A 57,671-nucleotide genomic window follows, 5' to 3' on the forward strand; every position below is an offset into this window, starting at 1 on the left:
TGTTGAAGCTGATATCGCCGCCATCATGCTCGGCACCGCGGTGCACGCCAAAATGCTTGAAATAGGCAGCCCAGTCGAACCAGTGCGCCTGTGACGTGTTTTCGAGGTGGATGAGTTTATGGCGTGAAAAATCAGCGACACCCGCCGGTGCCGGCGTTTCCGCCAGGAGCGCCGGCGAGCAGACCGGCGTGACCTTTTCCGAAAGCAGCAATACCGCTCCTTCGCCCGCCTCCTGCCGCGTGCCGAAAATCACCATCACGTCGCTGTCGTGTTTGCCCTGGCCAAGTGGGTCCTGCGTGGCGACGATCTGGATGTTGATGTCGGGGTTGAGCGCGCGAAATCCGTGCATGCGCGGGATGAGCCACAGGGACGAAAAGGCATAGTCCGTGTGCAGACGGATGGTCTGCCGTTCCTCCGTCCGGCGAAGCTGCTGCGCCAGAAGGTCGATGGCGTCGACATTGCGCGAGACGATCTCGAACAGCCTCTGGCCCTCCGTCGTCAATTCGATACCGCGATGTCTGCGCTGCACGAGCGCCACGCCCAGTTCCTCCTCCAGCCGGCGGATCTGATAACTGACGGCCGGCTGGGTCAGCCGCAGGGATGCAGCCGCCGCCGTCAGGCTGCCGCGGCGGGCAACCTCGGTGAAAATGCGCATCCATCCGAGATCGAGAGGCCGGTCTGACATTAAAATTCCTTATATCAGTCATCGAAAAATACCTGCTTCACAGGCAAAAACAATGTGGTGTTCAATAAACTGGACTAATAAAAGGGGAGCCACAATGAAAACCATTTCTCATCTGCACCGCATCGCCGCCGGTCTCATTCTGTCCGTGGCCGCCTTCTCCACCCCGCTTCAGGCGGCCGATGACGCGGCCTGCAAGACCATCCGCCTTAGCGATCCCGGCTGGACCGACATCACCGCCACCAATGGCGTTGCTTCCGTCCTGCTCGATGCGCTGGGTTATGAGGCTGACGTCAAGACACTGTCGGTGCCGATCGGCTATCAGGCGATGAAGAACGGCGAGATCGACGTTTTCCTCGGCAACTGGATGCCGGCGCAGAAATCCTTCGTGGATGATCTGAATGCCGCCAAGGCGGCCGAGGTGATGACGAAGAACCTCGAGGGCGCCAAATTCACATTGGCAGTGCCGGCCTATATGGCGGAAAAGGGCGTCAAGGATTTTGCCGATCTAGCCAAACATGCCGACGAATTCGAAAGCAAGATTTACGGCATCGAGCCCGGCGCACCGGCCAACCAGAATATCCAGAAGATCATCGACGCCAATGATTTCGGCCTCAAGGGCTGGCAGCTCGTCGAATCCGGCGAACAGGCCATGCTGGCGCAGGTGGAACGGGCGGGCAGGGACAAGAAGGCGGTGGTCTTTCTCGCCTGGGCACCGCATCCGATGAATGAGAAGATCGATATCGCCTATCTCTCCGGTGGCGACGCCTATTTCGGCCCGAATTTCGGTGGTGCTGAGGTCTATACGCTCGTGCGCACCGGCTGGCCGCAGCAATGCCCGAATGCGGCGACGCTGTTCAAGAACCTGAAGTTCGATATCGGCATGGAAAACACGCTGATGGGCTCTATTCTTGGCGGCGAGGATTCCAAAGCGGCGGCATCTGCCTGGCTGAAAGCCAATCCAAAAGTGCTGGATGGCTGGCTGCAGGGCGTTACCACGCTGGAGGGCAAGCCGGGTGCGGACGCCGTCAAAGGCAAGCTTGGTCTTTAAGCCGGAAAATCGACATGCCGCGTCCCAATATCCTGATCCTGATGGCCGACCAGTTCAACGGGACGTTTTTTCCCGATGGCCCGGCCGATTTTCTCCACGCACCCCATCTGAAAACATTGGCGAAGCGGTCTGTCCGCTTCGCCAACACCTATACGGCAAGCCCGCTCTGCGCACCGGCCCGGGCGTCCTTCATGTCTGGGCAATTGCCCAGCCGGACGCGGGTTTATGACAATGCCTCCGAATTCGCGTCCGACATACCGACCTATGCACATCACCTGCGGGCGGCTGGTTATTACACCGGCCTTTCGGGAAAGATGCATTTCGTCGGGCCGGATCAGCTGCATGGCTTCGAAGAGCGCCTGACGACGGATATCTATCCCGCTGATTTCGGCTGGACACCTGATTATACCAAGCCGGGTGAGCGGATCGACTGGTGGTATCACAATCTCGGCTCGGTGACTGGCGCAGGCGTTGCCGAAATCACCAACCAGATGGAGTATGATGACGAGGTGGCCTATAACGCCACCCGCAAGCTTTACGACCTGTCGCGTCGTCTCGATGACCGGCCGTGGTGTCTGACGGTCAGCTTCACCCATCCGCACGACCCCTATGTGGCGCGGCGCAAATTCTGGGATCTCTACGAGGATTGCCCGGCGCTGGACCCCGAGACGGAAGCGCTTTCCTTCGATGAACACGACCCGCATTCGAAACGGCTGCTGGAAGCCTGCGACCATCGTGCTTTCGATATTTCGCCCGAAGAGATACGCCGGGCACGGCGCGGTTATTTCGCCAATATCTCCTATATCGATGAAAAGATCGGCGAAATCCTCGATGTTCTGAAGGCGACGCGGATGGAAGAGGACACGATCATTCTCTTCCTCTCTGACCATGGTGATATGCTGGGTGAGCGCGGCCTGTGGTTCAAGATGTGTTTCTTCGAAGGTTCTGCTCGCGTGCCGCTGATGATCGCCGCACCTGATTGGCAACCGGCTTTGATCGATGCCCCCGTCTCGACACTCGATGTCACGCCGACGCTGTGTGGGTTGGCCGGGCTGGATATCACCTCGCTTAAACGCTGGACGGATGGCGAGGATCTGGCTGCGCTAGCCAAGGGAACCGGCGGGCGTGGTCCGGTGCCAATGGAATATGCCGCCGAAGGCTCAATCGCACCGCTCGTTGCCCTTCGCGACGGCCGCTACAAGCTGTCGGTCTGCGAGGCCGATCCGCCGCTGCTTTATGATCTCGAGGCCGATCCGGAGGAACGCACCAATCTTGCCCAAGACCCCGCTTTCAGCGATGTGCTCTCATCGCTTTCGGCAGAGATTGGTCGGCGTTGGCAGTTGCCGGTGTTCGACGCCGCCGTTCGCGAAAGTCAGGCGCGGCGGTGGGTGGTCTACAAGGCGCTGCGTAATGGCGCCTATTATCCGTGGGATTACCAGCCCTTGCAAAAGGCCTCGGAACGCTACATGCGCAACCATATGGACCTCAACGTGCTGGAGGAAAACCAGCGTTTTCCGCGCGGAGAGTGAAACAGGCAGGATGCCTCAAGCGGCGGTCACCCTTGGTGCACCGCCAGCCGCCTGCACGGCAAGGCTGCCAGCGGCGACGCCGGCTTTGAGGCATTGCTGCTCATCCTGCCCCTGAAGCCATGCATCAAGAAAACCGGCATTAAAGGCATCGCCTGCGCCAGTTGTGTCGATGACCGGCACTTTCTGGGTTGCCATATGCTGCAGCCCCATCTGAGAGGAAACCCACGCACCCTGCGCGCCGCCCTTCAATGCCACGACGGGAAACGTCTCTGATAGGGCGCGGATCGCTGTTTCCGGGTCAGAATGACCGGTGATCGCTTCGGCCTCTTCGAGATTGGGCAAGAACACGTTGACGCCGGCACAGGCCCTGAGCAGGCCTTTGTCGTAGATCAGCGCTGCATCCCAGCTCGGGTCGAGAGAGACTGACAATCCGCTCGCCCTGGCGCGCGAGACGAGATCGGGAACCTCGTGCAGGGTAGCGAATTCGGCAATGTGCAGATGCCGTGCCTTGTCCCACGCAAAGGCGGCATCCAGTGTTGACGGACGGGCCGCACCGGCGCGGCGCGTCAAAAATGCCCGGTCCTGACCAACCACTGTCGCTACCGTGACTTGCGGTCCGGCATCTGTTGCATGTTCCAGAAACTGCAGGTCCACGCCGCTTTGCGCCATTTTCCCGCCGATATCGCGCGAAAACGTATCGGTGCCGAGCCTCGCCAGCAGCGCAACCGGACGGCCTATATGGGCAAAATGTGCGGCGGCAATGAAGGCTCCGCCGCCGGCGGCAATTTCCATGTCGCGGGCAAACAGTTCCCTGCCGAGCACGGGCAATTCATCGAGCCCGGTGAAAATGAGGTCGCAATAGATCCGGCCGACGCTGATGACGGCTGCTTTTTCTGTTGTCATCATGCGCGGCCCAGAAGCTTTTCCGTTTTGGCATCGAAAAGATAAAGCGAACCTGCTTCCGCCCGGCATTGCAACCGGCTGCCGACAACGGGGATGGATTTGCCTCTGGCGGTGGCAATCACCGAGGTGGTGTCGGTGTCCAGATGAACAAGCGTCTCCGGCCCGAGCGGCTCGACAGCCGTTACCGTTCCCTCAAGCGTAAACGTTCCCTGTGCAGCACCATTCTCGCCGACCAGCAGATCATGCGGCCGGACGCCGATCAGAAGTTCGCCCGTGGCGGAGAGTGCAACGCTGCTGGTTGTTTTGGTCCCTCGCAACAGGTTCATCGAGGGGCTGCCGATGAAGCGGGCGGTAAATACATCGACAGGCGTTTCGTAAAGTTCCGTCGGCGTGCCGACCTGCAGTATATGGCCGTCCTTCATCACCACGATACGATCCGCCATGGTCATGGCTTCTACCTGATCATGGGTGACGTAGACGGTTGTCGTCTTAAGACGTTGATGCAAGCGTTTGATTTCAATGCGCATCTGCGAACGCAACTGGGCGTCGAGATTGGACAGCGGCTCGTCGAACAGAAAGGCGGCGGGATCACGCACCATGGCACGACCGATGGCGACGCGCTGCCGCTGGCCGCCCGACAGGGCCGCGGGACGACGGTCGAGCAGGGCCTCCAGCCCCAGTACCCGGCCGGCCTCTTCAATGCGTCGGTTCTTTTCCGTCTTGTCGAGTTTTGCAGTGTAAAGTCCGAAACCGATATTCTGGCGAACCGTCATATGCGGGTAGATCGCATAGTTCTGGAAGACCATGGCGATGTTGCGCTGTTTCGGTTCTTTCTCGTTGACGACGTTTCCGGCGATCTTCAGCGTGCCGTCGGAAATCTCCTCCAGCCCGGCGATCATGCGCAGCGTGGTGGATTTTCCGCAGCCGGAGGGGCCGACGAAAACGACGAATTCGCCGTCTTCAATGGCCAGATCTATGCCTTTGACCGCCTCGACCTTGCCGTAGCGCTTCACGAGTTGATTGAGTTCGATTGTCGCCATTATCGCGCTCCCGTCAGGGCGGTGAATTTCTCTGCCAGTTCGGCGGCCTTCGCCGCTTCATGGTTGGTGGATTGTTGTGCCTCAGCCTCAAATGCACCAAGCTTGCCGCGATAGGCTGCAAACGCCTCCCGCATCGGTTCAGGCGCCGGGCCGCCGAAACGGCTGCGCACCGCGACGAAGTGCTCCGGCGAGACGATCTCCCTGAACTTTTCTTCGTTGATCCCCGTCTCGCGTCCTGTCAGTTCACTGAAAGCCCTAAGAAACGGCTGGTAACCGTCATTGGGCAGATCGCCCTTCAGCGCGACGACGGTTTTGGCGACGGTTGCGGCAATTTCGTGAGCCTGCCGGAATGACAGGTCTTCGATGCGGACAAGCGAATCCGCCAGTTCCGTGATGGTGATGCAGGAACGGCGAATGTTCTGGTCGACCCTTTCAGGATCGATGCTGATCTGGCCGACGAGGCTGGAGAGGAGATCGAGCACCCGGCCGGCGGAGGCGAAGGCTTCATAACCCATGCCCTGCGTTTCGCCTTCGCTGTCATTCATGTCGGTGAAGGGCGTGTTGTGCATCACGTCAAGCATGGTCCGCGCCCGACCGAATGTCTGGCTGGCGAGGTGGCGCAAATGCTCGATCGGCACCGGGTTGCGCTTCTGCGGCATGATCGAGGAAATCTGCACCAGCGAATTTGGCACATAGATTTGGCCGACCTCAAAACTCGTCCAGAACTGGAAATCCTGAATAAGCCTACCGAGATGCAGGAACATCAGTTCAATCGCGCCATAGGTCGCCGTCGTATAATCCACGGCGGCGATGCAGGAATAGGAATTGCGCAGCGGCGCGGAAAAGCCCAGCAATTCAGCGACGCGTGCACGGTCGATGGGGAAGCCCGAGGTGGTGATAGCGGCAGCGCCCATCGGCGAGAGATCGACGATGCGGCGGGCCTCGGCGAAGCGATCGATATCCCGGATCAGTACCTCGATGGCGGCGGAGAGATAGTGGCCGAAGGTGGTGGGCTGGGCCGGCTGCCCATGCGTATAAGCTACAATCAGGGTTGATTGATTGCGTTCGGCGGCATCGATCAGCGCTTTCAGCAGAACACGCGCCTTGGCAGTGAGCGTGTCGATCTTGTCCTTGAGGCCGATCTTGAACAGCGTGTGGTCGATATCGTTGCGCGAACGCGCCGTGTGAAGGCGGCCGGCGACATCGACACCGATGCGGGCTTTCAGCTCCTTCTCGATCAGGAAGAAGAAATCCTCGACATCGCCGGTATAGACGAGCTCAGATGGTTCGATGGTCCTGTCGATGTCTTCAAGCGCGCCGGCGATTTTGGCCGCCGTTTCGGCATCGAGAATGCCGGTTTCGCGCAACATGACCAGATGGGCGCGGTCTATGCGGCGGAAACCGTCGACATGGTGGTTCTTGGCGCCGTCGAACAGCGGACGCAGCACCGTTTCCTTGTAGACAGGATCGGGAAACTTGCTGGTATCCGACAGGCGCGGGTTGATATCGGCCATGATATTATCCTTTCAGACCCGCCAGCATCACACCGCGCACGATGTAGCGTTGCAGGACGATGAAGACGATGAGGGTGGGGATGGTCGCAATGGCTGCGCCCGTCATGATCATTTCCCACTGGATTTGCTGTTCCACGGCGAAGCTCGATAACCCGACTGGCAGGGTGTAAAGTTCCTTGCTTGTCGTGACGATCAGCGGCCAGAAAAATGCCGTCCAGTTGCCGAGGAAGGTGAAGATCGCGAGTGCGGAAAGCGCCGGTGTCACCAGTGGCAGGGCGACTTTCCACCAGATCTGGAACTCGTTCAGCCCATCGACACGCGCTGCCTCGAGAAAGTCGTTCGGAACCGTTTCGAAAAACTGCTTCATCAGGAAGGTGCCGAAAGCCGTCATCATGCCGGGGAACATGATGCCCCAGTAGCTGTCGAGCCAGCCCAGCTGGCTGGACATCAGATACCACGGGATGACCAGCATTTCTGTCGGTATCATCAACGTCGAGAGGATGGCGAGGAAGATGAAGTAGCGTCCGCGAAACTCGAATTTCGCCAGGGTATAACCGACCAGACTGTCGAAAAAGCAGTTGGAGACGGTGACGAGGACCGCAACCAGCGTCGAGTTGAAGAACCAGCGCAGGAAACGGCCATCGGCCATCACGGTCATGTAGTTCGCAATTGTCGGTGCTGCGGGAATGAGCCTGAGATCATAGACCTGATCCGCCGTCTTGAACGAGGTCGCGAACATGAACAGCAGCGGCGAAACCATGATCAGGCCGCCGATGAACAGCAGCGTCCAGGCGATGATGCGGCCGGGGCGGATGCGGGCGTGGGAGAGTGGCAAGGCTTCGCTCATTTCTTTTCCCTCAGCACCCAGAGCTGGACCAGCGACACGACAAGAAGAATGGTGAAAAGAACGACCGTCTGCGCAGCGGCATAACCCATCGCATAGGAATTGAATGCGGTCTGGTAGATCATCAGCACGAGCGGTTTGGTGGAGCCGAGCGGCCCGCCCGGATCGTTGGTTGTCATGTTATAGACCTGGTCAAAAATACGGAGGAAACCGATCGAGGAAAACACGACAAGGAAAACGGTGGTGGGTTTCAGAAGCGGAAGCGTGATCTTGCGAAGGATCGCCCATTCACCCAGACCGTCGATGCGGGCGGCTTCGTAGAAAGTCGTTGGAATGGCGCGCAGGCCGGCCATGAAGATGATGATCTGGAACCCGAGCCCCGCCCAGATGGCCGTTACCATGACGGAATAAAGCGCCTGATCGGTGGAGCGGATAAATGGCTGCTGGGGAATGCCGATCATGCCGAGCACGTCGTTGATGATGCCGATGGGCGGCGGCTGATAAAACCAGCGCCAGACCCAGGCCATCGCCGCTGCGGTGGTCAGGTAGGGCAGAAAATAAAGCGCGCGGATGAAACCGTGCAGAATGCGCACCCGGTCGAGATAAAAGGCAATGACGAAAGCCAGCACGAGGCTGATCGGCGTGCCGACGATAAGATAGGTGAAGGTATTCTTGAACACCCTCCAGAATTGCGGGTCCTTGAACAGCTTGACGTAGTTGGCAATGCCGATGAACTTTGCCGGCCGCAGCAGGTCCCAGTTGGTGAAGGACAGGTAGAAGGCCTGCAGCGTCGGGTAAAAACGGATGACGCTGTAAAACAGGATCGGGATTGCCAAAAAGCTCCAGATCCACAAAAGCCGTTTGGTACGCATGGAAAGGCGATCTCCGAAGGAGCCGCCGGGGCGGCCGGATGCCGCCCCCTGTTGATCTATCGCTGTCATGTCTGAACCTGCGGTTTTCAGGGTTTCGCCGCGTCGATGATTTCCTGCTCGGCCTCGGCGGCCTGCTTGATGGAATCTTCGACCGACTGACCTTCGAGCAGGACCCGGTTGGTCATGTCGATGGCGTTCTGCCGCTGGGCGGCTTCATCCATGAACAGCGTTGTATGGGCATATTCCAGACCCTTCAGGAACGGTGCGTAGATCGGGTCCTTCAGGTTTTCTTCGGTCAGCGCCGCTGAGCGCCGCGCCGGCAATTCGCCCACCGTCTTCAGCCAGATCGCCATGGCCTCAGGCGAGGAGATATAGGCGAGGAACTTCTTGGAGGCCTCAAACTCTTCACCTGTTGTCTTGGCGCTGATGCCGTTGGCGAAGTAGCTGGCATAGTTGGAGCGGATATTCTTGTCATTGGTGGGAAGTTCGGTCACGCCCCACTCAAAATCCTTGATGGTGCGGAACGAGCCCAACCGGAAGGTGCCGTCGATGGTCATGCCGGCTTTGCCAGCGCGGAACGCGGCCTGGCCTTCATCCATGAAGCCGACCTGACCGATTTTCTTTTCAAGCTGCAGGCTGGTGTAGAATTTCAGCGCCTGCACGCCGGCCTCGCTGTTATAGGTAACCTTCTGGTCGTTGTCGGTGTAGGGTTCGCCACCATATTGGCGAATGAGGATCTCACGCCACCACTGGTGATCCTGGCCGCCCATGTCGAGCGTGGAGCCGGCGACCGTCAGGTTTCCGGCGGCGTCGTGCTTGGCGATCTTTTCCGCCGCGGCAACAAATTCGTCGAGCGTCTTTGGCGGATTGGCAGCGTCCAGACCGGCCTCGGTGAAGAGCTTCTTGTTGTAGAAGAGCGCCAGCGAGCGAACCGCCGTCGGCAGGCCGTAATAGTCATCGCCGCGCTTCATGGCGCTGACGATCGGGAAGAATTCACTCTCGATCTTGTCATGCGGGAAAGCATCTTTAGGCAGCGGTTGCAGGATGCCGCCGGCCGCGAACTTGTCCAGCCAGCCATAGAACAGCTGCATCACGTCAGGGCCTTTGCCGGAAAGATTGGCGGCGATGACGCGCGTCTGGTAATCGGCGTAAGGAAAGGTCACCTGCTTGACGGTGATGTCAGGATTGGCCTTCTGGAATTCCGCGATCAGCTCATCCATGGCCTTTACGCGTGTGTCGAAGACATATTGCCAATATTCGATTTCAACCGCCTGCGCGGCGTTGAATGCAAATGTGCTGAAACCGGCGACCAAGCCGGCGAACAGAGTTGCCCTGCGCATGTAACCCTCCATTTCCTCCGTCCGGTCTTCCGGATGCGGAGTGATCGTTCCCTTTATCCGCACTTTCGCGCGCACTCATTGACTCGGCCGGCAACGGGAATTTTCCTGTCCCGTCCCCCATGTGAGCCTGACCCCCGGTCGTCCTCTACGGTTCTCCGAACACGGGCATTTGTCAATAAGATAATTTACTTGAATTATTATATTGCGCTTATCGTCATTTGGACGTTATGAATTTTCTATGGGACGGGGAAATTGAAGAGATGACGGTGCACACGGTGGATGCCTATCCCGTAGCAATCGGAAAAAATCCTGAGCGGAGCCGCGAGCATAACAGGCGAGTCGTCCTCGACCTCGTCAGGCGGCACGGATCGCTCGGCCGCGCCCAGATCGCCAAGATCACCCATCTGACAGCCCAGGCGGTTGCCAATATCGTCGATGAGCTGGTGGGTGAGGAGTTGCTGAAGGAACTCGGCCGCCGCCGCACCGGCAGGGGCCAGCCGCCGATCCAGTTCGCCGTCAATCCGGATGGCGGCGCGACGATCGGTGTGGAAATCGCCGCCGACCATATGGTCACCGTCGGCCTTGATCTTGCCGGAGCGCTGCGCACCCATCGCGTCACGCCGCTTAAGGACACCACACCGGAGGCCATATTCAAGGCCTTTGCCGCCGAGCATGCGGCTGTTGCGAAAAATCTCGGATGCAGACTGCTCGGCACCGGCGTCGTCATGCCGGGGCCTTTTGAGATCGATGGCATGACATCGGTGGGGCCAACGACCCTTTCCGGCTGGGGCGGCATCGATGCCCGCCAGATGCTGAGTGATGCCTGCGGCCAGCCGGTGGTGGTGGAAAATGACGCGACAGCTGCTGCTGTCGGCGAGCGACTGTTCGGCGCGGGGCTGGCGATCCCCAATTTCTGCATGATCTATTTCGGCGTCGGTATCGGTCTTGGCATCATTCAGGACGGCTCGCCCTATCGCGGCGCATTCGGAAACGCCGGCGAAATCGGCCACGTCACCGTATCGCCGAAAGGAAGGCCTTGCCCTTCCTGTGGGCAAAGAGGGTGTCTGGAGGCCTATGCGTCCGTCTACGTGCTGAAGGAGAAACTCGTGAGCGCCGGTGTCGTGGATACGGAGCTTGACGATCTTGACGCCCTGTTCAAGGCGGGCAATCCCGTGGTGATGGAGTGGATCGACGAGGCCGCCGCCCATCTCGCGCCGATGATTGCCATGCTGGAGAACATTCTCGATCCGCAAACAGTCATCCTCGGCGGTGCGCTGCCGGAGGTCATCATCAGCGAAATCATTCAGCGCATGGGGGATTTGCCGACCTCGGTCGCAAGCCGGCGGCAGCGGGAACTGCCGCGTGTCATGCACGGCAAATCCGGGCAGTTGACCGCCGCCCTTGGCGCTGCGGCACTGCCGCTGTTCGACATCGTTACACCAAAACTGGAGACATCCCCGGGAGCCGCAGCACAGGCGCCGGGCTGAATATTGGAGGAGACCGCCCATGCTTACCCCTCGGGAGCGCATCGAACGGCAGATGGCCGATCCATGGCTCATTCGCCTGCACCGCAAGCTGAGCGCGCTGAAATCCACCGCCACCGTCATGCATACCGGCGCACATCCGGATGATGAGCAGAACGGCCTTCTAGCCTATTTCCGCATGGAACTGGGCATGCGGATCATCATCGCCTGTTCGACACGCGGCGAGGGCGGGCAGAACGCGCTGGGGCCGGAAAGACTGGGCGCGCTTGGCGTCATTCGCTCGCGGGAACTCGAAGAGGCCGCCCGTGTCATCGATGCCGACATAAGCTGGCTCGGCCACGGACCGGCGGATATGATCCACGATTTCGGCTTCTCCAAGGATGGCGACCAGACCTTCGGCCGCTGGGGGCAGCAGCGCATCGTTGAGCGGCTGGTGCGGGCCTATCGCAAGGAACGGCCCGATATCGTCATCCCGACATTTCTCGATGTGCCGGGGCAGCACGGGCATCACCGCGCCATGACGCGGGCTGCAAGAAGCGCGATTGCGCTGGCGGCCGATCCTTCCGCTTACCCTGAGCATTTTTCCGAGGGGCTGAAGCCCTGGAAGGTGGCGAAGTTCTACCTTCCGGCATGGTCGGGCGGTGGCGATACCTATGATGACGAAGTGCCGCCGCCGGAAACGACACTGACGATCAATGCGGCCGGCAAGGAGCAGGCGACCGGTGCGGAATATGACCGGATCGGCGAATGGTCACGTTATTACCATGCCTCGCAGGGAATGGGGCATTGGCCGAAGCGGGCGCAGGAACTCTGGCCGCTTCATCTTGAACTCTCTGACGCCGCCAATCGAGAAGAAGGATCGATCCTCGATAACCTGCCATCGACGCTCGCCGCCCTTGCCAGCATTGCGGAGCTGGATGCCGAATCCAAAAATGCATTGGTCGAGGCTGAACAGGCCATCAACCGGGCGATTGCGGCCTTTCCCCACACGCGGGAAATCACCAGATCACTGCTTGATGCGGCAGCCCTTCTGCAAAAGGTGGATGAAGCCGCGGCAAGTGAATTCACGGACTTGCACGGCCACAGGATCGCGCGCAAGCAGGCCGAAGTCGATGCTGCCATTCTGACCGCGCTTAATCTTTTCGAGCGAGCCTATGCCGAGCCGGCTGAGATCGTTCCGGGTGGTGAAACATCGCTTTATGTTGAGCTTTCCGACCGGGCGGCCGATTTCGATGTCAAGGTGACGCCGGTCCTTCCGAGTGGTGTGTCTTCATCCGTCAAGTCACTTGGCAGAACGATTGTTTTTTCCCTTGTGGCCGATCAAACCGCGGCTGTCTCAGGTCTCTATCAGCCGGACTGGAAAGCCGCTGGCGGCAACGGCCATGGTTTCGTGCGTGTGGCTGCAAGACTGGAAGGCAGGGAGGTGTCCGCCTTTTTCGATCTGGAAGAACCGTTTTTCGTTACGCCGGCGCAGTCGCTCACACTTTCGCCGGATGCATTTCTCGTTCCGCTGGGACAAGGCCGGGATACACATGTGTTTCAGGCCCTTGTGAAAGGCGCGGATACACCGCTGTCATTCAGGAGCGCCGGCGGCTGGAATGCGCAAAAATCGGGAGACGACTGGATTGCCGAACGTGCAGGCGAGGGCGCGGCGGGGCTTTCACAGCTTGAGGCGTTTTCCGGGTCGCAGCCGGCTTTCCAGATCACCCCTATCGCCTATCCGCATATTGGCCGGGCGCGGTTTCTGGCCCCGTCCGTTCTAAAAATCCTGTCGCTGGACCTCAAGCTGCCCAAGGGCGCGCGGATCGGTTATGTCGGCGGCGGTGCGGACCGGGTCGGTTCATGGCTGTCGCGCATGGGCCTCGATGTTACCGAACTCGACGCGCAGGCGCTCGGCGGCGATCTCTCGTCATTCACGACAATTGTCGTCGGCATATTCGCCTTCGGCATCCGTAGGGATCTCACTGCTGCGACGGAGAAGCTTCACCGTTTTGTCGAAAACGGCGGCCATCTGGTCACGCTTTATCATCGGCCGACCGATGGATGGAACCCGGAGACAACGCCGGTCCGGCGTCTTGAAATCGGCAAGCCGTCCCTGCGCTGGCGGGTAACGGACCCGAAGGCGGAGGTGACGGTGCTGTTGCCCGATCATCCGCTGCTTGTCGGCCCCAACATCATCGACGCTGCCGACTGGGCAGGCTGGGACAAGGAGCGCGGGCTCTATTTCGCCTCGCGCTGGGATGATGTCTATGAGCCATTGCTTGCCATGCATGATGTCGATGAGCAGCCGCTAAAAGGCGCGCTGGTCTCGGGCGTCATCGGCAAGGGCCGGCACACCCATACCAGCCTCGTGCTGCACCACCAGATGGACAAGCTGGTGCCGGGGGCGTTCCGCCTCATGGCAAACCTTGTGCAACCGGCGTGAATGGCCACGGCCAAAGCGAAAAACGAGAAGACCCGCGCGAAACCGATACGCGCGCGGGTATCGGCTGGCTGTTGCTGGACATGACGCTTGTTGCGGGTGGAATGACGGCGCTCGTCAAGGCGCAGGGCGTTACCTATCCCGCCTTCCAGCTTGTCTTTATCCGGGCAATGATCGGCCTGATCTTCATTCTGCCGCTCATCTGGCGGCATCGGATGGAGATGCTGCGTGTCAAATATCCCTGGCGCAACCTCTTCCGCATCTGCTGCAACGCCATCGCGCTCACCAGCAATTTCATCGCCATCACCTTGCTGCCGCTTGCCACCGTCAACGCCATCGGCTTCTCCCGACCGCTGGTGACGATGGCGATGGCCGTTGCCTTTCTCGGCGAAAGGGTGAGTCGATATCGCTGGGCCGGAGCCTGTCTCGCATTTGCCGGCGTGCTCGTCGTCATCGGGCCGGGTGGGGCGGAGTTTAACGCCGGCGTGCTCGTCGTCCTCGTTTCGGTGGTGTTCGGCGCATTTGCAGTCATCCAGACCCGGGCGCTGCGGCAGGAAAACACCACGGTCATGATGGTGTTTTATACCGTCGGCCTTGCCGTCATCACTGCCGCTCCGGCGATCTGGACGTGGAAGCCGGTTGCGCCGCTCGACTGGGGTCCGTTGCTGGCCATCGGGCTTCTGGCGCAGATGGGGCAATATTGCTTCCTGCGGGCCTATCGTATCGCCGATGCCAGCGTCCTTGCACCCGTCAGCTATCTCTCGATCCTGTTCGTCACGGCTGTCGGTTATTTCCTGTTCGACGAGGTGCCGGAAACCCGCGTCGTGCTCGGCATCGCCATCATCCTCGTTTCGTTGCAGTCCACCGCAATTGTGGAATATGTTTCGAAGACGCTGCGCCGCCGGAAATAACGGCTACGCCCTTACCTCTGGAATTCCATGACCCTCAGCCGGATCCAGTTCAAGGTCGCGAGTTTGGCGCGATCGTAAAAGGAACGGGCGAAGCGCACATAGCGCATGATCCAGGCGAGCCAGGCATAGGTGAGGAGCTTTTCCCTGCCCGCGTGATAGATGCGTTCGACGATCAGGAAGGTTGCCAGATGGGCAAGGATCGTCAGACCGATCCCGGTCTTGATTGCACCGTGGGCAATCAGGAGAAGGCCGATGATCTTCATGGGTTCGGCAATGGCGAAGGGCACGGCGAGACAGAGAAGAATGGCGAGCCGCGGCAATCCGGCAATCCGGTTTTCCAGTCGCCTGATGAATGTCAGGCCGGATATGGTCCTGATGACAGGTCGATAAAGCGGCCGGAAAATGCCGTCGAGGATCAGGGCAAATACGATGATTGCCCTGATGGGAAAGACGAGGATCGTGCGGATTTTGCTGTTCACCTCAGCCGGTCTCCAAAGAGGTTGTTCCGTCCATTCTTAATCGCCTGAAACGTGGCAAAAGGAAGTTGTTTCTTCAGGTTCCGTCCTGCCGAACGCTTGCGTACATACCGGTGGTGCGAAATTCGCTGGGGTTGGTGCCATAGAGCCTGCGGAAGACCTTGGAAAAATAGTTCGGGTCCTCGAAACCGCACAGCACGGACACTTCCTTGACGGGAATATTTCCGGCTGTCGTCAGCAGTTTTGCCGCCCTCCGCAATCGCCGCTGCAGCACGAATTCAGCCGGCGGCAGGCCTTCGCTCGCCGTGAAGATGCGGGAAAAATGCGCGCGGCTGAGGCCGGCCACCGCCGCAAGGTCGCTGACCGAAAGCCGCTCGCCCAGATGGCTGTCTATATAACTCAACACCTGCTGCAGGGTGCGATATTCGCCGCCGAAAGAAGGGTGCGAGCCGAAGACATCGTCATAAAGCGTCATCGCCGCCTCATAGGCAACGGCGGACGCGGCGCCCGGCGTCTCCGCGCCATTGACGAGGCGCGAGCAGCATTCGGCAAGGTGATCGACGGTTTCGGACTGGAGCTTGAGGATCGGGCCAGTGACGGCGAGGATGTTGCGGTGAATGCGCAGGGCTTCCTCGCCATTCATGGAAATCCAGAAGAACTCCCATTCCTTGCCGTCTTCCAGCCAGTAGCGGTGATTGTGCGGGATCAGCAGCAGCAGGGTTTCACCCGGCTTCACCACATAATGGCGGTTCTCGTAACGCAGATTGCCCTGTCCGCCGATGCAATATTGCAGGACGGTGAAGGGCGTCTGGCCGCGTTTGCGCCCGTCCCAGTCATAATTCCCGCCTCGGCGGATTTCATAACCGCTGCTGGTCGGCATGGTGTGCAGCGTCTGGCGGCCGCGCGGCAGCGAGACGGTGCGCATGCCGGGCCCCTGATCGATCAAATCGCGCAGCACAAAATTACCCATGAAAGCATAATCCTTCTCTGGTCCTCTCCGTCTTTATACGCATAATCCCGATCCGAGGAGACAGCCAGCGGGATATTGCTGCTGAAAAATTGGGAGGAAGGCCGGTTTTCCGGGATTCTTACGGGTATTTTTCTGCAGCGTCATTTTATGATCCTTCGGCCCGTTTCACCCGTTCGATTTGCAACAGAGGTGGCGTTATGAGTTTCAAAATCGCTATTATTGGCGCAGGCAGCGTCGGTTTCACTAAAAAACTGTTCGCCGATCTCCTGTGTGTGCCGGAGTTTCGCGACATTGAAGTCGCGCTGACGGATATCAGCCAGCACAATCTCGATATGATCAAGGCGATCCTTGAAAAGATCGTCGAGGCCAATGGTTTCCCGGTGAAGGTGACAGCCGATACCAATCGCCGCCGTGCGCTCGAGGGCGCGAAATACATCATCAGCTGCGTGCGGGTCGGCGGTCTGGAAGCCTATGCCGATGATATCCGTATTCCGCTGAAATATGGCATCGATCAATGCGTGGGCGATACGATCTGCGCCGGCGGCATTCTTTATGGCCAGCGCAACATTCCGGTCATTCTGGATTTCTGTAAGGATATCCGCGAAGTCGCCGCACCGGGCGCAAAATTCCTGAACTACGCCAACCCCATGGCGATGAATACCTGGGCGGCCATTGAATATGGCAAGGTCGATACGGTCGGTCTCTGCCATGGCGTGCAGCACGGGGCGGAACAGATCGCTGAAATTCTGGGCGCGAAAAGCGTGTCCGAGCTGGATTACATCTGCTCCGGCATCAACCACCAGACATGGTTCATCGATCTGAGGCTCAACGGCCGCAAGATCGGCAAGGAAGAGCTGGTCGCCGCCTTCGAGGCGCATCCGGTCTTCTCGCAGCAGGAGAAGCTGCGCATCGACGTGCTGAAGCGTTTCGGCGTCTATTCGACCGAGAGCAACGGCCACCTCTCCGAATATCTGCCTTGGTATCGCAAGCGGCCGGAGGAAATTGCCCGCTGGATCGACATGTCCGACTGGATTCACGGTGAAACCGGCGGGTATCTGCGCCACTCCACCGAAACGCGCAACTGGTTCGAAACCGAGTTTCCGCAGTTCCTCGCCTCGGCCGCCAAGCCGATTGATCCGGCAAAGCGCTCGAACGAACATGCAAGCCATATTCTCGAGGCGCTGGAGACGGGGCGCGTCTATCGCGGCCATTTCAACGTCAAGAACAATGGCGTCATCAGCAACCTGCCGGCCGACGCCATCATTGAATCGCCCGGCTTCGTCGACCGTTTCGGCATCAACATGGTGTCGGGCATCGCGCTGCCGGAAGCCTGTGCGGCCACCTGCATGGCCTCCATAAACGTGCAGCGCATGTCAGTCCATGCGGCGGTGAGCGGCGATATCGATCTCCTGAAACTTGCGGTGCTGCATGACCCGCTGGTGGGCGCCGTCGCCACGCCGGAAGAGGTCTGGCAGATGGTGGATGAGATGGTCGTCGCGCAGGCGCGCTGGCTGCCGCAATATGCCGATGCCGTGCCGGCGGCGACGGAACGGCTTGCCAAATCCAGCGTCAAGACCCGCGATTGGGCGGGGGCCGCGCGCCGCAACGTGCGTTCCATAGAGGAGTTGCGGGCCGAGAAATCGGCGCTGAAAAAGGCCGTTTGAGGAAAAGCATGGAAGCAGGCCGGCGGCGAAAGGGAGTTCGCCGTCCGGTCAGAATGATCACAGAGGGTGGGCGGTCGAAGAGCTGCCATTTGGGAGGAATGACGATGTTACTTCAACGCAGGATCGGTATCATCTCGGCACTGGGTCTCGGTGTTTCGATGATCGCACTTAATGCGAATGCCTTCGAGACCACCACGCCGCCGGAGCCGCCGCAGTTTCCGGCGGAAGGCAAGATCAACTACGTGGCGCGCGACTCCATCCTCGAATTCAAGGCGCTGACGAGCTACAGCGAACCCGACTGGGTGAGCGAGAAATTCGAAAAGACCGGCAAGCTGCCGCCGCTGAAAGAGCGTCTGCCGGAAGAGCCGCTGGTCTACAAGACGGGCAATATGGCGGATGGCACCGGCGTTTATGGTGACACCATGCGCCATGTGGTCGGCGGCAGGCCGGAGGGCTGGAACTACATTGCAGGCCAGAGCCAGGGTTGGGGCGGCATCGATATTGCGCTTTCCGAATGCCTCACACGCACCGCGCCGCTTTTCCAGGTGGATGCCAAGGACACGGAACCGCTGCCCAATCTGGCGAAAAGCTGGGAATGGTCCGAAGATGGCCACAAGCTGACGATGCATCTGGTCAAGGGCGCCAAGTGGTCGGACGGCGAAGCCTTCAACGCCGATGACGTGATGTTCTATTGGGAAGATGCCGTCGTTGATCCCAACGTCTCGCCCCTCGGCGGCGGTGCGTCGCCCGAGGCTTTCGGTGAGGGAACGACGCTCACGAAGATCGACGACTATACGGTGGAGTGGACCTTCAAGGCCGCTTTCCCCAAACAATATCTCTACACCATGGCCTATCCGAGCTTCTGCCCCGGGCCGTCGCACATTCTTAAACCCCAGCATCCGAAATATTCCAAGAACACCTATAACCAGTTCAAGAACGCCTTTCCGCCGGAATATATGAACATGCCGGTCATGGGCGCATGGGTTCCGGTCACCTATCGTCCTGACGATCTCATCGTGCTGCGGCGCAATCCCTATTACTGGAAGGTTGATGAAAAGGGCCAGCAGCTGCCCTACCTCAACGAGGTGCACTACAAGCTTTCCACCTGGGCCGACCGTGACGTGCAGGCCGTGGCGGGATCGGGCGATTTCTCCAATCTCGAACAGCCGGAGAATTTCGTCGCATCGCTGAAACGCGCCGCCGATCCCAATGCACCGGCCCGCCTTGCCTTTGGGCCACGGCTCATCGGTTATAATCTGCAGATGAATTTTTCCGCCAATGGCTGGGGCAATCCGGATGAGCGCGGGCAGGCGATCCGTGAGCTGAACCGCAACGAGGTGTTCCGTCAGGCCGTGACATCGGCCCTCGACCGTAAGGCGATCGGCGACTCGCTGGTGAAAGGGCCTTTCACGGCGATCTATCCGGGCGGCATTTCGTCGGGCACCAGCTTTTATGATCGCGCCTCCACGGTCTATTACCCCTTCAACCTTGAGGCCGCCAAGGCATCGCTCGCCTCAATCGGCCTCAAGGATACCGATGGCGATGGCGTCCTGAATTTCCCCAAGGAAACACTTGGCGGCCGCAATGTAGAGATTACCCTTCTCGTCAATAATGGCTACGCGACGGACAAGAGCCTTGCGGAAGGTCTCGTTGGCCAGATGGCGAAACTCGGCCTGCGCGTCATCATCCACAGCCTCGATTCCAACCAGCGTGACGCCGCCCATTATGGCGGGCAGTTCGACTGGCTGGTGCGGCGCAATTCCACCGAGCTGTCATCCGTGGTGCAGAATACCGAGCAGCTTGCCCCTGTCGGCCCGCGTACCAGCTGGAACCACCGCGCTCCTGAGGGTAAGGAGCTGGACCTGATGCCGTTCGAAAAGGACATGGCAGAGATCGTCCGCAAGTTCATTTCCTCGCAGGATAATGCCGAACGTGCGGAGCTGATGAAGCAGTATCAGAAGGTCTACACGCAGAACCTCTACACCGTAGGCCTGACCGAATACCCCGGCGCGCTCATCGTCAACAAGCGGTTCTCGAATGTGCCGCAGGGCACGCCGATCTTCATGTTCAACTGGGCTGAAGACGCCATCATCCGCGAACGACTTTGGGTCGCGGCCGACAAGCAGGGCAAATACGAACTCTTCCCCGAGCAGCTTCCCGGCAAGCCGGGTGAGGGCGGGCCGATCAACTAACTCCTCCCGGAGAATACCCGGTACCGGTCGCGCGTGAAGCGCGGCCGGAGGCACCCGACGGACCGTTGTCCATCACGGCCCGCCCAAACGGAGGAAGACCGTTCGATGCTGAGATTTTTGACGATACGCGTGGCATCCGCCATTCCGGTGCTGCTGATCCTGAGCGTGGTGACCTTCGCCATCATTCAGGCCCCGCCCGGCGATTATGCCGACTACATCCGTTCGCAGCTGATGAACCAGGGCGGCGCGTCCTTCGAGCAGGCGGAAGCGCAGGCGCAGGCCTACCGTATCGAACACGGTCTCGATCAGCCGCTCGTCGTGCAATATTTCAACTGGATCGGCGGCATCGTGACGCGCGGCGATTTCGGTTACAGCTTTTATTACAACAAGCCGGTCGCCGATGTGGTTGGCGAACGCCTGCCGCGCACCATTGCGCTGGCGCTGGTCTGCCACATCCTTGCGTCCATTCTCGGCATCGGTTTCGGCATCTGGGCGGCCACACGGCAATATTCCTGGGTCGACAACCTGCTCTCAACCATCGCCTTTCTCGGCATGACGATCCCACGCTTCCTGATGGCGCTGATCCTCGTCTATCTCATGGTGTTTCATTTCGACGTGTCTGAGATCGGCAGCTTCTTCTCGCCGCAATATGGCGGTGCGCCGTGGTCGTGGGGCAAGTTCGTCGATCTGGTCAGCCATGTCTGGCCGGTGGTCGCCATCGCCGTCTTCGGCGGGCTGGCCTATAATATGCGGGTGATGCGCGGCAATCTGCTCGATACGCTGAACGCACAATATGTCGAGACGGCGCGCGCCAAGGGTCTTTCGGAAGGTGCGGTCATCATGCGCCATGCCGTGCCGAATGCCGTCCACCCGCTGGTCATGTATCAGGGCGTCGTGCTGCCCTACATGCTGAGTGGCGAAATCGAGACCGCCATCATCTTCGCACTGCCGACCGTTGGCCCGGCCATTGTGGGCTCCATGGCTGTCGGCGATGTCTATGTCACCGCGACCTTCATGATGGTGCTGGCCGCGACGCTGATCGTCGGCAACATCATCGCCGACATGCTGCTCGCCATGCTCGACCCACGCGTTCGCGAATTCGGGAGGGCCTGAAATGATGGCGTTTGACGAAGTGAAAAACGAAACAACAGTCACCCCCAAGCCTGAACGAGGCACGCAGGGTAATGAGTCCTATCTCGCACTGGTATGGCGGCGTCTGAGACGCTCCTTCACGGGCATAGTCGGGCTGGTGCTGGTTGTGCTGCTGATCCTGATCGCCGTCTTCGCGGATTTCTTCGCGCCGATGAACCCGCTTGAAACCAATGCCAGCTTCTCGCCGCCGCAGGTGGTGCGTTTTTCTGACAAGGACGGCAATGTCAGTCCTTTCCCCCGCGTGTATGCAACGGCGGAAACCGCAGAACTCGATCCGATCACCTTCCAGCCCATCGTTGGCCCGGATTACGACAACCCCGTCTATCTCGGCTTCTTCGTCAAAGGCGCGGACTACAAGCTTCTGGGTCTCATTCCGATGAGCCGGCATTTCTTCGGCTCGACGGATGGCCAGCCGGTGCATTTTCTCGGAACCGATAAATTCGGACGCGATGTGCTGTCGCGCGCCATCTACGGTTCGCGCATCTCGCTCGCCATCGCGCTCAGCGTCGTCGCCATTGTCACCGTCATCGGCACCAGCGTTGGGCTGATTTCGGGGTATTTCGGCGGACCGCTTGATGCCTGGGTGCAGCGTTTCGTGGAAGTGGTTCTGGCTTTCCCGCAATTGCCGCTCTATCTCGCACTGACATCGCTCATCCCGGTCACCGCGCCGACTACCGTGTTTCTCGTCTTCGTTGTCGGCGTCATGTCGGCGCTGGGCTGGGCGCAGATGTCACGGGAGGTGCGCGGCAAGACGTTGGCGCTGGCGCGTATCGATTATGTGCGGGCGGCCATTGCCGTCGGCGCCACCGATCGGCGCATCATCTTCCAGCATATTCTGCCGAATGTGATGAGCCATGTGATCGTCGCCGTCACCCTGCATATTCCGAGCGTCGTGCTGCTGGAATCCTTTCTCGGTTTCCTCGGCTTTGCTGTGAAGCCGCCGCTGATCTCCTGGGGGCTGATGCTGCAGGATACCGCGACCTATTCCGTCATCGGTTCCTATCCCTGGATTCTCGCACCGGTCGGTTTCGTGCTGGTCACTGTCTTTGCCTTCAACGCGCTGGGCGACGGCCTGCGTGATGCTGTCGATCCCTATTGAGAGGAGCGTGCCATGGTTGCTAGCCAAAACAACGCCTACGCCCCCGTCATCCGCCTCGACGCCGATGACCGTCAGGACGACGCCATTATCGATGCCCGCAACATTGCCGTGACCTTCAAGGTGGAGCACGGCACGGTGGAGGCGGTGAAGGACATTTCCTTCCAGCTCTACCGGGGCGAAACGATTGCCATCGTCGGCGAATCCGGTTCGGGAAAATCCGTCACGGCCCGCACCGTGATGGGGCTTTTGACGAAGCGGGCTTCGGTCTCGAAAACGGCGACCGTGCGTTTCAACGGCGACGATATTCTGAAGTTCTCGAGCCGCCAGCGGCGGGCGTTGCGTGGCAACCGCATCTCGATGATCTTTCAGGAGCCGATGAGTTCGCTGAACCCGATCTATACGATCGGCAGCCAGATCGTCGAAGCGATCCGCGTTCATTCGAAACTGAACCGGAAACAAGCCGAGGCGAGGGCGCTCGACCTGCTGCGGCAGGTGCAGATCCCGGAGCCGGAAGCGCGACTGAAGCAATATCCGCATCAGTTGTCCGGCGGCCAGCGGCAGCGTGTGATGATCGCCATGGCGCTCTCCAACGATCCGGATGTGCTGATTGCTGACGAGCCCACCACCGCGCTTGATGTGACGGTGCAGGCGCAAATCCTCAACCTCATTCGTGACCTGCAGAAGAAGCGCGGCATGGCCGTAGTGCTCATCACCCATGACCTGACGATCGTGAAGCAGTTTTCCGATTACGTCTATGTCATGCAGCATGGCGAGATGCGCGAGCACAACACCACGGAAAAGCTCTTCGAAGCGCCGCAGCATCCCTATACGAAGAAGCTGCTCAGCTCCGAACCACATGGCACGGCGAAACCGCTGCCTGAGAATTCAGGCGTGCTGCTGACGGCGAGCGGTGTGCGCGTTTCCTTCATGATGCGCTACGGCGGGTTGTTCAAACCGGAACTCAAGGAACTGATCGCTGTCGATAGTCTCGGCCTTACCCTCAAGCGGCACGAGACGCTTGGGCTCGTCGGCGAATCCGGTTCGGGCAAGACAACCTTCGGCCAATCGCTGCTGCGGCTGAACGAGCCGGTGGGCGGTGACATCGTTTTTGATGGCGAGAGGGTCGATGGCCGCTCCCGCGCCGAAATGCGGCCCTTGCGGTCGCGTATGCAGATCGTTTTTCAGGATCCCTTCGCCTCGCTCAATCCCCGCATGACCATCGGCCAGATCATCGAGGAAGGGCTGATCATCAACGGTCTTGGCAAAACCAAGGCCGAAAGACTGGACCGGGTGCGCGATGCGCTGGAGGCGGCGGGCATGCCCGGCAACATCCTCTCACGGTTCCCGCACGAATTTTCCGGCGGCCAGCGCCAGCGTATCGCCATTGCCCGTGCAGTGGCGCTGGAGCCCGAATTCATCCTGCTCGACGAGCCGACCTCGGCGCTAGATCTTTCCGTGCAGGCGCAGATCATCGACCTCCTGCGCAAGCTGCAGGACGAGCGGGGCCTGAGTTATCTGTTCATCTCGCATGACCTGAAGGTGGTGCGCGCGCTCTGCCACCGCGTCATCGTCATGCAAAGCGGGCGCATCGTTGAGGAAGGCCCTGTCGAGGACGTTCTCACCCACCCAAAAACCGAATATACTCAGCGGCTTGTACGAGCCGCCTTCGAAATCGCTTGAATTCCAAATGCCGGAGGTAGACATGGCAAGAAATCCCAAGATCACATTTATCGGCGCAGGTTCCACGGTGTTCATGAAGAACATCATCGGTGACGTGCTGCAGCGTCCCGCCCTTTCGGGCGCCACCATCGCGCTGATGGATATCAATCGCGAGAGGCTGGAAGAAAGCGCCATCGTCGTCAACAAGCTGATTTCGACATTGGGCGCAAAGGCGAAGGCAGAGACCTATACCGACCAGAAAAAGGCGCTTGCCGGTGCCGATTTCGTCGTCGTCGCTTTCCAGATCGGCGGCTACGAGCCCTGCACGGTGACCGATTTCGAGGTGCCGCGCAAATATGGCCTGCGCCAGACCATTGCGGATACGCTGGGTGTCGGCGGCATCATGCGCGGGCTTCGCACTGTGCCGCATCTGTGGAAGATTTGCGAGGACATGCTCGCCGTCTGCCCCAACGCCATCATGCTGCAATATGTGAACCCGATGGCGATCAACACCTGGGCGATTGCGGAAAAATACCCGACGATCCGCCAGGTCGGCCTTTGCCATTCCGTGCAGGGCACAGCCATGGAGCTCGCCCATGATCTCGATATCCCTTACGAGGAAATTCGCTATCGTTCGGCCGGCATCAATCACATGGCGTTTTTCCTGGAATTCGAGCATCGCCAGCCCGACGGCAGCTACAGGAACCTTTATCCCGATCTCGTGCGCGGCTACCGCGAAGGCCGTGCGCCAAAACCCGGCTGGAACCCGCGCTGCCCCAACAAGGTGCGTTACGAGATGCTGACGAGGCTCGGTTATTTCGTCACCGAAAGCTCGGAACACTTCGCCGAATACACGCCCTATTTCATCAAGGAAGGGCGCGAGGACCTGATCGAGAAATTCGGCATTCCGCTCGATGAATATCCCAAGCGCTGCATCGAGCAGATCGAGCGCTGGAAGGGCCAGGCGGCCGCCTATCGTTCGGCTGACAAGATCGAGGTCAAGCCATCCAAGGAATATGCTTCCTCCATCATCAATTCCGTCTGGACCGGCGAACCCTCCGTCATCTACGGCAACCAGCGCAACAATGGCTGCATCACTTCGCTGCCGGCCAATTGCGCGGCGGAAGTGCCGTGCCTCGTCGACCATAACGGCGTGCAGCCGACCTTCATCGGCGAATTACCGCCGCAGCTCACCGCGCTGATGCGCACCAACATCAATGTACAGGAACTGACTGTGCGGGCGCTGATGACCGAAAACCGCGAGCACATCTTCCACGCGGCGATGATGGACCCGCATACGGCGGCGGAACTGGATCTCGACCAGATATGGTCGCTGGTCGACGATCTTCTCGTGGCGCATCGCGACTGGCTGCCGGAATGGACCCAGGTGGAAGTGAAGCGGGCGCGGGCGGTATAAGAACGCTACGGCTGCGTTTAGGCAGGCTGGCGCACTGCACCTCGGGTGGCGTTTGCCAGTTGGCCGTCCGCTACAGATTTAAACGTCATCCTCGGGCTCGTCCCGAGGATCCAAACACGTTGAAAAAACTGTTGGCTAGCAGATGCTCGGGACAGGCCCGAGCATGACGAAGTGGGCTTTTGCCCTTCATTCGATTGACATGTGTCAAAGTCTCTCCGCGATTCCTCACCTAAACAGGCTCCAGAACCGGACTTTCTCCCGTTGAATATGGGAAATATCAGGTTCGAATTATGAACGCGATGGTGGCTGGCTTCTTCGGTTTTTACGTATTACGGTTGAAACCTGATGGGTTCATGGGGAAGACGGATGTCTAAAAAAGGCTTGCTCATTGGTCTGGTGGTTCTGGTTATTGCCGGTGTCGCCTATTTCTCCTGGTCAAAGCTGAAGGGGGAGGGACTTCCCGCCGGCTTTGTGGCCAGTAACGGCCGGATCGAGGCTGTTGAAATCGACATCTCCACCAAAACCGCGGGCCGCCTTCAGGATATCATGGTGCGCGAAGGCGATTTCGTGAAGGCCGGGCAAGTGCTTGCGCAGATGGACACGGCCCAGCTGGAAGCCAGGAAACGTCAGGCGGAAGCGCAGCTTCGCCGCGCGAAAATTGCGATCGATACCGCCAACAGCCTTGTTGCCCAGCGGGAAGCGGAAAAAACCTCCGCCCAGGCGGTGGTGGAACAGCGCAAGGCGCAACTCGATTCCGCCTCCAAGACCAATACACGCTCGAAACAACTGCTGACCGGCAACGCCGTGTCGCAGCAGATCGTCGACGACAGTGAAGCCGCCGAGCAATCCGCCCGCGCCACACTTGCCTCGGCGCAGGCCTCTCTCGCTGCTTCCGATGCTGCAATCAACGCCGCCAAGGCGCAGATCGTTGATGCCGAGGCGGCTGTGGATGCGGCGCAGGCCGATATCGAAAGCATTGAGACGGACATTGCCGATGCGACGCTGAAATCGCCCCGCGACGGTCGCGTGCAATATCGTATCGCCCAGCCGGGAGAAGTGCTCTCCGCCGGTGGGCGGGTTCTCAACCTCGTTGATCTCGGCGATGTCTATATGACGTTTTTCCTGCCCACAGCCGAAGCCGGCCGCACTTCCATGGGCTCCGATGTCCGCCTGATCCTCGACGCCGCGCCGCAATACACCATTCCGGCCAAGGTGTCCTTCGTCGCCGATGTCGCGCAATTCACGCCCAAAACGGTTGAGACCGAAGAAGAGCGCCAGAAGCTGACGTTCCGGGTGCGGGCGCAAATTCCGCAGGAGCTGCTGCAGAAATATATTCAATATGTCAAAACCGGCCTGCCCGGCATGGCCTATGTCCGGCTTGATCCGCAGGCCGCCTGGCCGGAAAACCTCGAACGCAATCTCGTCAAGTGATGGTGGCCGCCATGGTCGCGCCCTCCACGAGTACGATAAACAATCCGAATGCGCCCGTCGCGCGGCTGGCGGATGTGCGGCTGACCTTTGGCAGCACCGCAGCGCTGGCTGATATATCGGTGGAGATTCCCGCCGGCCGGATGATCGGGCTGATCGGGCCGGATGGTGTCGGCAAATCCAGTCTGCTGTCGCTCATCTCCGGCGCACGTGCCATACAAAAGGGAAAAGTGGAGGTTCTGGGCGGCGATATGTCCGATCCGCGGCACCGCGAGGATACTTGCCCGCGCATTGCCTATATGCCGCAGGGCCTCGGCAAGAACCTCTATCCGACCCTGTCCGTCTTCGAGAATATTGATTTCTTCGGCAGGCTGTTCGGGCAGGGCAGCAAGGAGCGGCAGGCGCGTATTGCCGAATTGCTCAAGAGTACCGGTCTGGAGCCTTTCGCTGACCGCCCGGCCATGAAGCTTTCCGGCGGCATGAAGCAGAAACTTGGTCTCTGCTGCGCGCTGATCCATGATCCGGACCTGCTCATTCTGGATGAGCCGACAACGGGTGTCGATCCCCTGTCGCGCCGGCAATTCTGGGAATTGATCGATACGATCCGTGCCGGGCGTCCGGGTATGAGTGTGATCGTCGCGACGGCTTATATGGAAGAGGCAGCCGGTTTCGACTGGCTGGTCGCCATGGATGGCGGTAAAATCCTCGCTACCGGCTCCCCCGGCGAACTTCTCGAACGCACCTCGACCGCCAATCTCGATGCCGCGTTCATTGCGCTTCTTCCGGAAGAAAAGCGCAAGGATTATCACGAGGTGCATATTGCGCCACGCAAGGTGGCGGATGATGGTGACTATGCCATTGAGGCGTCGCATCTCAGCATGCGCTTCGGCGATTTCACCGCCGTCGACAATGTCAGTTTCAAAATTCCGCGCGGCGAGATTTTCGGCTTCCTCGGCTCGAATGGCTGCGGAAAATCCACCACCATGAAGATGCTGACCGGGCTTTTGGCCGCCAGCGAAGGCGAAGCGAAGCTGTTTGGGCACAAGGTGGATGCCAGCGACATGGCGATCCGCCACCGCGTCGGTTACATGAGCCAGGCGTTCTCGCTTTATTCCGAGCTGACGGTGCGCCAGAACCTCGATCTGCACGCACGGCTGTTCAAGCTGCCGGAAGAAACCATTCAACCGCGTATTGCCGAGATGGCCGAGCGTTTCGATCTGGGTGCGGTCATGGAAACCATGCCGGACGACCTGCCGCTTGGCATCCGCCAAAGGCTGTCGCTGGCCGTGGCGATGATCCATTCACCTGACATTCTCATCCTCGATGAGCCGACTTCGGGTGTCGACCCGGTGGCGCGGGACGGCTTCTGGCAAATCCTCGCCGATCTGTCGCGTAACGACAATGTCACCATCTTCATCTCCACCCATTTCATGAATGAAGCGGAGCGCTGCGACCGTATTTCGCTGATGCATGCCGGCAAGGTGCTGATCAGCGATACGCCTGACGCGATTACCAAAAGCCGCAATGCCGCGACGCTGGAAGAGGCTTTTGTCGCCTATCTCGAGGATGCCTCCGGTGTCAAAAAGGCGGAGCCCGCGACAGCGCCTGCCGCGGCAGCAGACGTGCCTGTGACGCAACACGCCACACCTGCCCGCAAACGTTTTTTCGATGTCCGGCGCATGTTCAGCTATACCCGCCGAGAGGCGCTGGAACTGCAGCGAGATCCCATTCGCGGCACCTTGGCGGTGCTCGGCAGCGTCATCCTGATGTTCGTGATCGGATACGGTATCAATCTCGATGTCGAGGATCTGTCCTTTGCGGTGCTGGACCGTGACGATTCCACCATCAGCCGCGATTACGTGCTCGACATTGCCGGCTCGCGTTATTTCATCGAGAAAGAACCGATCCGCGATTATGCCGATATGGACAGGCGGATGCGCGACGGCGAACTCAGCCTTGCCATTGAAATCCCACCGGGTTTCGGCCGCGATATCTTACGCGGCAAGACGGTGGAGGTTGGCGCATGGATCGATGGCGCCATGCCGCAGCGGGCGGAGACCGTGCGCGGTTACGTGCAGGGCATGCATCAGACATGGCTGGCGCGCAAGGCGAGCGAAATCTACGGCAGCGCGGCGACGCAAAGCAGTTTCAGCATCGAAACGCGCTATCGTTACAATCCCGATGTCAAAAGCCTCGTCGCCATGGTGCCGGCGGTCATTCCGCTGCTGCTGATGCTCATACCGGCCATGCTCTCGGCACTCAGCGTCGTCCGGGAAAAGGAGCTCGGCTCCATCGTCAATCTTTACGTGACGCCGACCACGCGGCTGGAATTCCTGATCGGCAAGCAGCTTCCATACGTTGCGCTTGGCATGCTCAACTTCCTGCTTTTGACGGCATTTGCGATCTTCATCTTCCAGGTGCCGTTTACCGGCAGTTATCTTGCTTACGCAACGGGTGCTTTGCTGTTTGTCATCATCGCCACGTCCATCGGTCTCGTCATGTCTTCCTTCATGAAGAGCCAGATCGCGGCGATCTTCGGCACGGCCTTGCTGACGCTTATTCCAGCCACGCAATATTCGGGCATGATCGATCCGGTTTCGTCGCTGCAGGGGGCGGGCGCCTTTATCGGCAACATCTATCCCGCCACCTATTTCATGACCATTTCGCGCGGCACTTTCTCAAAGGGGCTGGATTTCGCCGGGCTTTCCGGCTCGTTCCTGCCGCTCATCATCGCCATCCCGCTGCTTCTCATCGCCGGTGCCGCGCTTTTGAGGAAACAGGCGTCATGAGGTTGTTTTCGTCCAACATCTTCCAGCTCGGCATCAAGGAACTGCGCGGTCTGGCGCGTGACGGCATGCTGTTGCTGCTCATCGCCTATGCCTTCACGCTGCAGATATACACCGGCTCCAGCGCATTGCCGGAAACGCTCAACAATGCCGCCATCGCCATTGTCGATGAGGATCAGTCGCCGCTTTCCGGCCGCATCAGCACGGCGTTTTATCCGCCCTATTTCGCACCGCCGAAGCAGATTTCGATTGCGGAAATGGACAAGCGCATGGACGCCGGGCTCGATACCTTCGCCCTCAATATCCCACCGGATTTCCAGCGCCGGCTGATGGCCGGGCAGCAACCCGCGATCCAGCTCAATATCGACGCCACCCGCATGAGCCAGGCTTTCAGCGGCGGCGGTTATGTGCAGACCATCGTGACGAGCGAAGTTCAGGAATATATGAACCGCTATCGCGGTGTGACTTCGGTGCCGGTGGATCTGACACTGCGCTCTCGCTTCAACCCGGAACTGGACAAATCCTGGTTCGGTTCGATCAACAACATCATTACCGCCATCACCATGCTGTCGATCGTGCTGACGGGGGCGGCGCTCATTCGCGAGCGTGAGCATGGCACGGTCGAGCATCTGCTGGTCATGCCGGTCACGCCGCTGGAAATCATGCTCAGCAAGGTCTGGTCCATGGGCCTTGTGGTGCTGGTGGCCTCGGCATTTTCCCTCTTTGTGGTTGTCAGGGGTCTGCTTGCCATTCCCATCGAAGGCTCGCTCTTGCTCTTTCTGCTTGGAACCGCCCTGCAGCTCTTCGCCATGACGTCGATGGGCATATTTCTTGCAACGGTTGCCGGGTCCATGCCGCAATTCGGCATGTTGCTGATCCTGTTCCTGCTGCCGTTGCAGGTGCTTTCCGGCGCCATGACGCCGCGCGAAAGCATGCCAGATATCATCCAGTATCTCATGCTTCTCGCACCCAACACCCATTTCGTCATCCTGGCGCAATCGGTGCTTTTCAGGGGCGCGGGGCTGGATGTGGTGTGGCCGCAATTGCTGGCGTTGCTCGCCATCGGCTGCGCGCTCTTCGTCTTTGCGCTTCGCCGCTTCCGGCGTTTTCTGCGCTGAGGTGAGGAAACCCGCCGTTTTTCGACCGTTTCCGGACAAGTTGAATTAATTGTGTTCGGTAACGGTATGTTCGCCTTGCGGGAATATGCCTATGAGGACGGCTGGGTAAAAGCGGGCTTTGTTCAGGAGTAGCATAATGAATATTGCAGCACGTCTGTCTTTGACGGCCATGATCGCACTGGCCGCGACATCATCTTTCGCGTCTGAAGATATGACTTCGGAGACGAGCGAGGCGATATTCGGTTTCGCTGGCGCCATGACGAAAGAAGACATGCTGAAGAGTGCGGCGCTCATTCCCGTGGAATATGAAAGAAACGCCACTATCGGCGGCGGCTACCAGTTTTATCCCTACCGCATCGGCAATGTAAAACTGGGCGGCGAGATCGGCATTGCCGCCAGATTTGGCAAAGGCTTCACCGGTGAGGTCTGGGCAGGGCCGGTCGCGCGTTATGAGCAGATCAAGCTGGGAGAACGGCTGTTTATTACGCCAAGCTTCACGGCGGGCTTGAGCCTCGTCAACGATGCGCAACGGGGTCGCGAGCGGGAACAGGAAATCAAGGACGATGGTAATGCCAATGTCCTGTTTTATCTGGGGCCGGAAATCAACGTCTCCTTCAGCGAGGATTCCTCGACGGAATTCTTCTGGCGTCTTCACCACCGTTCCGGCGGTGGCAAAACTTTGGGCAATATGAAAGGTGCCACAAACGCCAATGTATTCGGTGTTCGCTACAAGTTTTGAGACGACAGCGAAGGCGCACGCCTCCCCGAACCGGCTGAATTTCAGTCACGTTTCCATTTTCCTGCAAACCGTCAACGGGAACCCTTGCGCCCAGCGCATGGGTGGATTGCCTTATTCTGCCTGTTCATTGGGCACGAGAAAGCGCATATAGAGGGCATCAAACGACGCCGGAACGAAAACGTTGCTGACGTCACCTAAACCTCAAGAAAGGGTCATGTCATGAACGTAGCACGCAGCTTTAACAATTGGCGCAAATATCGTCAGACCATCAACGAACTGGGCCGCATGAGCACCCGTGAACTGCACGATCTCGGTCTCGACCGCAGCCAGATCACCAGCGTTGCCCGTGCCGCCATCGGCAAATAATCAAGACGATATTGTCGTGTCTTAATGCCCAAACGCCCGCTTCGCGGGCGTTTTTGTTTTGGCGGCTCATTCAATTTCGTCGCCGCCTTTTGGCGCCTGCAACGAGGTTTTTCCCGACTGCGTGAAATACTCAGTCTGCGGTTCCTTTTGTGCAGATGATGCGGCAAGACGTGAAGCTGTGGCATCGATATCCCACGGCGTGAAATTCGCCATGCATCAAACGCATATCTGTACTGCAAGCTTATGCCTGTGAAATGCGCAGAAAAATGCTATCTTCAAATCATCGAAACGGATGTACCTCCTCCCACATCCTTTTGGTAATGCGGGCGATCCACTCCTCCTCCCAAGGATTGCCCCGGGACAGCGGTTTCCTCCTCCCATATCGCTGTTCATCTTTTCAGAAGCCTGCCGCACCTCCTCCCGCGGCAGGCTTTTCTGTTTTCAGCTTTTTTTCCAGAAATTGCCTCAGTCGAAAGCCATCATGCCGATGGGCGTGACCGCGTGCGTGCCGGCCCGTTTGGCAAGCGCGTAGGAGAGGCACTGTTCCACCGCGTCCTGTGGCACGGGTTTGGCAATCACGCCGGCGCCGATGCCGAGATTAACGACCACTTCCGGGTTCGCCGTCATGAAGATCACCACCACGCCATGATCCTGCGAGAGCCTCCTGCCGATCTCGGGGCCGGTCTGGCCATCGGCAAGGTTGACGTCGACGAAGGCGATATCTGCGCGGCTGCCGAGCGCCACGGCCTCATCCAGCCGGTTGGCGATGCCGATGACACTGGCTTCTTCTTCCGCCTGCAGAATGGAATCCTCGATATCCATGGCGATGAGGAATTCGTCTTCCACGATCAGCACGCGCGGCTGTTCCAATTGGAAACCCGTTTCGCTTTGCAAGACGTCTGCCATCATATCTCTGCCTCCATTCTGTGCGCTTAAGCGCTGTCGGCAAGCAAACACCTGTCGGGGCAACTCGTTCCAAAGTGAGATAAAGATGGTGAATGGAGTGTAAACGGCATGGCTTTTCGGCTATCACCGGTGAAGAGCGAAGCAGTTGATTCGGTTCGGTTTTCATCCGGGGACAGGGTGGGGGAACGTCGCCGGCGCGCATCTTTCGCCCCTGGAGTAAGGGTCCTTTTGCCGCAATCGGCCGAAGGCCTATATGCAAATTCAAAGCGTTACAGCTTCCTTCGCACGCCAGAAGAGAAGGCTGGAACCTTGCCGATCATTCGCGTGCCGCGGTCAAAATGGCGCTCGACCCTATGAGTTCAGAAAGAGAATAAGACGATGACCCAGTCTCCGCGCGCTCCCATCGCCCGCAATACCCCCAATATCGCTGTCGTCGGCGTTGGCGGCGGTGGCGGAAATGCGATCAACAACATGATTGCCGAGGGCATTAGCGGGGTCGATTTCATCGCAGCCAATACGGACGCGCAGGCGCTGAAGAAAACCAATGCGCCGCGGATGGTGCAGCTCAGTTCCGAACTGACCGGCGGACTTGGTGCAGGGGCAGATCCGGAAGTCGGCCGGCAGGCGGCGATCGATTCACTCGATGAGATCATGGATCACCTGAGCGGTTACGACATGTGTTTCATCACCGCCGGCATGGGCGGCGGTACCGGCACCGGTGCTGCCCCGGTGATTGCGGAAGCCTGCCGGGCAAAGAACATCCTCACGGTGGGCGTCGTTACCCTGCCGTTCAGCTTCGAGGGCGCGCGCCGCATGCGGGCTGCCGAATACGGTTTTGCCAATCTGCTCAACACGGCCGATACCGTCATCGTCATTCCCAACCAGAACCTGTTGCGCATCGCTGATGCCGGCACCACCTTCGAGAATGCGCTGAAGACGGCCGACAAGGTCCTGTCGCTCGGCGTGCGCTGCATCACCGATCTCATTCTGCGCGAGGGTCTGGTCAATCTCGATTTCGCCGATGTGCGCTACGTCATGAAAAATGGCGGCCGGGCGCTGATGGGCACGGCACAGGCGAAGGGCGAAAAACGCGCCTCGGAAGCGGCGGCCGCCGCCATCGCCAACCCGCTGCTCGGCGAGCCTTCGCTGAAAGAAGCGCGCGGAGCGCTGGTGGCCATCTCCGGCGGCAATGATCTGACACTTTATGAGATCGATGAGGCGATGACGCTGGTGCGTGAGGCGGTCAGTGAGGAGACCGATGTGGTGATGGGCGCTTCCTTCGATCCCACACTGGACGGTGCTTTCAAGATCTCCGTCGTGGCCACCGGCCTGCGCAACTGAGGTTTCGCTTGAGGCGCGGCGCCGCCGCGTATTTCTTCTCCCCGTCCGGGGAGAAGGTGGCCCGAAGGGTCGGATGAGGGGGCAACGTTGCCTTATCTCATCACCCTTGCCTCCTCGTCCCGCTGCCGCGACCTTCTCCCCGGCGGGGAGAAGAAACAAGCGGCGTGCTCCTCGCTTCCCAGATAAATCGCCCGTCTTTAGCGGCGACACCTTATAAACAGCGTCACGCCACAAATTGAACGATCAAAGCCGTCGCGGGTAATTTTCGTGACGGCTTTTTGTTGTTTTTGAACAATTATTCCGCCATTCGAGGAGGCGGGGTTGCAACGCGTCGTTGATAACCAAAAAAGATAATAGTACTCTTTATGTCGACAAGAAGGATTTGGCTATGACGGATATAATTGCTTCTGCCGAGCGCAAGCGCGGTTCCGGCGTAAAGATGGTCTATGATCTGCTGCGCGACGAGATTCTCGATCTGGTCCTGCCGCCGGGAAGCCCCATCGATGAGGTGCAACTTGCCGAACGATTCAAGATGTCGCGAACACCCATTCGTGAGGCGCTGGTGCGACTTTCGGGCGAGGGGCTGATCGATACGTTGCCGAACCGCTCGACCATGGTGTCGAATATCGATTTTCTCAACATGCACACCTACTTCGATGCGCTGGTGCTGATGTACCGGGTCACCACCCAGCTTGCGGCGCAATATCATCGCCCGGAGGATCTGGCAGGAATCCGCGCCCACAATGCGGAATTCGCCATCGCGGTGGAAGAGCAGAATGCGCTGGCGATGATTTCTACCAATGCAGCCCTTCACCTCTCCATCGCCGAGGCAGGCAGAAACCCCTATTTCACCAGTCTGTTCAAGCGCCTGCTGGATGAAGGGCGGCGCATTCTGCGGCTTTACTACCAGTCCTATGAGGACCGTCTGCCGAAGCGTTTCGTCCATGACCATGACGCAATGATTGCTGCCATCGCCGCGCGGGATATCGCCCTTTCGGAAAAACTGGCGCGTGAACATGCCGAACAGATCGTGCAGCAGGTGCAGAAATTGCTGGTGCGCAATGAGCGGCTGGAAATAAATCTGTAGCTTGTCGATTTCTTGTCGACAAATAAAATACAAGATAGTAATGTCCCTGTTGAAAGGGTGGCGCATAGCTGCGTCCATTCCTGAGAACCATGTGCCTTAGGAGCTAATAATGACGGCCAGCATTTTTTCCGGCGTGATTCCCGCCTTGATGACCCCCTGCAAGGAAGATCGCACCCCCGATTTTGATGCGCTTGTGCGCAAGGGCAAGGAACTGATCGCCGATGGCATGTCGGCCGTCGTCTATTGCGGTTCCATGGGCGACTGGCCGCTCCTCACCGATGAGCAGCGCATGGAAGGCGTTGAGCGTCTGGTCAAGGCCGGCATTCCTGTTATCGTCGGCACCGGTGCGGTCAACACGGCGTCCGCCGTGGCGCATGCCGCCCACGCCCAGAAAGTTGGCGCCAAGGGCCTGATGGTCATCCCTCGCGTCCTGTCTCGCGGTTCGGTCATCGCGGCCCAGAAGGCGCACTTCAAGGCCATTCTCTCGGCCGCTCCTGAAATTCCGGCTGTCATCTACAACAGCCCCTATTACGGTTTCGCCACCCGCGCCGATCTCTTCTTCGCGCTGCGTGCCGAGCACAAGAATCTCGTCGGTTTCAAGGAATTCGGCGGTCCGGCTGATATGCGTTATGCGGCTGAAAACATCACCAGCCGTGATGACGACGTGACCCTGATGATCGGCGTCGATACCGCTGTTTTCCACGGCTTCGTCAACTGCGGCGCAACCGGTGCCATCACCGGCATCGGCAATGTTTTGCCGAAGGAAGTCATTCACATGTGCAAGCTGTCGCAGGCCGCCGCCAAGGGCGATGCGGATGCCCGCGTCCGCGCGCTGGAACTGGAGCAGGCGCTTGCCGTGCTGTCCTCCTTCGACGAAGGCCCGGATCTGGTTCTCTATTTCAAGCACATGATGGTGCTGAAGGGCGACAAGGAATACACGCTGCACTTCAACGAGACCGATGCCCTGACGGACAGCCAGCGCGGTTATGTCGAGGCTCAGTTCAAGCTGTTCAACAGCTGGTATGCCGACTGGAGCAAGCTTCCGGGCGCGGTGCAGACCTGCAAGGCTGCGTGATTAACTGCAGTGAGAAAAAAAGGCCCGCATTTGCGGGCCTTTTTTATTTCCATATCCAAACGCGGTCAGGAGACCGCGTCCAGCCCTTGTTCCAGCAGCCGGTCGAGCCCGGCCATTTCAGCGGCGGAAAGTGCAATGCCTTCGCTCTCGGATTTGGCACGCGCCGCAAAGCGGCGGCCGGAGGGCAGGCGGGCGCCCTGGCCGACGATGGCGTCAAACAGGATTTCGGCCCGTTGGAAAGGATCGCCGGGGCGGCCCTTGGCGAAGGCTTCCGGAGAAAACGCGACGATCAATTCACCATGGGTCGGCGCAAGTGTTGTCGTGCCGAGAAATTCCAGCGCTTCGGGGCTGGTCAGGTCGCCGATCATGATGCCGGCGAGCAGTTCGATCATGGTGCCGATCGCTGACCCCTTGTGGCCGCCGAAAGGCAGCATGGAACCGGCAAGGGCGGCTTCCGGGTCAGTCGTCGGCTTGCCTTCGGCGTCCAGCGCCCATCCTTCGGGCAGGGATTTGCCTGCGCGCCGGTGCAGTTCGATTTCGCCGCGCGCCGCAACCGACGTGGCGAAATCGAAGACATAAGGCGAAGTATCCTTGCGCGGCCAGCCGAAAGCGAAAGGATTGGTGCCAAGCAGCGGCTTGCTGCCGCCCGTGGGGGCAACGGTGGAATAGCTAGGGCACATCACCAGTCCAGCGAGACCATTCGATGTCAGCCCCTCGACCTCCGGCCAGAGCGCCGAGAAATGCGTGCAGTCATTGATGACGAGCGCGGCGATGCCCGAACGTTTCGCCCGCTCCACCAGAACCGGCAGGCCCAGTTCGAAGGCGGGATTGGCAAAGCCGCCATTGGCGTTGACTTTGACGATCGCCGTGCCGTCGTCCTCAGCCACATCAGGGATCGCGTCCGGCTTCACCTTGCCGGCCTTGACGGTGCGCAGCGCGCCTTCGATGCGGTAGATGCCGTGGGATTTGCAAGCGTCGCGTTCACCGGCGGTAATGACGCGGGCAAGTGCTCCCGACTGCACCTCATTCAGCCCCGCCTTGCGGAAAATTTCTTCAACCCGCTTTGAAAGTGCATCAATGGTCAGGGTGGTGGCGTCGCTCATCATGATCCTCCGATATCGGCTCGCACATCTTGAATACATAAAGTATACAAAGGCGGTTCTATTGCAACTCGTCTTTTCGGTGAAGCGCGAGAAAGCGTAAATCCGCTTTCAAGATACATAGTTTTCCCTTTTCGTGACGGTTTCCTCTTCCTCCACATTCCCGAGTGGGCTGAAGCCGCTGCGCCGGCTCAAGTCCTTGGGCTGAAAAGAGTCTTTCCGCCGTAACCCGGCACCGCCGCCGTGCGGCAAATCCCGATTGTTCGCAACTGCAAAATTCTTTTTGTATACTAGTTGTATTTTTATGTTGATTTATCGGCCCCATAGGGAAATAGTGACCGCGCCTTCAACGGGCAGACCAATTGTGGGAGCAAATCAACAATGAAAAAATCGGTCATCATCGCCGGCCTCCTGGCCGCCACTTCCGTTATTACGCCGGCCAAGGCCGACAAGCTTGACGACATCATTTCCTCCGGCACGCTGCGCTGCGCTGTTGTGCTCGATTTCCCGCCGATGGGTGCGCGTGACGACGCAAACAACCCTGTTGGTTTCGACGTCGATTATTGCAACGATCTCGCCAAGGCGCTCGGCGTCACGGCTGAAATCGTTGAGACGCCGTTCCCCGAGCGTATTCCGGCACTGATGTCGGGCCGCGTCGATGTCGGCGTTGCTTCTACTTCCGACACGCTTGAGCGCGCCAAGACGGTCGGCATGACCGTGCCTTACTTCGCTTTCGAAATGGCTGTTACCGCCAACGACAAGTCGGGCATCAAGTCCTTCGAGGACATGAAGGGCAAGACGGTCGGTGCAACGGCCGGTACGTTCGAAGCCATCGCGCTTGAAAAGTCGGTCAAGGAGTGGGGAACCGGCGAGTTCCGTCCTTACCAGACGCAGGCCGATGTTTTCCTCGCGCTCAGCCAGGGCCAGATTGACGCCACGGTTTCCACCTCGACGGTTGCACAGTCCAACGTCAAGGGCGGTAAGTTCAAAGGCATTTCGGTCGTCGGCAAGGCTCCCTATGACATCGATTACGTCGCGCTCTTCACCAACCGCGATGAATATGGTCTCATCAACTACCTGAACCTCTTCATCAACCAGCAGGTTCGCACCGGCCGTTACGCCGAACTCTATGAAAAATGGGTTGGCGGCGAAGTTCCCTCGCTCACCGTCAACGGCGTTTATCGCTGATCAGGACTTTTCGTAAACGGCGCGGTCAAAATGATCGCGCCGTTGACCGTTTCTGAAAAGGCGGGACGCTTAATGTTCAACTATACATTCCAATGGAATCAGGCGCTGAAGGCTTTGCCGCAGCTTCTGGACGGCGCGGTGGTGACGCTGCAGATCGCCCTTCTGTCGATGGCGATTGGCCTAGCCTTCGCCATTCTGCTGACGCTGTTCCGGCTCTCCGGCAATAGAATTCTGGGCGCCATCGCCTCTGTCTGGGTGGAAATCGCCCGCAACACGCCGGCGCTGTTCCAGATTTACATGGCCCATTTCGGTCTCGGCAATTTCGGCATTCATCTCAGCCCCTTCACAGCACTTCTGGCCGGCATCGCCTTCAATAATGCCGGTTATCTGGCGGAAAATTTCCGCGGTGCGCTGAAGGCGATTCCCGATACGCAGACGCGCTCCGGCCGTTCGCTCGGCATGACCTCGATGCAGACCTTCCGTCTCATCATCATGCCGCAGATGCTGCGCGTCGCCTTTCTGCCGGCCACCAACCAGATGGTCTGGGCGATCCTCATGACCTCGCTTGGTGTTACGGTCGGCATGAATACGGATCTCGCCGGTGTCACGCAGGCGCTCAATGCGCGCTCGTTCCGCACCTTCGAATTCTTCGCGCTCGCCGCGGTCATCTATTACGTGATCGCCAAGATCGTCACGCTCGCCGCCAGAATGCTGGCCTGGCGTCTGTTCCGTTACTGAGAGAGGTGCGCCATGTTTGAAACCGCTCTCACCTGGAGTGATCTCGCCTTCCTTGCCAAGGGTGCGGGGATGACGCTTGCCGTCACCGCCGTCGCCGTCACGGCAGGCACCATCATGGGGATCATCTTCGGTGTCATCCGCTTCCAGCTCGGGGCCTACTGGTCCCTGCCGCTGACCTTCGTGCTGGATATTTTCCGCTCCGTGCCGCTTTTGATCCAGCTGGTGCTCGGCAACGCCTTCCAGTCGATCGCCAAGCTCGGCTGGCCGCCCTTCACCACCTCCTGCGTGGTGCTGTCGCTTTATACGGCAGCCTATTGCACCGAGATCGTGCGCGGCGGCATCGATGCCGTGCCGTCCAACACGCGCCGCGCCTGCCGGTCGCTCGGCATGACGTGGTCGCAGGACATGCGCTACATCGTGCTGCCGCTCGCCACCCGCGTGTCGCTGCCGTCCTGGATCGGCCTGACGCTCGGCGTCATGAAGGATTCCGCACTGGTGCTGTGGCTCGGCCTCATTGAGCTTCTGCGCGCCTCGCAAATCCTCGTCACCCGTCTTCAGGAACCGCTGACCATCCTGATGATCTGCGGCGCCATCTACTTCCTTATCAGCTTCCCCATCGCCCGCCTTGGCGGGTATCTCGAAAGACGGTGGTCCCCCAATGATTGAGATCGAAAACGTCCGCAAATCCTTCGGCCCGCTGGAGGTTCTGAAAGGGATCAACCTCACCGTCAACAATGGCGAGGTCGTCACCATCATCGGTGGTTCCGGTTCCGGCAAATCGACGTTGCTGACCTGCATCAACGGCCTCGAGCCGATCGACAGCGGCAAGATCACCATTGACGGCACGGAAGTGCATGCCAAATCGACCGACCTCAACAAGCTGCGCCGCAAGGTCGGCATCGTCTTCCAGCAATGGAACGCCTTTCCGCATCTGACGGTGCTGGAAAACGTCATGCTGGCGCCGCGCAAGGTGCTTGGCATTTCCAAGGAGCAGGCCGAGGAAATCGCGGTCAAGCAATTGACCCATGTGGGCCTTGCCGAAAAGCTGAAGGTCTATCCGAACCGCATGTCGGGCGGCCAGCAACAGCGCATGGCGATTGCGCGTGCGCTTGCCATGTCGCCGGAATATATGCTGTTCGACGAAGTCACCTCAGCGCTTGATCCGATGCTGGTGGGTGAAGTGCTCGACACGCTGAAGATGCTGGCGGATGAGGGCATGACGATGATCTGCGTCACGCATGAAATGGCCTTTGCCCGGGATGTCTCCAATCGCGTCGCCTTCTTCCATCAGGGCGTGATGGCGGAAATCGGCACGCCCGACCAGTTGTTCGGCGCGCCGCAGCATGCCGAAACCCAGAAGTTCCTGGCGAGCGTGCGATAATGCCTGCGAATGATGTCATCGTCATAGGGGCCGGCGTCGTCGGCCTCTCGGCGGCAATCGCCGCGCAGGGCCGTGGCCTCTCGGTCACGGTCATCGACCGCGAGGGACCGGCGGCGGGTGCTTCGGCCGGCAATGCCGGCGCTTTCGCCTTCACCGATATCCTGCCGCTCGCGTCGCCGGGCATTCTCTGGAAAGCGCCAAAATGGCTGCTCGATCCGCTCGGGCCGCTCAGCGTGCCGCCGGCCTATGCGCTGAAGATTGCGCCATGGATGTTCCGCTTCTGGCGGGCCTGCGCCGCCTCGAAGGTGGAGCACTCCACCGCCGCCCAGACGGCGCTGATGGATCTTTCCAGAGCCGAGCTGGAGCCGTTCCTCAAAAAGACCGATACGATGACCATGCTGCGCAAGGAGGGCAACCTCCAGGTCTATGAAAGCGAAGCGGAATTCGAAGCTTCGCTGGCCGGCTGGAAAGCGCGCGAGCGCCACGGCATCGAGTTCCGGCATCTCAATGCCGATCAGATGGCCGAGATACAGCCCGGCATCGCGCCGCGTTTTACCTGCGGCACGTTTACGCCGGGGTGGTATTCCATCGCCGATCCCAAGCTTTATACGCTGGCGCTGGCGGACCGTTTCCGCGCCATTGGCGGGCGTATCGAGCGTCTCGATATCGCGTCGCTCCGGCCGCTGGAAGACGGCGTCGAAGTGGTGAGTAACGATGGCCGCACGCGCAAGGCAAGCAAGGTGGTGCTGGCGGCGGGGGCTTTCTCGCACCGCATCGCCCGTTCGCTCGGGGAAAAAATTCCGCTGGAAACGGAACGGGGGTATAATACCACCCTGCCACCAGGCGCTTTCGATCTACGCACGCAGGTGACGTTTGGCGGCCATGGTTTCGTCGTCACCCGGCTTTGCAGCGGCATCCGTGTCGGCGGCGCGGTGGAACTTGGCGGGCTGGAGCTTCCGGCCAACTTCGCCCGTTCCGAGGCGCTTTTGGCCAAGGCGAAGAGTTTCCTGCCGGGCCTGAAAACCGAAGGTGGCAAGCAGTGGATGGGTTTCCGCCCGTCGCTGCCGGATAGCCTGCCGGCCATTGGCGAAGCGCGGCACACGGCGCGGGTGGTCTATGCTTTCGGCCACGGGCATCTGGGGCTGACACAATCGGCGGGTACGGCCCGCATCGTCGCCGATCTTCTGACGGGCCAAAAACCCGCCATCGATACAAGGGCATTTTCGCCGCAACGTTTCTAGAGAATTTTGGCTTTTCTCCGAAACGCAAAAATTCTCTAGCTCTTTTTTTCACGCATTTTCTGGGCGTAAAACCGCGACGCACTTTTGACGGAAATGCTTCAGGGAGATTTTCGATGTCTTCTTCCGTTTCGCCAATCACCGCTCCTCAGGCGCGCAGCATTCTGGCTGGTGTCGCCGAAGGCAAGGTCATTGCCACGACCGAGGCGCTGAGCTTCTGGGGTGGGGTCGATCCCGCCGCCGGCAAGGTGATCGACGTGCATCACCCGCTGCACGGCGTCTGTCTCACCGGCGGCGTGCTGTTCATGCCGACCAGCCGCGGTTCCTGCACCGGTTCCGGTGTGCTGCTCGATCTGATCCTGACCGGCCGTGCGCCGTCTGCGCTGGTTTTTTCCGAGGCCGAAGATGTTCTGACGCTCGGCGCTCTCGTCGCGGCGGAAATGTTCGACAAGGCTCTGCCGGTCATCCGTCTCGATGCGGATAATTTCGCCCGCTTCTCACGTGCTGCGCATGTCAGCATCGATCAGAACATCATCAAGGCCGACGGCGTCTCGCTTGCCATCGCTCCGCCGGCGACGGCTCATCTCGACCTTAAGGACGACGATAAGGCGATGCTGGAGGGGCGTGAGGGCGTCGCCGTGCGTCAGGCCATGCGCATCATCGTCGCCATGGCAGCGCAGCAGGGCGCGTCGGCGCTTGTTGATGTCACCCAGGGCCATATCGATGGCTGTATCTATGCCAGCCCCGCCAATCTCACATTCGCGGAGAAAATGGCTGACATGGGCGGCAAGGTGCGCGTGCCGACGACCATGAACGCCATTTCTGTCGATAAGGCCAACTGGCGGGCGCAGGGCGTGCCGGAGGATTTCGGCGATCCGGCCGCAAGGCTGGCGGATGCCTATGTGCGCATGGGCTGTCGCCCCACCTTCACCTGTTCGCCATACCTCTTGGACAGCGCGCCGAAAGCCGGAGAATCGATCGGCTGGGCCGAATCGAATGCGGTGATCTTCGCGAATACGGTTCTCGGCGCCCACACCGCAAAGCACCCGGATTTTCTCGATCTCTGCATTGCGATGACGGGCAGGGTGCCGCTTTCGGGGGTGTATCTCGAAGAAAACCGCCGGCCGCAGCGCATTGTCGATGTGGCGTTGCCGCAGGGCGTGGATGACGCCTTCTGGCCGCTTGTGGGTTATCTCGCCGGCAAGGCCACACCGGATTGCATTCCGTTGCTGCGTGGTCTCGGGGCCGCAAAGCCGTCGCGGGACGATCTCAAGGCGCTGTGTGCCGCCTTCGGCACCACCTCCGCCTCGCCCATGCTGCATATCGAGGGCGTGACGCCGGAAGCGGAACTTGCACCGCTCGAGAGCGCAGAAACCGTGACCATTTCGCTCGCCGATATGGCCGCCGGCTGGTCGCTTCTGAATGAGGGGCCGGAAGAGGTGCAGCTCGTCGCCATCGGCAGCCCGCATGCCTCGCTGGAGGAGTGTCGGGCTCTTGCCGCCGTGTTCAACGGCCGCAAGCGCCATGCGGATGTCGCCGTTATCGTCACCGCCGGCCAGCAGGTCATCGATGCGGCTGGCAAGGACGGCACCCTGAAAAGCCTGCATGACAGCGGCGTGCAGGTGCTGCCGGATCTTTGCTGGTGCTCGATTTCCGAGCCGGTCTTCCCGACGAAGACGCGCGCGCTGATGACCAATTCCGGCAAATACGCCCATTACGGCCCTGGTCTCAGCGGCCGCGCGGTCCGCTTCGGCAGTCTTGCCGATTGCGTCGAAAGCGCGCTGACCGGCCATGCCGTATCCCGCCTTCCTATCTGGCTTTCCTGAGGAGAACTGAATGCGCAGTATCAAGACAGTTCATGTGATTTCCGCCCATGCGGAAGGTGAAGTGGGGGATGTGATCGTCGGTGGGGTGAAACCGCCACCGGGCGAGACGATCTGGGAACAGAGCCGTTTCATCGCCCGTGATGAGACGCTGCGCAACTTCGTGCTCAACGAACCGCGCGGCGGTGTGTTCCGCCACGTCAATCTGCTGGTGCCGCCGAAACATCCTGAAGCGGATGCCGCCTTCATCATCATGGAGCCGGAAGATACACCGCCCATGTCCGGCTCCAATTCCATCTGCGTGTCCACAGTGCTGCTGGATGGCGGCATCGTGCCGATGCAGGAGCCGGAAACCCATATGCTTCTGGAAGCTCCCGGCGGACTGGTGAAGGTGCGCGCGGAATGCCGCAACGGCAAGGCCGAGCGCATTTTCGTGCAGAACCTGCCAAGCTTTGCCGCAAAGCTTGACGTCGAACTCGAGGTCGAAGGTCTCGGCACGCTGAAGGTAGATACCGCTTATGGCGGCGACAGCTTCGTCATCGTCGATGCCGAAGCGATGGGGTTCAGCCTGAAGCCGGAAGAGGCGCATGAGATTGCCCGCCTCGGCGTGCGCATCACCAATGCCGCCAACAAGGCTCTGGGCTTCGAGCATCCCGAAAACCCGGACTGGCGGCACTTTTCCTTTTGCCTGTTTGCCGGTAAGGTGGAGCGCACGGCCGAAGGTCTCAGGGCAGGGGCAGCCGTCGCCATCCAGCCGGGCAAAGTGGACCGCTCGCCGACCGGCACGGCACTTTCGGCCCGCATGGCGGTGCTGCATGCGCGCGGCGAAATGAAGGAAGGTGAAACGCTGACGGCGGTGTCGCTGATCGGCTCGACCTTCACCGGCCGCATCCTCGGAACGACAACAGTCGGCGACCGCCCGGCCATCCTGCCGGAAATCTCCGGCCGCGGCTGGATCACCGGCATCCACCAGCATATGCTCGATCCGTCCGATCCGTGGCCGGAGGGGTATCGGCTGACGGATACCTGGGGCGCGAGGTAAATAAGGACGTTACAGTTCACTCAGGTGGCATTTTGAGATATGCTGCGGCGGTGCGGCATTTTTCTTCTCCCCGCCGGGGAGAAGATGGCCCGAAGGGTCAGATGAGGGGGTAACGTTGCCGGATTTCGGAGAGCTTGCCCCCTCATCCCGCTGCCGCGGACTTCTCCCCGGCGGGGAGAAGAAGCTGGTGGCACCCGCTCGTTCCACTATCGCTTCCGCTTTATCCACCCAACCGCTTCGTCGTTTCGCGCACGATCAGCTCGAACCCGACATCCACCCGCGCGCCCTCAGGGACGGCTGCACCTTTTTCCGGTTCCAATATCGAAAGCAGCAATTCGCCGGCCTTGCGACCGATCATCTGGGCGTCGACGCGGATCGTCGAAATCGCCGGATAACATTGGCGGCTTATATCGAAATCGCCGAAACCGAGGATGGAAATCTGGTCAGGCACGGGAATACCGCGGCGGTGACATTCCATCAGCGCGCCGACGGCGGAAATATCGGAGACGGCGAAAATGCCTTCGACATCGGGCGCCTTCGCGAGCAGGGAGCCGAGCGTCTTTGCCCCGTGATCGTAGGAGACCGGCGCGCTGCCTTCGCGGATGATGAGATCGTCGGAAATGCCGGCTTCGCGCAGTGCCGCCGCAAACCCCACGAGGCGGCTTTCGCCGCGCCAGTCGTTCACAGTGCCGTCAGCCCTGGAGCCTAGTGCGCCTATGCGCTTTAAACCAAGCGAGATCAGATATTTGGCGGCGTTTCTTCCCACCTCGTAGTTGGAAAAGCCAACAGCGTGGTCGATCGGGTGTTCGGGAACATCCCAGATTTCCACGATCGGGATGCCGGCGCGCATCAGCACTTCGCTCGCCATCTTGGTATGCACCGTGCCGGCGACGACGATGGCGTCGGGGCGGCGCTCCATCATGGTGCGGATGACGCGCTCCTCTTCCTGCAGGTCATACATCGTGTAACCGATCAGCAACTGGTAATCAGCCGCGCGCAGCGCCTTGGCGAGCCCCTGTGCGCTGTCGGCGAAGTTGGAGTTGGTGAGCGTCGGTAGAATGGCGGTGATGAAATTGGTGCGCCGGGAAGACAGCGAACCGGCGATTCGATCCGGCACATAGCCAAGCTTCTCGATGGCCTTCATTACCTTCTGGCGTGTCTCTTCCGACACCAGGGCAGGATCGGCCAGCACCCGCGAAACGGTCATCTTGGAGACGCCCGCGAGTTTCGAGACGTCGCTCATGGTTGCTTTTTTTGACGTGACTAACGCTGCGGCCAAGGGCGTGCGCTCCACCAAAGCATGTCTCCCTAAATTCGAACCGTTTCAGGACAAGACATACACGAAGATATCAAGGGAAAGCACGCCGTATGATTGCATATCAATGCGGCGTGCACCGGATTTATGCGACGCGGCTATAGACCAGATGGTAAAAACGTCCGTCGCACATGCTCATCATCTCGTCCGTCAGCACCCGGCCTTCCAGCCGAACCGGCGAGACCAGCGCTTCCTCCACGGCTTCCATCGACGGATAGTCGATTTCCTGCACCATGATGATCGCGGCTGCATCCGGGTCGGTGCGCTCGGTGCGCATCACTCGCACGGCCTGCGCATTCGGCATGCGTTTCCAGACTGGCAGCAATTTTTCCTCAACGATGCGGAAAAACTCCTCCTCCCGGCCGGGGTGGATCCTGCCTTCGAAAATTGCCGATCGTGTATACATGGGTTCCTCCCGAATGAATGTCCGATGCAACAGTTCTGTAGATCGGACTTGCAATGATACCGATAACATGCATTATTGATCCTGCCAAGAACGTGAAACGGTGTCGACAAGAGGAAAATCGATAACCAGCAGAAATTGTTGAATTTTAAGGAAAATTCACATGGTTTTGAGCTTTTGCGGTTTCTTGGGAGGAGTTTTTTGTCAATCGCGGTGAAATGTTATCGAGAACATTTTTCGCTTTGCGGAAGATCGCTGTCCCGCTTTGGGCAGCCACTTAAAAGGTTGGAGGAGAAACCATGAGCATATCCAGATTTCTGAAGAACGTGACCGTTGCCGTCGGTGTTGCCGCTGCAACGCTTGCCGCCACCACATCCGCCCATGCTGTCTCGCTCAGCGAGATCACGGCGCGCGGCAAGGTCAAGATCGGTGTTCTGACCGGCGCTCCGCCGATGGGCATGGTGGATGAGAAGGGCAATCCTTCCGGTTATGACGTGGATGTCGCCAACCTCATCGGCACTTATCTGTCGCTGCCGGTCGAGCTTGTGCCGCTGACGCCGCCGGCCCGTATTCCCGCACTTCAGACCGGCAAGGTCGATTTCCTCGTCGCAACGCTGGCGCCGACCGGCGAACGCGCCAAGACGGTCATGTTCACGCAGCCTTACAGCGCTTTCAACATGGATATCATTTCCGGCAAGGACCAGAAGTTCGAAAATCTCGAAAGCCTCAAGGGCAAGCGCGTTTCGGTCAATCGCGGTTCCTCGCAGGAGACCGCGCTGCGCAAGGCCAATGTCGAAGGTCTTGAGATCGTCGTTTACGAGGACGATTCGACCAGCGCCCAGGCTCTGCTTGCCGGCCAGGTCGATGCCGTGGCACTGCCGTCCACGGTCGGTGAGGCTATCATCAAGCAGCGCCCGGAAGCCGGTCTGCAGGTTGGTTTCACCTTCTTCCAGCAGGGCAATTCCATGGCGACGAAGATCGAGGATTTCGAGCTGCGCCAGTGGCTGAACACCTCCATCTATCTCATGAAGATGTCGGGCGATCTCGACCGTATCTCGGTGAAGTGGACCGGTCGTCCGCTGCCGCAATTGCCAAGCTTCTGATTGAGCCTTTCAACGCGTCCGCCGGAGAAAAATTTCCGGCGGACCGGGAAATGTCAACGGAGTGACGCATGTCCTATACTTTTCAATTCGGCGCGCTCGCCCAATATCAGAATGAAATTCTGAACGGCATATGGCTGACGATCAAGCTGTCGGTCCTGTCCATCGTGCTCGGCTGCGCTTTCGGCATTCTTCTGGCCTCACTGCGTTCCATCAATGGCGGCATCGTCCGCATCATCGTGGACGCCTATGTGGAGGTTATCCGCAACACGCCGTTTCTGGTGCAGCTTTTCATCGTCTATTTCGGTCTGCCGGGTCTCGGCTTTCGCGTCGGCGCAGAGACGGCGGCGCTGATCGGCATGACGATCAACCTTGCCGCCTATTCGACGGAAATCATCCGCGCCGGCATCGAGGCGGTGCACAAGTCGCAGATCGAGGCGGGCGAAGCGCTGGGCTTCACGAAATACCAGATCTATCGCCACGTCATCATGGTGCCAGCCATCGCCAAGGTCTATCCTTCGCTGTGCAGCCAGTTCGTGCTGATGATGCTGGCGTCGAGCATTTGTTCGGCCATTTCCACCCATGAGCTTGCGGCCGCCGCAGCCTTCGTGGAATCGCAGACCTACCGCTCCTTCGAGGTCTATATCGTCGTCACGCTCATCTATCTGGCGCTGGCGCTCAGCCTGCGGCTCATCCTTGCGCTTGTCGGCATGTGGCTGTTTGGCCGCCGTGTGGCCCGCAAGACGATGACCGCTTTGCCGGAGGTGCAGTCATGACCCTTAGAACTTTCGGCTGGAACGAATTCGGCTTCCTCATTACCGCCCTGCAATGGACCGTGCTTCTGACGATCATTGCGCTTATCGGCGGCGGTATTGTCGGCTTTTTTATCGCGCTGGCCCGTACCTCGGATTTGAAGGCGCTGCGCATTGCCGCGGGTACGTATATTCAGGTTATTCAGGGCATTCCGGTGCTGATGATCCTGTTCCTGTCCTATTACGGCCTCAGCCTTGCCGGACTGGAACTGCCGCCTTTGATCGCCGCCGGCGCGTCGATGACCATCTATACGTCAGGTTATCTCGCCGAGATCTGGCGCGGTTGCATCCAGGCGGTGCCGAAGCAGCAATGGGAAGCGTCTGAATCGCTGGCTCTCACCCGCGCCCAGCAATATCGCTACGTCATCCTGCCGCAGGCGATCCGCATTTCGCTACCGCCGACCGTCGGTTTTGCCGTTCAGGTCGTCAAGAATACGTCCATCGCATCGATCATCGGTTTCGTCGAACTGGCGAGAGCGGGGCAGCTCATCAACAATGCCACGTTCCAGCCGTTCCGCGTCTTCGTCGCGGTGGCCGTGCTTTATTTCATCGTCTGCTACCCGTTGTCCCAGCTGTCGCGTTGGCTGGAAAGGAGGCTTCATGCCGGAAGTAATCGTTGAAAACGTTCACAAGAGCTTTGGCGCTCTGGAAGTCCTTAAAGGCGTGTCGCTGACGGTCGGTCGCGGTGAAGTCTTTGCCCTCATCGGCCGCTCCGGCTCGGGCAAGAGCACGCTTTTGCGCTGCATGAACGGGCTGGAGAAGATCAATTCGGGCCGCATTGAAATCGCCGGTCATGCGATTGGCGAAGATGCCAAGGCGCTGCGCAAGCTGCGCACCGATGTCGGCATCGTCTTCCAGAGCTACAATCTTTTCCCGCATCTGACGGTCGGCGAAAACATCATGCTTGCCCCGCGTATCGTCAAGGACGTGGCGAAATCGGAAACGAAGGATATCGCTCGCGAAGTTCTACAACTCGTCGGCCTGTCGGAGAAATTTGATTCCTATCCCGACCAGCTGTCCGGCGGCCAGCAGCAGCGTGTGGCGATTGCCCGCTCGCTCGCCATGCGGCCAAAGGTGATGCTGTTCGATGAGGTGACCTCGGCGCTCGATCCGGAACTGACGGAAGAGGTGCTGACGGTCATGGAAAACCTCGCCAAAGACGGCATGACCATGATCCTCGTCACCCATGAAATGGCCTTTGCGCGCCGCGTGGCCACCGAAACCATCTTCATGCACCAGGGCAAAATCTGGGAGCAGGGCCGCTCGTCTGAACTTTTCACCAATCCGCAAACGCCGGAACTCCGGCAATTCGTCAAGGCCGATGTGAAATAGCGCAGGGCCGCAAAGGAAGATCCATGACTACTGAAATCGTGCAACTGTGCCCGCTGATCCCGGCACTGGAAGAAGAACTCGCGCAGCGCTTCACCGTGCACCGCCTGTTCGAAGCGGCAGACAAGGCGGCGTTCCTTGCTGAAAAGGGTGCCGCGATCCGCGGTGTCGTCACCGGTGGCCATATCGGCCTGCCGGCGGATATTGGTGCTGCACTCCCCAATCTTGAAATCGTCGCCATCAACGGCGTCGGTTTCGACAAGGTCGATCTTACCGAAGCCAAACAACGCGGTTTCCGCGTGTCCAACACGCCGGATGTACTGACAGCCGATGTTGCTGACCTTGCGCTTGGTCTCGTTCTGGCGCAGGCGCGCAAGCTGCCGCAGGCGGACCAGCATGTGCGCACGGGGCAGTGGCTGAAGGGCGATATGGGGCTTTCCACCCGTGTGGCTGGCCGTCGTTACGGCATTTTCGGCCTAGGCCGCATCGGTCAGGCAATCGCAAAGAGGCTCGAAGGTTTTGACGCGCGGATTTCCTATACCGCACGAAACCGCCGCGATGTCGCTTATGACTATCACGACAGCATCGAGGCGCTGGCTGCCAATTGCGACGTGCTGATCATCGCCGCCGCTGCCACCGCTGAAACACGCCACATCGTCAATGCCGGTGTGCTGAAGGCTCTTGGGCCACAGGGCGTGCTCGTTAACGTCGCGCGTGGTTCGCTGGTGGATGAGAAGGCGCTGGTCGAGGCGCTTTCGAACGGCACGATCGGTGGTGCGGCCCTCGACGTCTTCGAGGATGAACCGCGTGTGCCGGAAGCGCTTTTCGCCTTCGACAACGTCACGCTTGCCCCGCATGTCGGCAGCGGCACGCACCAGACGCGACGCGCCATGGCCGATCTCGTTCTTGCCAATCTCGACGCGCATTTTGCGGGCAAGGAACTGCCGACCCCGGTGGTCTGACATATCCTCTATCTAAGCCTTTAATCTGACGGCGCGGCATTTATCCGCGCCGTTTCGAATAGTACTTTCGGCTGTTCCTGGTTTAGGCTGCAAAAGGGCAGCCATTCGCCGGTAATCCAGGTCCGCCGTTCATATTTATATAATATGTATAATCCTACTATTCTGCTTCATTATAAAGCTATGAGGCGGAGAGGTGCGTTCCAAAGGCCCGAAGACACCCGAGCAGAACCGGATGTCGCGAATGAAGCGCGACGTTACGCCATCTGCCCCTCCCGCAACGACTGAAAACGCCAATCCCTCCGACCGGCATGTGCTTCTGGAAGCGATGATCAATCATGTGCCGGATTTCATCTATGCCAAGGATCTGGAGGGCCGTTTTCTTTTTGCCAATCGCGCCATCGTTACCGAGAACGGCTTTGAAAGTGTCGAGGAGCTGATCGGGCTCACCGATGGCGACATTCATGGAGATGCGGCGCGGCGCGCCGGCATTCCCGATACCGAAGCGCGGGTCATGCGCACCGGAGAGCCAGATCTTGGCTATGAGGAACCCGCCATGCGTGGCGATATCGACCGTTGGTTGATGATGTCGCGAGTGCCGCTGAAGGATGAGACCGGCAAGATCATTGGTGTGGTTGGCGCTTCCAGGGATATTACCCAGAAAAAGGCCTCGGAAAGACTGCTTCAGGCGCAGGCGCGCATTCTGGAAATGATCGTCGCGGCGGCGCGGATCGAAGATTTTCTCGAGGAATTCGTCAAGGCCATTGAAAACCTTGCCACCGGGCTTGCCTGCGCTGTCAGGGTGTTCGAGGCGGCGGCGGGAGAACCGTCCGTTTATGCCTCGCCGGCGCTGGTGCCGCATCCGGGCCTGACGGCGCTTATTTCCAACGCCAACGATCCCGCGAGCCTTACCTATCCGGCCGACAGCACGGCTTTCAGTTTCGATATTCCCGCCAGCGAGGGCAAGGCGCATGGCTTTGTCTGGTGCGTGCTGGCGGGCCGCCAGCCGGATGCGGCGCTGATGGAATTCATCGGGGCTGCCGCCCGCATGGCGGGGCTGGCGATCGACCGGAAACGTGCTGCCGCGCATATCGCCTTTCTGGCCGATCACGACATGTTAACCCGGCTACCTAATCGCCGTTTTCTCGATACGCGGCTGCCGGAAATATTGGCGGTGGCGGCGAAGGCAAAACGGAATGTCGGCATCGGTTTTCTCGATCTCGATAATTTCAAGCAGATCAACGATACGCTTGGCCACAGCGTTGGCGACGCGCTGCTTTCAAAGACGGCGGAGCGCATAACGCACAGCCTCAGCCGAAATGATCTCGTGCTGCGGGTGGGCGGTGACGAATTCGTCGTCATTCTGGAAAAGCAGAAACATGGTTTCGAAGACCGCCTGCAGCGTATTCAGGCGGCGGTTTCGCAGCCGCTGCGCATCGGCAACTACGATATCAAAGTTACCTGCAGCATCGGCATGGCGTTTTTTCCCGAGCACGGGGAAACCACGGCGGAAATCGTCGCTGCCGCCGACCTTGCCATGTATGAGGCCAAACATAATGGCCGGGATGGCATCGCCACCTTCACACCGCGCATGGCGGACGATCTGAGAAAGAAGTTCACCCGCATTGAGGAGTTGCGCAAGGCGGTGGAGCGGGATGAGTTTGTCCTGCATTTCCAGCCGCAGGTTGATCTTCTCACCGGCCGTATCAGCGGGGTGGAGGCGCTGGTGCGCTGGCAGCACCCGGTGGAGGGTCTGCTGGCTCCGTCGGAATTCATCGGCCTTGCGGAAGAAACCGGCCTCATCGTGGAGCTTGGCGAAAGCATTCTGAAAAAAGCCTGCCAGCAGGCACAGGCTTGGATCATGGCCGGCCTGTCGCCCGTTAAAATGGCGGTCAATATCTCGCCCCGGCAGTTTCAGGGTGGGCTTGTGGAGCAGATCCAGTCGGCGCTGAAGGAAACCGGTCTTTCGCCCTCGTTGCTGGAAATCGAAATCACCGAGACGCTCATCATCCAGGACGTCGAAACATCCGTGCGGATCATGCGCGCCATCAAGCAGATGGGCGTCAGCCTCGCATTGGACGATTTCGGCATCGGTTATTCCTGCCTCGGCATGCTCAAGACCTTCCCTTTGTCCTGCATGAAGATAGACCGCTCGTTCCTCACCCATTTGCCGGAAAAAACCAAGGACAGCGCCATCGTCTCGATCATGATCCAGCTTGCGGGATCTCTGGATATCGACGTTATTGCCGAGGGTGTGGAGACCAGCGAACAGGCGGCGTTTCTACGCGCCGCCGGCTGTCCCTACGGGCAGGGTTATTATTTCAGCCGCCCGGTGCAGGCGAATGTGATTGAAGACATGCTGGCGAAGATGACGACATTCCCGACAGGCCCCGCCGGCGATCTGCAATAAACCCCACTTGGCGGCCCTGTTTTGACGGGCCTGATCTGAGCTGTCGCCGGAACTGTTCCGGCCGGATGCCTGCGCCTTTTATTACAACAACCTCAAACGTCTTTGTGATTGTTCCGGGTCAGGATGCCGGGTAACTGTCCCTTCGCGCCAACATAGATTTATTTATTATAATAAATAAAATTATTATAATCGGCTATTTATATTAAGTAATAAATTCTTTTATTTGAAAATAAAAAATGAAATTATTATATTTTAAACTATTTATTTGTTGTAATTTTACTACTTAATACGTTTGTGTACTTTTATTGTATTTGCAATCTGCCGATTTGAATTGCGAGTCTGCCGTACTTTCTGTCATTTGCTGAATCAGCGCAGAGAAGCGGGCGGCAGGGAAAGACCAGCCCACAGTTTTGCGCATTCGTTGAAAAATTTTTGACTGGAGATTACAAATGAACATCAAGAGCCTTCTTATCGGCTCCGCTGCAGCTCTCGCAGCAGTATCCGGCGCACAGGCCGCTGACGCTATCGTCGCTGCTGAGCCGGAAGCCATGGAATACGTTCGCGTTTGCGACGCTTTCGGCACCGGCTTCTTCTACATCCCCGGCACCGAAACCTGCCTGAAGTTCGACGGTTACGTTCGTTTCCAGACAGACTTCGGTCGTGACCAGTCCGGCACGTCCGACTGGGATTCGTTCACGCGCGCTCAGTTCAACGTTGACACCCGCTCTGACACCGAGTTCGGCCCTCTGCGCGGCTATTTCGGTTTCCGCGGTCAGGCCGACCAGGACAGCAGCCGTGGCGTCGTTCTCGATCAGGCTTTCATTGAAATCAACGGCCTGAAGGTCGGTTTCTACTACAACTGGTGGGATGACGGTCTCTCTGGTGAAGTTGATAACCTCAGCTCCAACCAGACCCGCCTGAACGCCATCCGTTACACCTACGATGCGGGCTCCTTCTATGCCGGCGTTGCTGTTGAAGAACTCGAAGGCGTTATTGCCGGTAACTCGATCACCACATCGGGCAGCACGACGACCATTCAGCGCAACAACCTCGGCGTTAACCAGAACAACTGGACGAGCCTCAACCGCCAGGGCGACAACAATGTCGGCGTCAGCGCGATTCTCGGCGGTAAGTTCGGTGGCGTTAAGGCTAACTTGCTCGGCGGTTACGACACCGACGCTGAAAACGGTGCGATCCGTGCGATCGTAACGGCCGACGTTGGTCCGGGTACTTTCGGCCTCGCTGGTGTATGGGCATCGGGCGCGAACGCATATTACGAAGAGTCTGAGTGGTCCGTTGCCGCTGAATACGCGATCAAGGCTACCAAAGAGCTGACCATCACCCCCGGCGTTCAGTACTTCCGTACTCTGGATATTGGCACGGATGGCAAGTTCACGGGCGACCGCGATGCTTGGCGCGCTGGTGTAGCTGTTGGCTACAAGATCACTTCCGGCCTCTCCACGCTCGTTTCGGTTAACTACCAGAGCGTTGATGGCAACGAAAGCGTTCGCAGCGGCGTTGGCAGCGGTGCCGGCGACCAGTGGACCGGTTTCGTTCGTCTGCAGCGTTCGTTCTAATAGCCTGCATAACCAAAAAGCCTAAACCGGGTTAGACAACTCAGATCCACCCCGTTTCCGAGCGGGTGAGTCACTAGCTCCAGTCAAAGTTCCTGACATGACGTCAGGTTTGCTCCCCGGACCCCTCCAGGCCGGGGAGTTTTTCTTTCTTCAAAAAAAGGTCTCCGGCAATTTCACTTCCGCTATCGGAAGGATGCCGGCCCATTACCATCTTCCTGGTCAGTACCGCTCTGTTGCCCGTGAGCCGCCGGTGGCCGGGGAGGGTGGACCGGTTCTTCAAAGGTCCGCAACAGGCGGCCCCAACCCGGATCGTGCATGTGCGCTTCAAGGCCGGCGCGGGCGGCGAGGGCCAGCGCTTCTTCCTGGCCGAAGTTAAGGGCCGCATCAACATCGGTTGTCAGAACCCGGCCGTTTTCCATCAACATCCTGCCATCGACGAAAACAGTATCGACATCGCTGCCCAGTACCTGATGCACGAGCCGATGCACCGGCATCCACATCGGCATCAGATGCGGTTTGCGCATGTCGATGATGACGACGTCGGCCTTTTTGCCGATTTCCAGCGAACCGATCTCGTCCTCCATGCCGATGGCATGGGCGGCGTCGATGGTGATCATTTCGAATATCTTGCCGGGCGGAAGCAGGTAACGATCATGGTTGTGCAGCAGATGCTGGGTGAATTGCGCCAGACGCGCCGTCTGCAACATGTCGAAATGGCGGCTGGGGGCCGCACCGTCAGTGGTGATGGCGACACGAATGCCTTTCGACATCATTTCCATGATTGGCGTTGCCCGGCCGGGCGGGGCGTGGGTAACGCGAGTTCCGGTTTCGGCCAGAATGTCGATCTCGTCATGCGAGATGCCCCAGCAATGCTGGAGATGGATATCAGGGCCAAGCAGCGCATTTTCCTTGTCCTGATACGCCATGCGGATCTGTCCGGCAAAAGCATCCGAATGCAGCCTTACGCCGGTCTTTCGTGCCGTTTCACGAATCCGGCGCGCCTGCATCCGGTCATTTTCCGTCAGTTTCACCGCCTGATCGGGCGTCGAGGCATTGGAGGGCTCAACTGATGGAACGATGGTGAAAGGTGTGAGGAACACGCTGATGCGGCCATTCGCCGTGCCGTTCAGGGCCTCGATGGTTGCCTCGCTGCCCTCTATCATCTCTTCGAAGCTGATATGGCGGCGCTCCGGCGAACCGCTCTCCCATCGGGTAACGGGGTGCGGCCATGGCAGGCCGGAAGGGCCGACACAGATGATTTCGCGAAGGCCGATCTCCTCATAGGCGCGGGCGTGGTTGATGGCGAAGACGGGGTCGTCGGCGCGCGGCATCGAGGTGATGATGCTGGCGCCGGTCGTCACGCCGGCGCGTAGCCGCTCAATGCCGGAGACCAGACCGTCGGCGTACCAGTAGTCGCGGGTAACGTAGTGATAGTAGGTCGGCGTCACGACCTTCATCCACATGGCATTGGTATCGGCGGCAATGCTGCGGATCAGCGCATGCCCGGCATGGCCATGCGCATCGATCAGGCCGGGAATGATGAGTTTGCCCCGGCAGTCGATGATCTGCTTGTCGGGGTGACGTGACGCAAGCTCCCCGGCCGTGCCGATATCAACGATACGATCATCCTGAATGGCAAGGCCGCCACCCTCGATAATCCGTCTTTCGCGATCCACGGTGACGATCGTGCCGTGCAGCAGCAGATAACTTCCCATTTGCCTTCTCCCATATGTTTGTAGTCGGTATCCAGAAATTCACAATTTTGAATACGATAATTGTCAACAATATTATTGACAATAAGGCCGGGCAAAACAATACTCCGCTTGCTCAGCCGCCTGCCGGCTTTCCAACGACCTATAAAAAGGGGGGATCAAATGTCCCGAATTAGAAGTTTTGTCCTGGCCGCCATGGCCGCCGCCGCCATTGCCGCTCCCGCAACCGCAGAGACCCTTCGCTGGGGTAGCCGCGCCGATCTCTATTCGCTCGATCCGTATTCGGTGCCTTCAACCTCCAACCTTGCTTTCCTCAATCACATCTATGAAGGGCTTGTCCGTTACGGGCCGGACTTCAAGATCGAGCCGGCGCTGGCGACGGAGTGGAAACTCGTTGATGGAAAGACCTGGCGCTTTACCCTGCGCAAGGGCGTGAAGTTCCATGACGGCTCGGATTTCACCGCTGATGATGTGGTCGCTTCCTTCACGCGCGCTTCGGATGCCACCTCGCCATTGCGCGGCAATATTCCGGTCTTTGCCGGGGTCAAGAAGGTCGATGATTACACTGTCGATCTTGACGTCTCTGCACCGACCTCGCTTTTCCTGAACGACATCACCAATATCTTCATTTTCAACGCCAAGTGGTTGAAAGATAACAATAGCGAGAAGCCGACCGATTTCGCCTCCAAGGTCGACGGTTATACGACGATGCACACCAATGGCACCGGGCCGTTCAAGCTCGAAAGCCGTGTGCCCGATAGCAAGACGGTTCTCGTCGCCAATGACGGCTGGTGGGACCAGAAAAAGCACAATCTCGACCGTATCGAATTCGTCCCGATCGCCTCTGCCGCGACACGTGTTGCAGCGCTGCTTTCCGGCGAAATCGACCTGATCGATTCCGCGCCGATCCAGGACCTGCCGCGGCTTGAAACCTCGGCCAATATCACGGTGAAGAAGCGCACCGAACTGCGCACGCTGTTCATCGGTTTCAATCGTCGCGAAAAGCTGGAAGACGGGAAGCCCAACCCGTTTAACGACCTGCGTGTGCGTCAGGCATTCGAGGCGTCGCTTGATCGCGATCTCATCAACAAGAAGGTCATGCGCGGCCTTGCAAGGCCTTCCGGTTCGCTCATCGCGCCTGAAATCGCGGGTTATGCCAAGTCGCTCGATACCTATGAAACTGCCGATCCGGCAAAAGCACAGAAGCTGCTTGCCGATGCGGGCATGAAGAACCTCGCTTTCACCTATACCTGCATGAATGATGAAAGCATCAACGAGGAAGATATCTGCTCCGGCGTTGCCAACATGCTGAAGCGCGGCGGTTTCCAGCCGACGATCGACATTGCCCCGCGTTCCGTGCAGTCGCCCAAGCGCAATGGCGGCAAGGCCGATGTCTTCAATCTCAGCTGGGCGAACGAGCCGACGCTCGATGCCTTCTCGTTCCTGTCGCAGATACTGTCGACCCGCAAGGGTGCGA

The 57,671-nt window shown here is 59.2% G+C and carries 49 protein-coding genes (2 of these 49 cut by a window edge); 34 read left to right on the forward strand and 15 right to left on the reverse strand.

Translation table 11 applies throughout. The annotated features are described in order from the left end of the window. On the reverse strand, nt 1–685 hold the 5' portion of the coding sequence (locus tag FCH38_RS21040; RefSeq protein ID WP_135397603.1) for a choline sulfate utilization transcriptional regulator. Its footprint begins 212 nt before the window's first position; 685 of the gene's 897 nt are visible here — the first part of the coding sequence; its start codon is at nt 683–685; its stop codon lies off the left edge, out of view. Nucleotides 686–779: 94 nt separating this feature from the next. Between FCH38_RS21040 and FCH38_RS21045 the strand changes: the two genes are divergently transcribed. Next, the gene (locus FCH38_RS21045; RefSeq protein ID WP_174375043.1) at nt 780–1,733 is read left to right on the forward strand and encodes a choline ABC transporter substrate-binding protein; all 954 of its coding nucleotides are present in this window, start codon (nt 780–782) and stop codon (nt 1,731–1,733) included. Between the two features lie 14 nt (nt 1,734–1,747). Continuing rightward, nucleotides 1,748–3,262, forward strand: a complete 1,515-nt coding sequence (gene betC / locus FCH38_RS21050; protein WP_174375044.1) for a choline-sulfatase — start codon at nt 1,748–1,750, stop codon at nt 3,260–3,262. 15 nt (nt 3,263–3,277) lie between these two features. On the opposite strand, the gene FCH38_RS21055 is transcribed toward betC, so the two are convergent. Genes FCH38_RS21055 through FCH38_RS21080 form a run of 6 tightly spaced genes read right to left on the reverse strand, consistent with a single transcriptional unit; the run spans nt 3,278 to nt 9,787 of the window. Further along, complete coding sequence (locus tag FCH38_RS21055; protein WP_174375045.1) at nt 3,278–4,168, reverse strand: carbohydrate kinase family protein; 891 nt, start codon at nt 4,166–4,168, stop codon at nt 3,278–3,280. After that, on the reverse strand, nt 4,165–5,205 hold the full coding sequence (locus FCH38_RS21060; RefSeq protein ID WP_153516054.1) for an ABC transporter ATP-binding protein: 1,041 nt from the start codon (nt 5,203–5,205) through the stop codon (nt 4,165–4,167). The genes FCH38_RS21055 and FCH38_RS21060 overlap by 4 nt, the downstream gene beginning before the upstream one ends. Beyond that, nucleotides 5,205–6,719: an argininosuccinate lyase gene (gene argH, locus FCH38_RS21065; RefSeq protein WP_174375046.1), complete on the reverse strand. Its 1,515-nt coding sequence runs from the start codon at nt 6,717–6,719 to the stop codon at nt 5,205–5,207. Before argH ends, FCH38_RS21060 begins: the two co-directional genes overlap by 1 nt. A 4-nt stretch (nt 6,720–6,723) precedes the next feature. Further along, nucleotides 6,724–7,566: a carbohydrate ABC transporter permease gene (locus FCH38_RS21070; protein WP_149900977.1), complete on the reverse strand. Its 843-nt coding sequence runs from the start codon at nt 7,564–7,566 to the stop codon at nt 6,724–6,726. Then, entirely contained in the window at nt 7,563–8,504 is a 942-nt protein-coding gene (locus FCH38_RS21075) for a carbohydrate ABC transporter permease (protein WP_174375047.1), read from the reverse strand. The genes FCH38_RS21070 and FCH38_RS21075 overlap by 4 nt, the downstream gene beginning before the upstream one ends. Nucleotides 8,505–8,521: 17 nt before the next feature. Further along, nucleotides 8,522–9,787, reverse strand: coding sequence for an extracellular solute-binding protein (locus FCH38_RS21080; RefSeq protein WP_174375096.1), 1,266 nt, complete (start codon nt 9,785–9,787; stop codon nt 8,522–8,524). 248 nt (nt 9,788–10,035) lie between these two features. On the opposite strand from FCH38_RS21080, the gene FCH38_RS21085 reads away from it, so the two are divergent. From FCH38_RS21085 to FCH38_RS21095, 3 genes are read left to right on the forward strand one after another with little or no spacing between them, the layout of a single operon-like run. Next, a complete protein-coding gene (locus FCH38_RS21085; RefSeq protein WP_153516057.1) occupies nt 10,036–11,262 on the forward strand; it encodes an ROK family transcriptional regulator in 1,227 nt (408 codons plus the stop codon). Between the two features lie 19 nt (nt 11,263–11,281). Further along, nucleotides 11,282–13,684, forward strand: a complete 2,403-nt coding sequence (locus FCH38_RS21090) for a PIG-L family deacetylase (protein ID WP_153516058.1) — start codon at nt 11,282–11,284, stop codon at nt 13,682–13,684. Further along, nucleotides 13,681–14,592 (forward strand): EamA family transporter, encoded by a 912-nt coding sequence (locus FCH38_RS21095; RefSeq protein WP_174375048.1) that lies wholly within the window; start codon nt 13,681–13,683, stop codon nt 14,590–14,592. Before FCH38_RS21090 ends, FCH38_RS21095 begins: the two co-directional genes overlap by 4 nt. A gap of 11 nt (nt 14,593–14,603) precedes the next feature. On the opposite strand, the gene FCH38_RS21100 is transcribed toward FCH38_RS21095, so the two are convergent. Both FCH38_RS21100 and FCH38_RS21105 read right to left on the reverse strand, forming a co-directional pair. Further along, the gene (locus FCH38_RS21100) at nt 14,604–15,071 is read right to left on the reverse strand and encodes a hypothetical protein (protein WP_174375049.1); all 468 of its coding nucleotides are present in this window, start codon (nt 15,069–15,071) and stop codon (nt 14,604–14,606) included. A gap of 73 nt (nt 15,072–15,144) precedes the next feature. Continuing rightward, entirely contained in the window at nt 15,145–16,038 is an 894-nt protein-coding gene (locus FCH38_RS21105) for an AraC family transcriptional regulator (protein WP_153516059.1), read from the reverse strand. 197 nt (nt 16,039–16,235) lie between these two features. On the opposite strand from FCH38_RS21105, the gene FCH38_RS21110 reads away from it, so the two are divergent. From FCH38_RS21110 to FCH38_RS21160, 11 genes are all read left to right on the forward strand, one after another. Then, nucleotides 16,236–17,702, forward strand: coding sequence for an alpha-glucosidase/alpha-galactosidase (locus FCH38_RS21110; RefSeq protein WP_153516060.1), 1,467 nt, complete (start codon nt 16,236–16,238; stop codon nt 17,700–17,702). A gap of 104 nt (nt 17,703–17,806) precedes the next feature. Then, nucleotides 17,807–19,894 (forward strand): ABC transporter substrate-binding protein, encoded by a 2,088-nt coding sequence (locus tag FCH38_RS21115; RefSeq protein WP_153516061.1) that lies wholly within the window; start codon nt 17,807–17,809, stop codon nt 19,892–19,894. Nucleotides 19,895–19,999: 105 nt separating this feature from the next. Continuing rightward, nucleotides 20,000–21,007 (forward strand): ABC transporter permease, encoded by a 1,008-nt coding sequence (locus tag FCH38_RS21120; protein ID WP_153516062.1) that lies wholly within the window; start codon nt 20,000–20,002, stop codon nt 21,005–21,007. A 1-nt stretch (nt 21,008) separates the two neighbouring features. Then, a complete protein-coding gene (locus tag FCH38_RS21125; RefSeq protein WP_174375050.1) occupies nt 21,009–22,145 on the forward strand; it encodes an ABC transporter permease in 1,137 nt (378 codons plus the stop codon). A gap of 12 nt (nt 22,146–22,157) precedes the next feature. After that, entirely contained in the window at nt 22,158–23,825 is a 1,668-nt protein-coding gene (locus FCH38_RS21130) for an ABC transporter ATP-binding protein (protein WP_174375051.1), read from the forward strand. A gap of 22 nt (nt 23,826–23,847) precedes the next feature. After that, nucleotides 23,848–25,221, forward strand: a complete 1,374-nt coding sequence (locus FCH38_RS21135; protein ID WP_153516065.1) for an alpha-glucosidase/alpha-galactosidase — start codon at nt 23,848–23,850, stop codon at nt 25,219–25,221. Between the two features lie 366 nt (nt 25,222–25,587). Continuing rightward, nucleotides 25,588–26,652, forward strand: a complete 1,065-nt coding sequence (locus FCH38_RS21140) for an HlyD family secretion protein (RefSeq protein ID WP_153516066.1) — start codon at nt 25,588–25,590, stop codon at nt 26,650–26,652. Nucleotides 26,653–26,663: 11 nt separating this feature from the next. Further along, on the forward strand, nt 26,664–29,438 hold the full coding sequence (gene rbbA / locus FCH38_RS21145; RefSeq protein ID WP_174375052.1) for a ribosome-associated ATPase/putative transporter RbbA: 2,775 nt from the start codon (nt 26,664–26,666) through the stop codon (nt 29,436–29,438). Further along, on the forward strand, nt 29,435–30,553 hold the full coding sequence (locus FCH38_RS21150) for an ABC transporter permease (protein ID WP_174375053.1): 1,119 nt from the start codon (nt 29,435–29,437) through the stop codon (nt 30,551–30,553). The genes rbbA and FCH38_RS21150 overlap by 4 nt, the downstream gene beginning before the upstream one ends. A 136-nt stretch (nt 30,554–30,689) precedes the next feature. Then, nucleotides 30,690–31,292 carry a hypothetical protein gene (locus FCH38_RS21155; RefSeq protein WP_174375054.1) on the forward strand — a complete coding sequence of 201 codons (603 nt, stop codon included), beginning with the start codon at nt 30,690–30,692 and terminating at the stop codon, nt 31,290–31,292. A gap of 219 nt (nt 31,293–31,511) precedes the next feature. After that, nucleotides 31,512–31,658, forward strand: coding sequence for a DUF1127 domain-containing protein (locus tag FCH38_RS21160; RefSeq protein ID WP_080843067.1), 147 nt, complete (start codon nt 31,512–31,514; stop codon nt 31,656–31,658). A gap of 66 nt (nt 31,659–31,724) precedes the next feature. On the opposite strand, the gene FCH38_RS21165 is transcribed toward FCH38_RS21160, so the two are convergent. Then, complete coding sequence (locus FCH38_RS21165) at nt 31,725–31,871, reverse strand: hypothetical protein (RefSeq protein WP_153516069.1); 147 nt, start codon at nt 31,869–31,871, stop codon at nt 31,725–31,727. Nucleotides 31,872–32,123: 252 nt separating this feature from the next. Continuing rightward, nucleotides 32,124–32,567, reverse strand: a complete 444-nt coding sequence (locus tag FCH38_RS21170) for a response regulator (protein ID WP_149900994.1) — start codon at nt 32,565–32,567, stop codon at nt 32,124–32,126. Nucleotides 32,568–32,942: 375 nt separating this feature from the next. On the opposite strand from FCH38_RS21170, the gene ftsZ reads away from it, so the two are divergent. From ftsZ to FCH38_RS21185, 3 genes are all read left to right on the forward strand, one after another. Further along, nucleotides 32,943–33,905 carry a cell division protein FtsZ gene (gene ftsZ, locus FCH38_RS21175; RefSeq protein WP_149900995.1) on the forward strand — a complete coding sequence of 321 codons (963 nt, stop codon included), beginning with the start codon at nt 32,943–32,945 and terminating at the stop codon, nt 33,903–33,905. Between the two features lie 388 nt (nt 33,906–34,293). Continuing rightward, nucleotides 34,294–34,992 carry a GntR family transcriptional regulator gene (locus FCH38_RS21180; RefSeq protein ID WP_080843068.1) on the forward strand — a complete coding sequence of 233 codons (699 nt, stop codon included), beginning with the start codon at nt 34,294–34,296 and terminating at the stop codon, nt 34,990–34,992. Between the two features lie 109 nt (nt 34,993–35,101). Beyond that, the gene (locus FCH38_RS21185) at nt 35,102–36,067 is read left to right on the forward strand and encodes a dihydrodipicolinate synthase family protein (protein ID WP_149900996.1); all 966 of its coding nucleotides are present in this window, start codon (nt 35,102–35,104) and stop codon (nt 36,065–36,067) included. Between the two features lie 65 nt (nt 36,068–36,132). On the opposite strand, the gene FCH38_RS21190 is transcribed toward FCH38_RS21185, so the two are convergent. Continuing rightward, nucleotides 36,133–37,170: an Ldh family oxidoreductase gene (locus tag FCH38_RS21190; protein ID WP_174375055.1), complete on the reverse strand. Its 1,038-nt coding sequence runs from the start codon at nt 37,168–37,170 to the stop codon at nt 36,133–36,135. A gap of 378 nt (nt 37,171–37,548) precedes the next feature. Between FCH38_RS21190 and FCH38_RS21195 the strand changes: the two genes are divergently transcribed. The 7 genes from FCH38_RS21195 to FCH38_RS21225 all read left to right on the forward strand — a co-directional run bounded on the left by FCH38_RS21195 (nt 37,549) and on the right by FCH38_RS21225 (nt 44,577). Beyond that, a complete protein-coding gene (locus FCH38_RS21195) occupies nt 37,549–38,355 on the forward strand; it encodes a transporter substrate-binding domain-containing protein (protein ID WP_149900998.1) in 807 nt (268 codons plus the stop codon). A gap of 72 nt (nt 38,356–38,427) precedes the next feature. Further along, nucleotides 38,428–39,093, forward strand: coding sequence for an amino acid ABC transporter permease (locus FCH38_RS21200; protein WP_149900999.1), 666 nt, complete (start codon nt 38,428–38,430; stop codon nt 39,091–39,093). Nucleotides 39,094–39,105: 12 nt separating this feature from the next. Further along, the gene (locus tag FCH38_RS21205; protein ID WP_149901000.1) at nt 39,106–39,759 is read left to right on the forward strand and encodes an amino acid ABC transporter permease; all 654 of its coding nucleotides are present in this window, start codon (nt 39,106–39,108) and stop codon (nt 39,757–39,759) included. After that, complete coding sequence (locus FCH38_RS21210; protein WP_149901001.1) at nt 39,752–40,474, forward strand: amino acid ABC transporter ATP-binding protein; 723 nt, start codon at nt 39,752–39,754, stop codon at nt 40,472–40,474. Before FCH38_RS21205 ends, FCH38_RS21210 begins: the two co-directional genes overlap by 8 nt. Then, complete coding sequence (locus FCH38_RS21215; RefSeq protein WP_174375056.1) at nt 40,474–41,715, forward strand: NAD(P)/FAD-dependent oxidoreductase; 1,242 nt, start codon at nt 40,474–40,476, stop codon at nt 41,713–41,715. Before FCH38_RS21210 ends, FCH38_RS21215 begins: the two co-directional genes overlap by 1 nt. Nucleotides 41,716–41,828: 113 nt before the next feature. Then, the gene (locus FCH38_RS21220) at nt 41,829–43,538 is read left to right on the forward strand and encodes an aconitase X (protein ID WP_174375057.1); all 1,710 of its coding nucleotides are present in this window, start codon (nt 41,829–41,831) and stop codon (nt 43,536–43,538) included. Nucleotides 43,539–43,548: 10 nt separating this feature from the next. Further along, nucleotides 43,549–44,577: a trans-3-hydroxy-L-proline dehydratase gene (locus FCH38_RS21225; protein WP_153516074.1), complete on the forward strand. Its 1,029-nt coding sequence runs from the start codon at nt 43,549–43,551 to the stop codon at nt 44,575–44,577. 220 nt (nt 44,578–44,797) lie between these two features. Here the strand turns inward: FCH38_RS21225 and FCH38_RS21230 are convergent, their stop codons facing one another. Further along, nucleotides 44,798–45,820 (reverse strand): LacI family DNA-binding transcriptional regulator, encoded by a 1,023-nt coding sequence (locus FCH38_RS21230; RefSeq protein ID WP_153516075.1) that lies wholly within the window; start codon nt 45,818–45,820, stop codon nt 44,798–44,800. 157 nt (nt 45,821–45,977) lie between these two features. After that, nucleotides 45,978–46,298, reverse strand: coding sequence for a hypothetical protein (locus FCH38_RS21235; protein WP_046801224.1), 321 nt, complete (start codon nt 46,296–46,298; stop codon nt 45,978–45,980). Nucleotides 46,299–46,594: 296 nt separating this feature from the next. Here FCH38_RS21235 and FCH38_RS21240 point away from each other — a divergent pair, with 296 nt between their 5' ends. The 7 genes from FCH38_RS21240 (at nt 46,595) to FCH38_RS21270 (ending at nt 54,482) form a co-directional block, all read left to right on the forward strand. Beyond that, the gene (locus tag FCH38_RS21240) at nt 46,595–47,398 is read left to right on the forward strand and encodes a transporter substrate-binding domain-containing protein (protein WP_149901006.1); all 804 of its coding nucleotides are present in this window, start codon (nt 46,595–46,597) and stop codon (nt 47,396–47,398) included. 68 nt (nt 47,399–47,466) lie between these two features. Further along, nucleotides 47,467–48,171 carry an amino acid ABC transporter permease gene (locus tag FCH38_RS21245; RefSeq protein ID WP_149901007.1) on the forward strand — a complete coding sequence of 235 codons (705 nt, stop codon included), beginning with the start codon at nt 47,467–47,469 and terminating at the stop codon, nt 48,169–48,171. Further along, complete coding sequence (locus tag FCH38_RS21250; RefSeq protein WP_149901008.1) at nt 48,168–48,827, forward strand: amino acid ABC transporter permease; 660 nt, start codon at nt 48,168–48,170, stop codon at nt 48,825–48,827. The genes FCH38_RS21245 and FCH38_RS21250 overlap by 4 nt, the downstream gene beginning before the upstream one ends. After that, nucleotides 48,808–49,539, forward strand: coding sequence for an amino acid ABC transporter ATP-binding protein (locus FCH38_RS21255; protein WP_174375058.1), 732 nt, complete (start codon nt 48,808–48,810; stop codon nt 49,537–49,539). Before FCH38_RS21250 ends, FCH38_RS21255 begins: the two co-directional genes overlap by 20 nt. A 23-nt stretch (nt 49,540–49,562) precedes the next feature. Then, on the forward strand, nt 49,563–50,498 hold the full coding sequence (locus FCH38_RS21260) for a 2-hydroxyacid dehydrogenase (RefSeq protein ID WP_174375059.1): 936 nt from the start codon (nt 49,563–49,565) through the stop codon (nt 50,496–50,498). 232 nt (nt 50,499–50,730) lie between these two features. Further along, nucleotides 50,731–52,905, forward strand: coding sequence for a putative bifunctional diguanylate cyclase/phosphodiesterase (locus tag FCH38_RS21265; protein WP_174375060.1), 2,175 nt, complete (start codon nt 50,731–50,733; stop codon nt 52,903–52,905). A gap of 449 nt (nt 52,906–53,354) precedes the next feature. Then, a complete protein-coding gene (locus FCH38_RS21270) occupies nt 53,355–54,482 on the forward strand; it encodes a porin (protein WP_174375061.1) in 1,128 nt (375 codons plus the stop codon). Between the two features lie 182 nt (nt 54,483–54,664). Here the strand turns inward: FCH38_RS21270 and FCH38_RS21275 are convergent, their stop codons facing one another. Further along, entirely contained in the window at nt 54,665–56,197 is a 1,533-nt protein-coding gene (locus FCH38_RS21275; RefSeq protein WP_174375062.1) for an amidohydrolase family protein, read from the reverse strand. A 159-nt stretch (nt 56,198–56,356) separates the two neighbouring features. On the opposite strand from FCH38_RS21275, the gene FCH38_RS21280 reads away from it, so the two are divergent. Beyond that, a protein-coding gene (locus FCH38_RS21280; protein WP_174375063.1) for an ABC transporter substrate-binding protein crosses the window boundary here: on the forward strand, nt 56,357–57,671 show its 5' portion. 251 nt of this gene lie beyond the right edge of the window; the window shows 1,315 of its 1,566 coding nt (coding positions 1–1,315); the start codon lies at nt 56,357–56,359; the stop codon falls past the right edge of the window.

The sequence above is a fragment of the Agrobacterium tumefaciens genome (assembly GCF_013337285.1).
Classification (GTDB): domain Bacteria; phylum Pseudomonadota; class Alphaproteobacteria; order Rhizobiales; family Rhizobiaceae; genus Agrobacterium; species Agrobacterium burrii.

Excerpts from the sequence above, each read along its gene's own strand:
- FCH38_RS21215 (WP_174375056.1), top strand. The coding sequence starts at position 40,474 with ATGCCTGCGAATGATGTCATCGTCATAGGGGCCGGCGTCGTCGGCCTC.
- FCH38_RS21255 (WP_174375058.1), top strand. The coding sequence starts at position 48,808 with ATGCCGGAAGTAATCGTTGAAAACGTTCACAAGAGCTTTGGCGCTCTG.
- FCH38_RS21275 (WP_174375062.1), bottom strand. The coding sequence starts at position 56,197 with ATGGGAAGTTATCTGCTGCTGCACGGCACGATCGTCACCGTGGATCGC.
- FCH38_RS21260 (WP_174375059.1), top strand. The coding sequence starts at position 49,563 with ATGACTACTGAAATCGTGCAACTGTGCCCGCTGATCCCGGCACTGGAA.
- rbbA (WP_174375052.1), top strand. The coding sequence starts at position 26,664 with ATGGTCGCGCCCTCCACGAGTACGATAAACAATCCGAATGCGCCCGTC.
- FCH38_RS21045 (WP_174375043.1), top strand. The coding sequence starts at position 780 with ATGAAAACCATTTCTCATCTGCACCGCATCGCCGCCGGTCTCATTCTG.
- FCH38_RS21075 (WP_174375047.1), bottom strand. The coding sequence starts at position 8,504 with ATGACAGCGATAGATCAACAGGGGGCGGCATCCGGCCGCCCCGGCGGC.
- FCH38_RS21210 (WP_149901001.1), top strand. The coding sequence starts at position 39,752 with ATGATTGAGATCGAAAACGTCCGCAAATCCTTCGGCCCGCTGGAGGTT.
- FCH38_RS21055 (WP_174375045.1), bottom strand. The coding sequence starts at position 4,168 with ATGATGACAACAGAAAAAGCAGCCGTCATCAGCGTCGGCCGGATCTAT.
- FCH38_RS21160 (WP_080843067.1), top strand. The coding sequence starts at position 31,512 with ATGAACGTAGCACGCAGCTTTAACAATTGGCGCAAATATCGTCAGACC.
- FCH38_RS21225 (WP_153516074.1), top strand. The coding sequence starts at position 43,549 with ATGCGCAGTATCAAGACAGTTCATGTGATTTCCGCCCATGCGGAAGGT.
- FCH38_RS21220 (WP_174375057.1), top strand. The coding sequence starts at position 41,829 with ATGTCTTCTTCCGTTTCGCCAATCACCGCTCCTCAGGCGCGCAGCATT.
- FCH38_RS21235 (WP_046801224.1), bottom strand. The coding sequence starts at position 46,298 with ATGTATACACGATCGGCAATTTTCGAAGGCAGGATCCACCCCGGCCGG.
- FCH38_RS21130 (WP_174375051.1), top strand. The coding sequence starts at position 22,158 with ATGGTTGCTAGCCAAAACAACGCCTACGCCCCCGTCATCCGCCTCGAC.
- FCH38_RS21265 (WP_174375060.1), top strand. The coding sequence starts at position 50,731 with ATGTCGCGAATGAAGCGCGACGTTACGCCATCTGCCCCTCCCGCAACG.
- FCH38_RS21115 (WP_153516061.1), top strand. The coding sequence starts at position 17,807 with ATGTTACTTCAACGCAGGATCGGTATCATCTCGGCACTGGGTCTCGGT.
- ftsZ (WP_149900995.1), top strand. The coding sequence starts at position 32,943 with ATGACCCAGTCTCCGCGCGCTCCCATCGCCCGCAATACCCCCAATATC.
- FCH38_RS21185 (WP_149900996.1), top strand. The coding sequence starts at position 35,102 with ATGACGGCCAGCATTTTTTCCGGCGTGATTCCCGCCTTGATGACCCCC.
- FCH38_RS21070 (WP_149900977.1), bottom strand. The coding sequence starts at position 7,566 with ATGAGCGAAGCCTTGCCACTCTCCCACGCCCGCATCCGCCCCGGCCGC.
- FCH38_RS21090 (WP_153516058.1), top strand. The coding sequence starts at position 11,282 with ATGCTTACCCCTCGGGAGCGCATCGAACGGCAGATGGCCGATCCATGG.
- FCH38_RS21250 (WP_149901008.1), top strand. The coding sequence starts at position 48,168 with ATGACCCTTAGAACTTTCGGCTGGAACGAATTCGGCTTCCTCATTACC.
- FCH38_RS21205 (WP_149901000.1), top strand. The coding sequence starts at position 39,106 with ATGTTTGAAACCGCTCTCACCTGGAGTGATCTCGCCTTCCTTGCCAAG.
- FCH38_RS21110 (WP_153516060.1), top strand. The coding sequence starts at position 16,236 with ATGAGTTTCAAAATCGCTATTATTGGCGCAGGCAGCGTCGGTTTCACT.
- FCH38_RS21245 (WP_149901007.1), top strand. The coding sequence starts at position 47,467 with ATGTCCTATACTTTTCAATTCGGCGCGCTCGCCCAATATCAGAATGAA.
- FCH38_RS21230 (WP_153516075.1), bottom strand. The coding sequence starts at position 45,820 with ATGAGCGACGTCTCGAAACTCGCGGGCGTCTCCAAGATGACCGTTTCG.
- FCH38_RS21080 (WP_174375096.1), bottom strand. The coding sequence starts at position 9,787 with ATGGAGGGTTACATGCGCAGGGCAACTCTGTTCGCCGGCTTGGTCGCC.
- FCH38_RS21060 (WP_153516054.1), bottom strand. The coding sequence starts at position 5,205 with ATGGCGACAATCGAACTCAATCAACTCGTGAAGCGCTACGGCAAGGTC.
- argH (WP_174375046.1), bottom strand. The coding sequence starts at position 6,719 with ATGGCCGATATCAACCCGCGCCTGTCGGATACCAGCAAGTTTCCCGAT.
- FCH38_RS21125 (WP_174375050.1), top strand. The coding sequence starts at position 21,009 with ATGATGGCGTTTGACGAAGTGAAAAACGAAACAACAGTCACCCCCAAG.
- FCH38_RS21105 (WP_153516059.1), bottom strand. The coding sequence starts at position 16,038 with ATGGGTAATTTTGTGCTGCGCGATTTGATCGATCAGGGGCCCGGCATG.
- FCH38_RS21170 (WP_149900994.1), bottom strand. The coding sequence starts at position 32,567 with ATGATGGCAGACGTCTTGCAAAGCGAAACGGGTTTCCAATTGGAACAG.
- FCH38_RS21120 (WP_153516062.1), top strand. The coding sequence starts at position 20,000 with ATGCTGAGATTTTTGACGATACGCGTGGCATCCGCCATTCCGGTGCTG.
- FCH38_RS21200 (WP_149900999.1), top strand. The coding sequence starts at position 38,428 with ATGTTCAACTATACATTCCAATGGAATCAGGCGCTGAAGGCTTTGCCG.
- FCH38_RS21270 (WP_174375061.1), top strand. The coding sequence starts at position 53,355 with ATGAACATCAAGAGCCTTCTTATCGGCTCCGCTGCAGCTCTCGCAGCA.
- FCH38_RS21140 (WP_153516066.1), top strand. The coding sequence starts at position 25,588 with ATGTCTAAAAAAGGCTTGCTCATTGGTCTGGTGGTTCTGGTTATTGCC.
- FCH38_RS21195 (WP_149900998.1), top strand. The coding sequence starts at position 37,549 with ATGAAAAAATCGGTCATCATCGCCGGCCTCCTGGCCGCCACTTCCGTT.
- betC (WP_174375044.1), top strand. The coding sequence starts at position 1,748 with ATGCCGCGTCCCAATATCCTGATCCTGATGGCCGACCAGTTCAACGGG.
- FCH38_RS21085 (WP_153516057.1), top strand. The coding sequence starts at position 10,036 with ATGACGGTGCACACGGTGGATGCCTATCCCGTAGCAATCGGAAAAAAT.
- FCH38_RS21190 (WP_174375055.1), bottom strand. The coding sequence starts at position 37,170 with ATGAGCGACGCCACCACCCTGACCATTGATGCACTTTCAAAGCGGGTT.
- FCH38_RS21165 (WP_153516069.1), bottom strand. The coding sequence starts at position 31,871 with ATGGCGAATTTCACGCCGTGGGATATCGATGCCACAGCTTCACGTCTT.
- FCH38_RS21240 (WP_149901006.1), top strand. The coding sequence starts at position 46,595 with ATGAGCATATCCAGATTTCTGAAGAACGTGACCGTTGCCGTCGGTGTT.
- FCH38_RS21180 (WP_080843068.1), top strand. The coding sequence starts at position 34,294 with ATGACGGATATAATTGCTTCTGCCGAGCGCAAGCGCGGTTCCGGCGTA.
- FCH38_RS21150 (WP_174375053.1), top strand. The coding sequence starts at position 29,435 with ATGAGGTTGTTTTCGTCCAACATCTTCCAGCTCGGCATCAAGGAACTG.
- FCH38_RS21135 (WP_153516065.1), top strand. The coding sequence starts at position 23,848 with ATGGCAAGAAATCCCAAGATCACATTTATCGGCGCAGGTTCCACGGTG.
- FCH38_RS21155 (WP_174375054.1), top strand. The coding sequence starts at position 30,690 with ATGAATATTGCAGCACGTCTGTCTTTGACGGCCATGATCGCACTGGCC.